Source organism: Burkholderia sp. BCC1977 (genome assembly GCF_905339595.1).
Lineage (GTDB): Bacteria > Pseudomonadota > Gammaproteobacteria > Burkholderiales > Burkholderiaceae > Burkholderia.
In genome coordinates this window covers 115,344-173,014 of record NZ_CAJPGQ010000011.1, presented here as the reverse complement: position 1 = coordinate 173,014, position 57,671 = coordinate 115,344, and the positions used below count along the sequence as shown (strand labels likewise).

Genomic DNA, 57,671 nt, shown 5'->3' with positions numbered 1-57,671 from the left:
CGCCGGCACGACGGTTATCTACGAGGATCGAGTTTCACCATGAGAGCCAAACGTTTCAATTTCGCGCTGGCCGGTTCCGCTCATGCGCGCATGCTCGCCGGCATGCTGTCTGCCGCCGCCCTGCTTCCGCTCGCCGGCTGCGGCGGCGGTGGCGGCGACGGCAGCAATCCGTCTTCTTCCAATGCAGCGCCGGCCCCCGCGCCGTCGCCCTCGCCAACGCCGACGACCCCGCCCGCGACCAACGGCAGCAATGCGTGCGCGACGCAGCAGGCCGCCGTGCAGATGGCCGCCCAGACGAGCGCGCCGGCCGAGCCGCCGGTCGATCACCTGATCGTCCGGCTGAAGACGCTGACGGCCACGCGCGCGATGGCGGCCATCGACACCGGCACGCGGCTCGACGCGGTGATCCAGCGCTCGATGACGCGCTGGTCGGCGCCGACGACGACCAGCGCCGCACGGGCGTATGCCGCCGTGACGACGTCGCAGGCACCGCTGAACGTGCAGCTCGAACGCACCCTGTCGGACGGCGCGGCCGTGCTGTCGATCGGTCAGCGCGTCGCGTCCGGCGACGCGGCGATGCTCGCACAGGCATTCGCGGCCGATGGCGACGTCGACTACGCGGAACCGGATCACCCGATGCAGGTTCGCGACACGCCGAGCGACCCCGCATACGGCCAGCAGTGGTATCTGTCCGACGCGAGCGTCGGGATCAATGCCCCGCCCGCGTGGACGCGGACCAAGGGTTCGCCGACCGTCGTCACGGCCGTGCTCGACACCGGCTACCGGCCGCACCCCGACCTCGTCGGCAACCTGCTGCCCGGCTACAGCTTCATCTCGAACGCCAACACCAGCAACAACGGCCAAACCCGCGGCATCGATGCAACCGATCCGGGTGACTGGGTCACGCAGCAGGAACTGGACAATGCCAGCGGCCCGTACTATCACTGCGCGAGCGAACCGAGCGACAGCAGCTGGCACGGCACGCGCGTGATGGGCGTGATCGGCGCCACCGCCAACAACGGCACCGGCGTCGCCGGCGTGTCGTGGCTCGGCCGGATCCTGCCGGTGCGCGTGCTCGGCAAGTGCGGCGGCACGACGAGCGACATCGCCGACGCGATGCGCTGGGCAGCCGGCATGCCGGTCGCCGGCGTGCCGACGAACCCGAATCCCGCGAAGATCATCAACCTGAGCCTGGGCGGCGTCGGCGCATGCAGCGCGACGTTCCAGCAGGCCATCGACGACGTGAACGCGAAGGGCGTGACCGTGGTCGTCGCCGCGGGCAACGACGGCCTGTCGACCGGGCTCGACCAGCCCGCGAACTGCCGCGGCGTGATCACCGTCGCCGCGACCGACGCGACCGGCCGCCGCGCATCGTTCAGCAACTTCGGCTCCGACGTCGCGCTGAGCGCGCCGGGCGTCAACATCCTGTCGACGGCCAACGGCGGCACGACGACGCCGGGCACGGACACGTACGGCACCGCGAGCGGCACGAGCCTCGCGACGCCGCAAGTGACGGGCATCGTCGGGTTGATGCTGTCGATGAACGGCAACCTCACACCCGCGCAGATCCAGCAGAAGCTGCAAGGCGGCGCGCGCGCGGCGCTGCTGCCGGCCAGCACGTCGTGTACCGCGCTGCCGGCCGGCTCCGGTATCGCCGATGCGGGCGCCGCCGTCACGGCGTCCACGCAGTAACCGTCACGTCGCCTCGACGCAACCGCGCGCATGCCTGCCTGGCGTGCGCGCGTTTTTTCATCGGCGGCCCCACATCGTCGCGCTGACGTTCTGCAAGCATTGCCGGAAAAAAAGGGCGAACAAAGGGTTGACGCTTCGCACGACGACCCATTACCATCGCCCCCGTCTGATTACATGGAGTGTTCTGTGAACACCGATGCGAGTTGTAGTTGGTCCTCGACCAACTTGACTGCTGCCTGAGGAAACCGCGCAGAGCCTCGTCTTCTGCCGCATCCCGGGAAGCAGGATGCGGCGCCCTTCCGGCCTGACCGGCCAGAATCCCCCGCCGAATTTTTCGATATCGCCGAATGTCCGCGCTGCGCAACCGTGCGTTGCCGCGTGCGTGCGTTCGTGCCGCGTGCAGCGCGAGCTGCGTGCATGTTCCGTTCGCGTGCCGTCCGGCCGCGCGCCCTCGTGCGTGCGCGGCTGCCGATCGCCCGTGCCGCCTACCCGCAACCGACAGGAGTGCAGATGAACTCAGACGACAGTAGTCGATTACCGCTCGCCGGTGCGACGCTGCGCATCGACCGTTCGACCGCACTCCGCGCGCCGGCGAGCGTTCCCCCCTTCACCGATCCACAGCCGATCGCGCCTGACGCGACGCGGCGGGGAGCGCTCGTGCGTCGATAACGTCACGGTCGCTCCCCGCCCGCCGCCTCGCGCGCAAGGAGCGACTCATGACACACCGAAACACCTCGCAAAAGAAACAGCGCGGCTTCATCAACGCCGGCCCCGGTCAGCAGAACGAACCGCGCATCATGCGCGCCGCGCAGGAAGCGGCCCGCCCGCTCGAAGCAACCTTCAGGTCGCTGCGCACCAGCACGCGCGGCCTCACCTACGAGCAGGCCGCCGACCGCCTGCAGCACAACGGCCCGAACGAGATCGCGCACGACAAGCCGCCGCACTGGACGCGCCAGCTGCTGCACGCGTTCCACAATCCGTTCGTCTACGTGCTGCTGGTGCTGGCCGCGATCAGCTTCTGCACCGACGTCTACTTCGCGGCACCCGACGAGCGCGACTACGTCGGCATGACGATCCTGCTGACAATGGTCACGATCAGCGCGCTGCTGCGCTTCGTGCAGGAATTCCGGTCGCTGCGCGCGGCCGAGAAGCTCAAGGCAATGGTCCGCACGACGGCGACCGTGCAGCGCGCGGTGACCGACACGTCCGAGCCGACGCGCCGCGAGGTGCCGATGCGCGAGGTGGTGATCGGCGACATCGTGCACCTGTCCGCCGGCGACATGATCCCCGCCGACGTGCGCCTGCTCGCATCGCGCGACCTGTTCATCAGCCAGGCCGTGCTGACCGGCGAAGCGCTGCCGGTCGAGAAATACGACACGCTCGGCGCGGTCGCCGGCAAGTCGGCCCACACGGGCATGGCAGGCACGGCCGGCGCGGCAAACGACGCGTCGACGTCGCTGCTCGATCTCGAGAACGTGTGCTTCATGGGCACCAACGTGGTCAGCGGCACCGCGACGGCGGTGGTCGTCGCGACCGGCGAAGACACCTATTTCGGTTCGCTCGCCCGCAACGTCGTGAGCCACAAGCGCATCGAGACGAGCTTCGACCGCGGCGTCGCGAGCGTGAGCTGGCTGCTGATCAAGTTCATGTTCGTGATGGTGCCGATCGTGTTCATGATCAACGGCCTGACCAAGGGCGACTGGCTGAGCGCACTCACGTTCGCGCTCGCGGTGGCCGTCGGCCTCACGCCCGAGATGCTGCCGATGATCGTCAGCGCGAACCTCGCGCGCGGCGCGATCGCGATGGCGCGCCGCAAGGTCGTCGTGAAGCGGCTGAACTCCGTGCAGAATTTCGGCGCGATGGACGTGCTGTGCACCGACAAGACCGGCACGCTCACGCAGGACAAGATCATCCTCGAACATCATCTCGACCTGTCCGGCCACAAGAACGAGGACATCCTGCGGCTCGGCTGGCTGAACAGCTTCCATCAGAGCGGCCAGAAGAACCTGATCGACATCGCGGTGGTCGCGCGCGCCGACGAGATCGGCGACCGCGTGAAGCCGCAGGGCTACCGGAAGATCGACGAGCTGCCGTTCGACTTCGTGCGCCGCCGCCTGTCGGTCGTCGTCGAGGACACGCACGGCACGCACCTGCTGATCTGCAAGGGCGCGGTCGAGGAAATGCTCGCGGTGTCGACCCATGTGCAGGACGAGGACGGCGTGCGTCCGCTCGACTTCGTCGCGCGCAAGCGGCTGCTCGAACAGGCGAACGCGTACAACGAGGACGGCTTCCGCGTGCTGGTGCTCGCGACGCGCACGATCCCGCGCGGCGACGAACGCGAACAGTACCGCACCGCCGACGAGCGCGACCTCGTCGTGCGCGGCTTCCTGACCTTCCTCGATCCGCCGAAGGAATCGGCCGCGCCGGCGCTCGCCGCGCTGCGCGAGAACGGCGTGACGGTGAAGGTGCTGACGGGCGACAACCCGACCGTCACGATGAAGGTGTGCCGCCAGGTCGGCCTCGAACCGGGCAAGCCGATGCTCGGCGCCGAACTCGAGGCGCTCGACGACGCGACGCTCGCGCAGGTCGTCGAACGCACGACGGTGTTCGCGAAGCTCACGCCGCTGCAGAAGGCGCGCATCGTGAAGGCGCTGCAGGCGAACGGCCACACGGTCGGCTTCCTCGGCGACGGCATCAACGACGCCCCCGCGCTGCGCGATGCCGACGTCGGCATCTCGGTCGACAGCGGCGCCGACATCGCGAAGGAAACCGCCGACATCATCCTGCTCGAAAAGAGCCTGATGGTGCTCGAGGAAGGCGTGATCAAGGGCCGCGAGACCTTCGGCAACATCCTGAAGTACCTGAACATGACGGCCAGCTCGAACTTCGGCAACGTGTTCTCGGTGCTCGTCGCCAGTGCGTTCCTGCCGTGGGAGCCGATGCTCGCGACCCAGCTGCTCGTGCTGAACCTGATCTACGACACGTCGCAGATGCTGCTGCCGTGGGACAAGATGGATCCGGAGTTCCTGAAGAAGCCGCGCAAGTGGGAAGCCGGCAACATCAGTCGCTTCATGCTGTGGGTCGGGCCGACGTCGTCGGTGTTCGACATCACGACCTACGTGCTGATGTGGACCGTGTTCGGCGCCGGTGCGATGTATCACCTGCACGGCGGTTCGAGCGGCCAGATCGTGATGAACTCGGGCTGGTTCATCGAGAGCCTCGTGTCGCAGACGCTCGTCGTGCACCTGCTGCGCACGCAGAAGATCCCGTTCCTGCAGAGCACGGCCGCGCTGCCGGTGCTGCTGTCGACGTTCACCGCGATCGCGATCGGCTGCTGGCTGCCGTTCTCGCCGTTCGCGGATTCGCTCGGCTTCATGCACCTGCCGGGCACCTACTGGCTGTGGCTCGCCGCGACGATGGTCGGCTACATCCTGCTCGCGCAGATCGTCAAGACGATCTATGTGCGTCGCTACAAGCAGTGGTTCTGATTTCCTCCGAACGACGGCGTGCCGGCCCGCATGGGCGGCACGCCCACGACGCACTACAGGTGACGTGATGAAAAGAAGCATGCTTCCGCTCGCCGCCGCGAGCGCCCTCCTCGCGCCGCTGGACGCGTACGCGGCCCATCCGCTCGTCAGCGACGACACGGGCACGCAGGGCAACGCGAACTGGCAGTTCGAGTTCAACGGCGAGGAAACCTCGAAACAGGAGGAGAACGGCCGCCATCAGGCGTGGAACGCGACGCTCACGCGCGGGTTCGGCGAGCACGTCGATCTCTACGTGAACGCGCCTTATACGCATCTGCAAACGCGGACCGACGACAATGGCGCGGGCATCGGCGATGTCGAGATCGGCATGAAATGGCGCTTCGTCGAACGCGGGCCGCTGTCGCTTGCGCTGAAACCGAAGGTGACGATGCCGACCGGCGACGACCGTCGCGGGCTCGGCACGGGCCGCGTCGGCACCGGCGCGACGCTGCTCGCGCAAGCCGACGTCGCGCGCTTCTCGCTGCTCGCGAATGCGGGCCTCGCCTACCAGCCGAATCGCCAGCGCGACCTGCGCGCGGTCTGGGCCATGTCGGCCGCGGCGCTGTACAAGGCGACCGACAAGGTGCAGCTCGTCGCGGATCTCGGCCTGTCGCGCAACACCGAAAGCACGGCCGGCGCGAATCCGGCGTTCGTGATCGCGGGCGCGATCTATTCGCCGACGCGCTGGCTCGATCTCGACCTCGGCTACCGGCACGGGCTGAACGACCAGACCTACCGTCATTCCGTCATGGGTGGGGTGACGGCGCGGTGGTGATGCCGTGGTGATGCGGCCGACGCCGCCTATCGAACCGCGAGACGACGGGTCGCCTTCGGGCGACCCGTTTTTTTCATTCGCCGTCGTTCACGCCGAACAGTTGCGCGCACACCGCACGCCCCTCTTCCGTCAAGGCGGCGCTGCCGGTGCCGTCGTCGTTCAGCGTCGTCGCGCTCAGGCCTGCGGCGTCGAGCTGCGTCAGCACGCGGCGCAGCGTGCTCATCGGCAATTGCGCGCGCTTCGCGATCTTCGGCAGCGACCAGGTTTTGCCGGACGGATCGGTCGCGGCTTCGTGCAGCGTCGCGAGCGTCGCAACGAGTGCGGGATCGAGCGGGGAGTCGTCGGATTCTGAAGTCATCGATTCGGGTTCGTGAGCCGGCGCCGGGCCGGCATTCAGGCGGAAGGCGATCGCGGACACTATACGCCCGGTCACGCGCCCTTGATCGCGGTGCGCATGAACGACACGAAACGCGTGGTCACGGGATCGTCGCGACCCGACAGCCACGCGAGCCCGACGCGCCATTTCGCGTCCCTGCCGTCGAGCGGCAGGACGGTCGCGTCGCGCAGCAGGTACTGCGCGCGCGACGGAATGAATGCGACGCCGACCCCGGCCGCGACCGACGTGAGCACCGACTGCACGTCTTCCGCCTGCTGCGTGACCTGCGGCACGAAGCGGCGCGCGACGCACCAGCGGTCGATCTGCGCGGCGAGCCCGGGGCCGCGTGCGCGCTGCAGCGCGATGAAGCCGATCTCGTTGAGCACGTCGAGATCGGCCGGCACGCGCTTGAAGCCGAGGTGCGGCGGCACCGCGAGCGCGAGCCCCTCGTCGATCACCTTGAACGACGACAACCCTTCATCCGGCGGCAAGCGCAGGAACCCGGCGTCGAGCTTGCCCGCGCGCAGCCGGCGGGTTTGCTCGGACGACGACAGGTCGCTCAGCGTGACCGCGATGCCCGGATTGCAGCGCCGGAATTCCGCGACGAGTTTCGGCACGAGCGTCAGCACGGACAGGCAGATGCCGAGCCGCAGGTGTCCGCGTTGCCCGCTGGTCGCCTCGCGCGCACGCGCGAGGATTTCGTCGGCATCGCGCACGAGCGCCTGCGCGTCGGGCAGGAAGCGTTCGCCGAACGGCGTCAGCTCCGCGCCGTGGCGCCCGCGCTCGAACAGCTTGCCGCCGAGGCTCGCCTCGAGCGCGCCGATCTGCTTGCTCAACGCCGGCTGGCTCATGTGCAGCGTGTCGGCCGCGCGGCTGAAATGGCTGAGCTCGGTGACCGTCAGGAAGGTGCGCAGCAGTTTCAGTTCCATTCTTCAAAGGAATCATACTGATCGAAACATTCATTTTACTGATCGAACGGCGTGACGTTCAATACGGGCATGCCCCTCCCGGAATTCACTGTCATGCCTGTTGATCAAGCGACCGAATGCCTGCCCGATATGTCGTGCGATACGATGGTCGCCGGTGCGAGCGGAACCGAGCCCGACGCACCGGCCCCCGAGCGTCGTGCCGCACGCGCCGACGGACGCAGCCGCCGCTTTCGCTTCGGCACTGCGCTGGACGACGCGCCGCCGCGTGCCGTCACCGGTTCGATCGCGATCAGCTTCGCGGTCGTGTCGCGGCGGAACTGGCCGCGCTGATTCGACGCACCCGGCGCCCTCGCGCCGGACGGTTGCGTTCGACCCGCCGCAAAAAAACAGCGGCAATCCACCGGCATCACGCATCATTGCGCGCACATCCATCGTCATTGCCACGCGATCGACCTTATAATTTCCCGCAACCGCTGACCGCCCACGCATTTCACGTCGCCGCTACGCGCGTGAAAAGGAGACTTTCGCTTGACCGGCCTCATCGCGCGCCTGCCTCGCGCCCGGACCACCCTGCTCATCGCCCTGTCGTTCCTGACACTCGCGTTCGCGACGAACGCGTCCGTGCAGCCGCAGCGCACCGCATCTCCGCATGCGCATGCGAAAGTCGTCAAGAAGAAGCCCGCCCACCGCAAGCACAAGGCCGTCAAACACCGCCGCCCACGCGTGAAGCATCACGCGGTCAAGCGTCACGCGGTGCCCGCGCCGCAGCACCGGCGCGCGACACACACGAACGCGGTTCGCCCGCGCCCCGCCGCGAAACCGCGCCTGCTCGCGAGCTGCGGCTACAGCCCGCGCGCGGTGAACGCGCTGCACGCACGCGCGGCCTACGTGCTCGACGTCGACTCCGGCACGCCGCTGCTGGCCCGCAACGCACGCACGGTACGGCCGATCGCGTCGATCTCGAAGCTGATGACCGCCGTCGTCGCGCGCGACGCGGACCGGCCGCTGAGCGGCGTACTGCGCGTCACCTCGCGCGATCGCGACACGATCAAGTTCACCGGTTCGCGGTTGCCGATCGGCGCGGAACTGTCGCGCCGCCAGATGTTCCACATCGCGCTGATGTCGTCGGAAAATCGCGCGGCCGCCGCGCTGAGCCGCGACTATCCGGGCGGCCGCCCCGCGTTCGTGAAGGCGATGAACCGCGAGGCGCGCCGGCTCGGGATGCGTCATACCCATTTCCGCGAACCGACCGGCCTGTCGCCGCACAACGTGTCGACCGCCGAGGATCTCGCGCGGCTCGTCGGCGCGGCCGCGCAGGATCCGCTGATCCGCTATTTCTCGACGGACACGTCGACCACCGTGCAGGCCGGCGACGGCGAGCTGCTGTACGTGAACTCCGATCCGCTCGTGCGCAACGGCCGCCTGCCGATCCGGCTGCAGAAAACCGGCTTCATCAACGAATCGGGGCACGGCGTCGTGATGCGCATGCGCGTGAACGGCCGCCGCGAAACGGTCGTGCTGCTCGGCGCGCCGACGCGCGCCGGCGTGTCGAGCGATGCGCTGAAGATCCATCGCTGGCTGACCTGCTCGATCCAGTAAACACGACACACGCGGCCGGCGCGTTGATCCACGCAGGAGCGACGCCGTGCAGGACGAATACCGTTTCAACGCATTCGGACGCCTGCCCGCCGTCGTGCGGACGAACCGCCAGCGGGGGCCGCGCGGGCCGCTTCACGCTGAATGACGGGACTGCGCCGTGCGCGCAGCGCCGCTACTGCAACCACATCGGCACGATCGACGCCGCGAGCAGGATGCCCAACCCGGCATTCACGCACCGCCACTGCCGCTCCGTGCGCAGCACACGCGCGAACAGCAGCCCGGCACAACACCAGAGCGACAGCGACGCCATCGCCGCCACGCCGAACGCGAGCCCGAGCAACGCGCCGAGCCGCACGGGGCCGGACGCGAGCGCGGCGAACGACGCGGCCGCGCCGAGCGTCATCGCCCAGCCCTTCGGGTTGTGCCACAGCATCCATACGCCGCTGACGAACCCTTGCGGCCGCTGCACGGCCGCGTCGACGCCGGGCTTGCCGCCGCGCGCGATGCGCGTGGCCAGCCACAGCAGATACAGCGAGCCGAGCACCTTCATCCCGAGTTGCAGCGCCGGCAGCGCCAGCAACACGCTGCCGAGCCCGGCCGCGGCGGCCGCCGCCATCGATGCCAGGCCGGCCGCGATGCCCGCCATCATCGGCAACGAACGCCGATAGCCGAAATGCGCGCCCGATGCAGTCGCGAGCGTCGTCGCGCCACCCGGCGTCACCGTGGACACGATCACGAACAACACCAGCGGCAAGTAGTCTTGAAGCGGCACGCGGGCTCCCGGTTCGTGTCGTCGACACCCCGTTTTACCCGCGCGCCCGGCATTACGAAAGCGAAAGATTTTTATGCCTGCCATTAGCGTTCATAATGCGACTCATGACACGCAACCTCGACATCGCCCTGCTGCGCGCCTTCGTCACGGTCGCCGAGCACGGCAGCATGACGGCGGCGAGCCGCGCGCTGCACCTGACGCAAGGCGCGGTCAGCCAGCAGGTCGCGCGGCTCGAAACGCTGTCCGGCCCGCTGTTCGTGCGCGAGCATCGCAACCTGCTGCTCACGGCGGACGGCGAGCGTCTGCTCGCGCAGGCGCGCCGGCTGCTCGCCGCGCACGACGCGCTGCTCACCGATATGACGGCCGGTGCGATGGAAGGCGCCGTGCGCATCGGCGCGCCGCAGGATCTCGTCGGCAGCTGTCTCGCGCCGATCCTGAAAGGTTATGCGCACGCGCATCCGCAAGTCGCGCTGTCGCTCGTGTGCGCGGCGTCGCCCGCACTGCAGCAGGCGCTCAGGCAGGGCGAGATCGACGTCGCGTTGATCGAGGCACCGGTCGGGCCGTCGCGCGGCGAATGCATCGCCGTCGACCGTCTGGTCTGGGTCGGCGCGAAGGGCGGCAGCGCCCATCTGCAGACGCCGCTGCCCGTGTCGATGGTCGACCGGACCTGCGCGTTCCGCCCCACCGTGCTCGACGCGCTGCGTGCCTGCGATCGCGCGTGGCGCACCGTGTTCGAGAACGGCAGCATCGACGCAACGGCCGCGACCGTGCGCTCCGATCTCGCGGTGACGGCCTGGCTCGCGTCCACCGTGCCGGCCGATCTCGACATCCTGCCGGCCGACAGCGGCCTGCCCGCCCTGCCGAACTTCGCGATCAACCTCCATCTGCCGCGCGGCCAGCACGCGCTGGCCGCGGCGGAACTGGCCCGCCACCTGCGCAACGGCTTCGCACGCGTGCGCACGGCCGCCTAGCCTTCTTCCCGCTACACGACACCCGGATCCTGCTGCGCCGGCGTCACGCCCGCCGCTTCCAGCGCCTGGTGCAACGTCGGGAAGATGCACGACGCGCCGACGATCGCGGTGATCCGGTGGCGCGCCATGTCCGCGTGCAGATAGCGGTTCACGCGCCCGAACAGCACGCCGATCCGGCGCGCGTGCAGCGCCTCGACGAGATCGGTGATCGTCCGCGCGGCCGAGTAATCGAGATCGGTGATCGCGCCCGCGTCGACGATGAACCAGCGCAGCGGCACCGGCGACGCATCGACCAGCTCGATCACTTCGGCGGCGAACAGATGGTCGTTCGCGAAGAACAAGTCGGCGCCGAACCGGTAGACGATCAGCCCCGGCGCCGTCATCGCGCCCGGCCGGGCCGGCACCGGCAGCCACCGCCCGTTGCCGTCGGCGGCTTCGAGCACCATCGTGTGCGGCTGGTAGCTGTGGCGCACGTGACGCATCAGCGACAACGCGACGGCCAGCAGGATCCCGTGCTCGACGCCGACCGTCACGACGGCCGCGGCGGTGACCAGCGCGAGCGTGAATTCGCCGGGGCTTTCCTTGCGGATCGCCGCGAGGCTGCGCACGTTGATCAGCCCGAGCGCGATCGTCAACACGATGCCGGCCAGCACCGCATGCGGCAGGTACTGCAGCGTCGAACTCAGGAACAGCAGCACCACCGCGACGACCGCCGCGAACGCCAGATGCCCGATCTGGCTGCGCACACCCGCGCCGTCGGCCATCGCGGTCTGCGTCGGGCTGCCGTTGACGACGAACGCGCCGCCCACCGCCGCCGCCGCGTTCGCGGCCGCGAGCCCGAGGATGTCGGCATTGGTATCGACGTCCTCGCCGTACTGCTGCGCGAACACGCGGGCCGCCGCCGCGCTCTGCGCGATGATCATCACGAAGCACGACGCGGCGACCGGCACGAGATCGAGAAACTGCTGCCACGTGACGGTCGGCCAGCGCAACGGCGGCAAGCCGCCGGCGACGGGCCCGAGCACCGCGATGCCCCGCTCGGCGAAGCCGAACCAATCGCTCGCGGCGATGCTGCCCGCCACCGCGATCATCGGCATCGGCACGCGCGGCAGGAAGCGCTTGCACGCGAGAATCGCGACGACGACGAGCACCGCGAGCGCGAGCGTCGGCCGATGCGCGTGCACGGCATGCGTGACGACGTAGTCGAGCTGGGCGACGCTGCGCGATGCCGGATACGGCACGGACAAGCCGAGCATGTCGCCGAGCATCGCGATCGACACCTGCACGCCGACACCCGCGAGGAAGCCGACCAGCACCGTGCGCGACAGGAAGTCGGCGAGAAAGCCGAGCTTGAAGATGCGGGCGAGCAGCAGCATCGCGGCGGTCAGCAGCGCGACCATGCCGGCCAGCGCGACGTACTCGGCGCTGCCCGCCGGCGCCATCGACGACAGGCGGCTCGCGAAAATGGTCGCGGTCGCGGAGTCGGCGGCGACGACCAGATGGCGCGACGCGCCGAAGCACGCGAACGCGATCAACGGCAGGAACACGGTATAGAGGCCCGTCACGGCCGGCATGCCGGCGATGCGTGCATAGCCGAGCACCTGCGGGATATCCATCGACGCAAGCGAGATGCCCGCGAACACGTCGCGGACGGCCGACGCGCGGCGAATCGGCAGAATGCCCTTCAGCAGCCGCACGCGGCGCGGCCGGCTTTCGTTGGAATCTGGCATGCGTGAAATGCGTGGATGACTGGAGCGACCTGGAAGCGGGATGCAGGAAGTCGTTCGCGCATCGTGCCCCGAGCGGGCATGGCGTGGCAAGTGCATAGTGTGTTGCGCGCCATGAACACGACGCAGCTCCACGCAACGGTGAGAATGTTCGGGAGCCCTACGCCATGCATTCGCGGCCGCCGACCGGAACCCAGTGGCACAATCACGGTCCCTTTCATGTGCCCTTCACCGGGCGCGCGCCGCAGCGCGGCGCCGATTCAACGCACGCGAAGAACCCTGCCTGCCCTTATGACCCTGAACGAATCCTGGTTTGCGCCGCTCGTCGGCATCCTCATCCTGCTCGCCGCCGCCGGCGCGATCACCGCCGCCGTGCATTTCCTGCTGTTCCGCGTGGTCGCGCGCCTCGCGCGGCTGTCGGCCACCCGCATCGACGACGCGCTGTTCGAGTTCGGCGCATTCAAGTGGCTGAACCGCATCGTGCCGTTCGTCGTGATCAAGCTCGGGCTCGGCGCGGTGCCCGGCATCCCGGCCGTGGCCGTGCAGGCCGCCGACAAGGTGCTGTTCGCGTTGATCGTGTTCCTGGTGTCGATGACGATCAGCACGACGCTGTCCGCGCTCGAGCACTCGCACCGCACGAGCCAGCGCGACCAGCCGCGCCTGTCGCTGAAAGGCGCGATGCAGCTCGTCAAGCTCGTGATGTTCATCACGGCCGCGCTCGTCGTGATCGGCGACGCGACCGGCAAGCAGATCGGCCTGCTGCTGTCGGGCATCGGCGCGATGTCGGCGGTGCTGATGCTGATCTTCAAGGACACGCTGCTCGGCCTCGTCGCCGGCGTGCAGCTGTCGTCGAACGACATGCTGCGGATCGGCGACTGGATCACGATGCCGTCGGCCGGCGCGGACGGCACCGTCATCGACATCACGCTGAACACGGTCAAGGTCGCGAACTTCGATCACACGATCATCACGGTGCCGACGTGGAAGCTGATCACCGAGAGCTACCAGAACTGGCGCGGGATGACCGAAGCCGGCGGGCGCCGCATCAAGCGCGCGCTGTTCGTCGACGCGACGAGCGTGCGCTTTCTCGGCGACGACGAGATCGAACGGCTCGAACGCCTGACGCTGTTGAAGGACTACCTGGAAGACAAGGTCGACGCGATCGCGCAATGGAACGGCACGCTCGGCGCGGCCGGCGCATGCCCGGCGAACCGCCGCCAGTTGACGAATCTCGGCACGTTCCGCGCGTACGTCGCGAACTACCTGAAGGGCCATCCGCACATTCGCCGCGACATGACATGCATGGCGCGCCAGCTGCCGCTGACGGCCGAAGGCATTCCGCTCGAACTGTACTGCTTCACCGATACGACGACCTGGGTCGACTACGAGGCGATCCAGTCCGACCTGTTCGATCACCTGATCGCGGTGCTGCCGGAGTTCGGGCTGCGCGTGTACCAGCACCCGTCGGGCTTCGACATGCGCCGGATGGCCGGCGCGGCGCAGGCCGAACTGCAGGCGCCGCACGCGCGGTGATGCTTGCCGTGGCGGCCTGCAACGGGCCGCCCGCCCCACCCCGTCGCGGCGCGCCGGGCGCCGCTCACCGCCCCGCGCACTCGGACGCGAGCCGCCCCACGACCTTCAGCGCGTCCTCGATCTGCCGCGACCACGGATAGCTGTAGTTGAGCCGGATGAAGTGCCGGTAGTCGGCCGTCGCCGAGAACATGTGGCCGGGCCCGATCGTGATTCCTTGCGCGAGCGCGAGCGCATACAGCTTCATCGCATCGACCTGCGCCGGCAGCTCGACCCACAGCACGTACCCGCCCTGCGGCTGCGACAGCCGCGTGCCTTCCGGGAAGAACCGCCGCACCATCGCGCTCATCAGGCTCGCCTGCTGCGCATACTGCTTGCGCATTCGCCGCAGGTGGAAATCGTAGCCGTCGTACTTCAGGTATTCGGCGATCGCGAGCTGCTCGATCGCGGGCGTCGCGAGCGTGTTCAGGAATTTCAGCTTCTCGACCTGGTCGCGGTAGCGGCCCGGCATCGCCCAGCCGATCCGGTAGCGTGGCGACAGGCTCTTCGTGAACGACGCGCAATGCAGCACGAGCCCGTCGCGGTCGTACGACTTCAGCGCGCTCGGCGTCGTGTCGCCGAAATGCAGTTCGTGATAGACGTCGCTCTCGATCGCGGGCACACCGTGCTTCGCGAGCAGCTCGACGAGCGCGCGCTTGCGCGCATCGGGCATCTGGAAGCCGAGCGGATTCTGGAAATTCGGCATCACCATGCACGCGGCGATGCGCTCGCGCGCGAGGATCCGTTCGAGCGCGTCGAGATCGATGCCGTCGCCCGGATGGGTCGCCACCTCCAGCGCGCGCATGCCCATCCGCTCGATCGCGTGCAGCATCGCGTAGAACGTCGGCGACTCCACCGCGATCGTGTCGCCGGGCTTGGCGACCGCCTGCAGGCACAGGTTGATCGCCTCGGTCGCGCCGATCGTCATCACGATCTCGCCCGGCTCGACCGGGATCCCGCGCTCCGCGTAGCGTCGCGCGATCTGGCGGATCAGCTCCTGGTTGCCGGGCGGCAGGTCGTCGATCACGCCCCAGCGCGTGCGGCGCCGCCCGATCGCCTGCGCGTAGCGCGCGAGACGCTGCACCGGGAACTGCGACGCGTCGGGATACGGCGAGCCGAGCGGCACCGCGTCGTCGCGCGAGATCGAGCGCAGCGTCGACAGCACGAGCCGGCTCACGTCCACCGCCGACGGCTCGGCGGCCGGCGCCGACACGTGCAGCTCGGCCTCGGCCGGCGCCGTGGTCCGGGCCCGCACGAAGTAGCCCGACTGCGGCCGGCTCTCGATCAGGCCGCGGCTCTCCAGCACGAGATACGCGCGCAGCACGGTCGTGACGCTGAGCTGCTGCTGCCGGCTCGCCTGGCGCACCGACGGAATCCGCTCGCCGGGCCGGTACACGCCACGCTCGATCTGCGCCTGCAGATCGTCGGCCAGTTGTTCGTAACGCTTCACGCGCCTCCCTTTCAACTTCCCTTCAACAACACAGTTGCGGTCCGCACTGCTTGATTTGGCGCAACTGTACTCTTTTTTGAAGATGAAAGGTGTACACACAGCGGCCGCAGCGCCGCGCGTACTCTGCGTGCATCGACCCTGACACCGGCATCAACCCGCATCATGAAAAAGAAATCCGCCGCCGCGCGCATCGAACCGTACACCCACCCGGCCGCCGGCTGGGGTGCGCTGAAAGCCGTCACGATCAACCTGATCAAGGAAAAGGTCGCCGGCGGCAACTACCGTACGCTGTTGCGCCAGAACCAGCCGGACGGCTTCGACTGCCCGGGCTGCGCGTGGCCCGACCGCCAGCATGCGTCGACGTTCGAATTCTGCGAAAACGGCGTGAAGGCCGTGGCCGCCGAAGCGACGAGCAAGCGCGTGACGCCCGAATTCTTCGCCGCGCACACGGTCACCGAGCTGCTCGAACAGACGGATTTCGAACTCGAACAGCACGGCCGCCTGACCGACCCGATGGCGTACGACGCGCAAACCGACCGCTACGTGCCGATCTCATGGGACGACGCGTTCAAGCTGATCGCACGCCACCTGCGCGCGCTGCCGGACCCGAACCAGGCCGCGTTCTACACGTCCGGCCGCGCGAGCAACGAGGCGGCGTTCCTGTACCAGTTGCTGGTGCGGCTGTACGGCACGAACAACTTCCCCGACTGCTCGAACATGTGCCACGAGGCGACGAGCCGCGGGCTGCCGGCGTCGGTCGGCGTCGGCAAGGGCACCGTCACGCTCGACGATTTCGAGCACGCGGACACGCTGCTGATCTTCGGCCAGAACCCGGCGACCAACCATCCGCGAATGATGGGCGAGCTGCGCGAATGCGCGAAGCGCGGCGCGACGATCGTGTCGATCAACCCGCTGAAGGAACGCGGGCTCGAGCGTTTCGCCGATCCGCAAAGCCCGCTCGAGATGCTGACGATGTCGGGCACGCAGATCGCATCGACCTTCATCCAGCCGACGATCGGCGGCGATTTCGCGCTGATCAAGGGGATGGCGAAGCGCGTGCTCGAACTCGACGATGCCGCGCGCGCCGCCGGTGCGCCGCGCGTGCTCGACACCGCGTTCATCGGCGAGCATACGGCCGGCTTCGACGCGTTCGCCGACGATCTACGCAACGAAAGCTGGTCCGCGCTGACGGCCGAAAGCGGCGTGCCGTACGAGCAGATCGACGGCCTCGCGCAGCTGTATGCGCGCAGCGAGCGCGTGATCGCGACCTGGGGCATGGGCATCACGCAGCACAAGCATTCGGTCGCGACCGTGCAGATGCTGACGAACCTGATGCTGATGCGCGGCAACATCGGCCGCCCCGGAGCGGGTCTGTGCCCGGTGCGCGGCCACTCGAACGTGCAGGGCAACCGCACGGTCGGCATCGAGGAAAAGCCGTCGCAGGCGTTCCTCGACCGGCTCGGCCACGTGTTCGACTTCGAACCGCCGCGTCACCACGGCTACGACGTCGTCGAGACGATCGAAGGGATGCTCGAAGGCCACGTGAAGGTGCTGATCGGCCTCGGCGGCAACTTCGCGATGGCGACGCCCGACACGCCGCGCACGTGGGAAGGCATGCGCCGCTGCGCGCTCTCCGTGCACATCACGACGAAGCTGAACCGCAGCCACCTGATCCACGGCCGCGACGCGCTGATCCTGCCGACGCTCGGCCGCACCGAGATCGACCTGCAGGACAACGTCGCGCAGGGCGTGACGGTCGAGGATTCGATGAGCATGGTCCACGTGTCGTACGGGATGAACAAGCCGGCGTCGCCGAACCTGATGTCCGAACCGGCGATCGTCGCGCACATGGGCCACGCGCTGTTCGGCAGCGGCAAGATCGACTGGCTCGCGTACAAGGACGACTACGCGAAGATCCGCGACGCGATCGAGGCGACCTTCGACGGCTTCGACGACTACAACACGCGCATCGCGCGGCCGGGCGGCTTCCACCTGCGCGTCGCGTCGCGCGACCGCGAATGGCTGACGCCGACGGGCAAGGCGAACTTCATCGCGCACGCGCTGCCGACCGACACGCCGATCCAGCGCGCCCGCGCGCTGCACGGCGAGCGCCTGATGACGCTGATGACGACGCGCTCGCACGACCAGTACAACACGACCGTCTACGGGCTCGACGACCGCTATCGCGGCGTGTTCGGCCAGCGTCGCGTGGTGTTCGTCAACCGCGACGATCTCGCGATGCTCGGCCTTGCGGCCGGCGACTGGGTCGACATGGAAACCGTGTGGCACGACGGCATCGAGCGGCGCGCGGACGGCTTCCTGCTGGTCGAATACGACATCCCGCGCGGCTGCATCGGCGCGTACTACCCGGAAACGAACCCGCTGGTGCCGCTCGACAGCGTCGGCGACGTGTGCAACACGCCGACGTCGAAGTCGGTGCCGGTGCTGCTGCATCGCGCGGCCGCGCCGGCGTCGGCCGCCGCCTGACGGAGCGCCGCGATGATCGTACGGCCGCGCGAGCACTGGCTGCGGATGCTGCTCGTCTGGAACGGATCGGTGCTGCCGACCATCCTGCCGCAGCTCGTGCTGACGCTCGCGATCAGCCTCGTCGCGGTGTGGGGTGGCGGCCGCGTGCTCGGCGAGAAGGTGCCGCTGAACCCGACGCCGTTCACGCTGATCGGCCTCACGCTCGCGATCTTCGCGGGGTTTCGCAACAATGCGAGCTACGAACGCTATCGCGAGGGACGGCAGCTGTGGGGCGGCGTGCTGACCGCCACGCGCACGCTGGTGTCGCAGGCGCTCTGCTACGGCGCGATCGACGACAACGACGCCGCGCGTCAGGCGTTCGTGCGCAAGGTCGTCGCGTTCGTCCATGCGCTGAAGCATCAGCTGCGCGGCACCGATCCGGCGGCGGACCTGCGCACGCTGCTCGACGGCGAAACCCATGCGCGCATCGTCGCCGCCCGGTTTGCGCCGATCGCGATCGTTCATGAACTGCGCGAAGCCTTCACCGCGCGCGCCGACGCAGGCCATCTCGCCGATACCCGGCTGTGGATGCTCGACGCGCGCCTCGACGATCTCGTGTCGATGGTGAGCGGCTGCGAGCGCATCGCGTCGACGCCGATCCCGTTCTCGTACGACGTGCTGCTGCACCGGACCATCTACGCGTACTGCGTGCTGCTGCCGTTCGGCCTCGTCGACTCGATCGGCGCGGCGACGCCGTTCGTCACCGTGTTCGTCGCCTATACGCTGATCGCGCTCGACGCGATCGCCCATGCGATCGCCGAGCCGTTCGGCGACGGCCCGAACCACCTCGCGCTCGATGCGATGACGCGGACGATCGAGCGCACGCTGCTCGAACTGAACCGCGAGCCGCTGCCGGCGGAAGCGACGCCGGGCCCGGCGTATCGGCTCACCTGAACCGCTGACGCCCCGCTTCCGTCGCGCCGCTCAGTCGCGCCGACCGCGCAGGAAGCCGCCGTGCCCGGCGACCGCGTCCGCGATCCGCCGCAGCAGCACGACGCCGCGCAGCAGCGCGCGGCCGCCGTCGCTGTCGATATCGGCCACGCGCCGCCGCAGCAACCGCGCGGCCGCATCGCAACTCCGTTCGAGCCGCGCGACATCCCCGATCGCGACGCGGCCCCGCACCACGGCCACCGCGCGGCGCGCGGCCGGCTCCCGGGCCGCCAGTTCCGCGAGCGACAGCACGCTGTCGCCGATGCCCCAGATCGCGAGCAGGTCGCGCAGGTCACGCTCGATCAGCGTCTGCGGCAGGCTGCCCGCGAACCCGAGCTCGCGCCCGAGCCGGTCGGCCGTGCGACTGAGCCACGCGCTGGCCGACCAGCCGCGCGGGTCGCGCGCGATATCGGCCAGATCGCGGCGCACCGCGCGATGCAGCCGCCGCCGGCTCGTGCCCGGATCGCCGGGAAACACCAGCGCGAACACCAGCACGCCGAACGCGATGCCGAGCAGCGTCGACAGTGCGCTGTTCAGGAACGCCGCATCGCCGATGCGGGCGGTGTTGTCCGGCGACGTGAAATTCCAGAAGAAGATCGAGAATGCGCTGCCGAGCGCGGCGGTGCGCGGATAGCGCATCGCGAGGCCCGTGCCGATCATGAACACGCCGATGATGTACGCGAGCATCTCGAAGCCCGATACCGCCGGCAGCAGGATGAAATTGCAGACGATCCCCGCCACCGCCGCGCAGGCCGCGCCTTTCAGGAACCCCACCGCGGCCCGGGCCGAATTCGGCCGGGTCGAGAACAGCGCGCCGACCACGGCCGTGATCGCGACGAAGCCCGCGCCCGACGGCCATGCGGTGACGATCCAGATCGCCGATGCGACCAGCACCGCGATGAACGCACGCATGCCGTTGTGACACGCGAGCACCGCATCGCGATGAAATGCGTAGCGGACCCGCGACGGCGGCGGAACCGGCAGGTCGATCCGCGCCTTGTTCGCGAATGCATCGTCGAATCCGGCCAGCAGCGCGCCCAGCCGGTCGAGCGTGAGCAGGCGCGAGACGTCCGATCCGGTCGGCTCGGCCGCCTCGGCGCGCAACGCATCGTCCACCCGCGCACGCAGCGCCGCCAACTCGGGGCCTGCTTCGCCCGACGCGGCCACGCCATCCAGCACGCGCGCGGCGTCGGCGACCAGCGGATCCGGCGCATCGCCGCGACGCGCCGCATGCGCTTCGATCGCCTGCCCGGCCGCATGCGCGGACAGCACGCCCAGCACCGCCGCGCGCAGATGGCCGATCGCGTTGCGCACCGGCGGTGCGCCGGCGGCCGCGTATTCGGCCGCGGTGTCGAGCTCGAGCGCATCCGCGAACAGCCGGTGCACCGCCGCGCCGTTCGGCTCGCGACGCAGCGCATCCGCACCGACCGCCACCGCGCGTCCGAGATAGCGTGCCAGCCGCGTGCGGACGTCGCGCAGCGGCGAACCGGGCGCGAACACCGTTTCGAACGCGGCACCGCACAGGATGCCGACCACCACGTACAGGAAGCGCGCGGTCGCGATATCGAACGCGTGCAGCGGCGCGGATGCCGCATCCATCGAGATGATCGCGGCCGTATAGCCGGCAAGCACCGCCGCGTACGCCCGGAAATTCCGCAGGAACGTCGCGACGCCCGCGCACAGGCCGATCCACACGGCGAGCGCCGTCAGGAACAGTTCGGGCGTCTGCGCGAACGCGCCGGTCAGCGCAAGCGCGACGACCGCGCCGATCGCGGTGCCGAGGATCCGGTACTGGCTCTTCGACAGCCCCATCCCGCGTGTGCCCTGCGCGACGATCCACACGGTCGACGCGGCCCATTTCGGATCGTCGAGGTTCATGCGGAACGCGATATAGAGCGCGAGCAGCGAGGCGGCCGTGTTGCGCAGCGCGAAGCCGAGCGCGCCGGGCGGCAAGGCGGGCCATGCGTCGCGCAGCGCGGTGCGCACGGCCGCGAACGGCGGCAGGCTGGGGAAAGCGAATTTCATGCGGCGAGCATACGGTCGCGCGGCGGCCGCCACTATGGCGCGCACGGAATGCGTTATTGCAGCGGGCGGGATAATCGGTGCGGCCGACACGAAACAATCCGGCCGACGACGGTAAGATGCGCGCAAGCCGAACACGAAAACGACCTGTATGGACTTCGAGAGCATCCGGATATTCTTGCGCGTGGTGGAACGCGGCAGCTTCACCGCCGCGTCGGTGCAGCTCGACCTGGCGCTGAGCCGCGTGAGCCGCAAGGTCAGGCAGCTCGAGGACGAGCTCGGCGTGCAACTGCTGTACCGGACCACGCGCCGCGTGTCCGTCACCGAAGCCGGGCGCGAGTATTACGAGCGCTGCCTGCGCGCCGAGGAGATCCTGCTCGACGCGGACCGCCAGGCCCGAGCGCTGCGCACCGATCCCGAAGGCACGCTGCGCGTGCTGGTGCCCTACTCGATCGGCCTGTTCGAACTCGAGCCGGCGCTCGCCGAGTTTCGCCGGCGCTACCCGCGGGTGCAGCTCGTGCTGATCTACGACAACAGCCCGCTCGACCTCGTCGAGCACGGCTTCGACGTCGCGCTGCGCACGGGCATGCTGACCGATTCCGGCTACGTCGCGCGCTCGCTCGGCTGGTCGCACGCGAAGCTCGCCGCGAGCCCGGCCTACCTCGACCGCGCCGGACGACCGCAGACGCCGCAGGAACTCACGCAGCACGACATCCTGTACGTGGGCCGCGATGCGCCCGGCCTGACGCTGCGGCTCACCAACGCGGCCGGCGACGTGGCCGACGTGCCGGTGCGGCCCGTGCTGATCGCGAACGAATCGGTCACCGTGCTGCGCCAGGCCGCGAGCGGCGGCGGCATCGCACTGATCTCCACGCACTACACCGCGCGGCGGCTCGACAAGCACGAACTCGAGATCGTGCTGCCCGACTGGCACCGCACCGACGACGTCGAGCTGCACGCGGTCTATCCGCGGCGCGCGACGCTCGACAGCAAGGTGCGCATCTTTGTCGAGTTCCTGACGGAGGTCTTCACCGGATGGCGGAACGCGCCGTAACCGGTATCGCACGACCGGCACTCGGCGCGTTCCGGCCGGATTATTGCGGCACACGAAAGGAATTAATGAGCGGGCGAGCGTTGATCGTCGTTCGCCGCCTCGTTAGCCTGTGCCGATGAAAAACGACACCACACGCTACGGCAGCCATCTACCCGCTGCCCGCCGACGCGTCACGCGCGTCGCGCCTTCCTGACCGGCGCCAGGGCGCCAGTCCGCCTGCCGGAGCCCGCCACGGCTTCGCGCTTTCCGATTCAACGCTTGAACCGCACGTTGCAACGCGACGGCGCCGCGTGGCCGGCCGTCCATGGGCAGCATGCATCCGTCCGCTTCGCGGTTCATTCGCGCACGCGTGCGCGCGCGACCGGCTGCGCACGCCGTAAGGCCCTCTCCCTCTCGCAGGAACGCCATGTCCGCTCCATCCACTCCAGGCCCGCTGACGGGCGGCCGGCTCGCGATCGGCACGATCGCGGTATCGCTCGCGATGTTCATGAACGTGCTCGACTCGTCGATCGCGAACGTCGCGATTCCGACGATCTCGGGCGACCTCGGCGTGTCGGTCGACGAAGGCACGTGGGTGATCACGATCTTCGCGGCCGCCAACGCGGTGTCGATTCCGTTGACGGGCTGGCTCACGCAGCGCTTCGGCCAGGTGCGCCTGTTCGTCACGTCGATCCTGCTGTTCGTGTTCGCGTCGTGGCTGTGCGGCATCGCGCCGAACCTGCCGACGCTGCTCGCCGCGCGGATCCTGCAGGGAGCAGTCGCCGGGCCGCTCGCGCCGCTGTCGCAGGCGCTGCTGCTCGGCGCGTGGCCGCGGCAGAAATCGGCGAGCGCACTCGCGCTGTGGTCGATGACCGCGCTCGTCGGCCCCATCGCCGGGCCATCGCTCGGCGGCTGGATCACCTATGACTACAACTGGTCGTGGATCTTCTACATCAACATTCCGGTCGGCTTCTTCGCGGCGTCGGTCACGTGGATCGTGTTCCGCGATCGCGAATCGCCCGTGCGCCGCCTGCCGATCGACACCGTCGGCCTCGTGCTGCTCGTGCTGTGGGTCGCGTCGCTGCAGATCATGCTCGACAAGGGCAAGGATCTCGACTGGTTCAATTCGCCCGTCATCGTCGCGCTCGGCGTCGTCGCGCTGGTCGGCTTCGCGTTCTTTCTCGTGTGGGAGCTGACCGAGGCCAATCCGATCGTCGACCTGCGACTCTTCACGCAGCGCAACTTCGCGGGCGGCACGATCGCGATCTCGGTCGCGTACGGGATGTTCTTCGGCACGCTGGTGCTGCTGCCGCAGTGGATGCAGGGCTATCTCGGCTATCGCGCGATCGACTCCGGCCTCGCCACCGCACCGCTCGGGATCTTCGCGATCCTGCTGACGCCGGTGATGGGACGCATCCTGCCGCGCACCGATCCGCGCTACATCGCGACGCTCGCGTTCGTCGGCTTCGCGGTCGTGTTCATGATGCGCACGGCGTTCTATTCCGACGTGTCGCACCGGGATCTCGTGCTGCCGACGCTGCTGCAGGGCATTCCGATGGCGATGTTCTTCGTGCCGCTCACCGCGATCATCCTGTCGGGGCTGCCGCCGGAAAAGATCCCCGCCGCCGCCGGCCTGTCGAATTTCGGCCGCACGTTCTGCGGCGCGGTCGGCACGTCGCTGATCAGCAACGCGTGGAACGACCGGACGATCCTGCACCACGTCCGGCTCACCGAACAGGCGAGCGCCGGCAATCCGATCTTCGCGCAGCAGATCGCCGCGGCCCGCTCGCTGCTGCATCTGAGCCCCGATTCGGCGCTCGCGTTCTTCAACGCGTCGGTCGATTCGCAGGCCGCCGTGATGGGGCTGAACGACATCTTCTACGTGTCGGCGATCATCTTCGTCGCGATCATTCCGCTGATCTGGATCACGAAGCCGTCGCGCTCGGGCGGCGGCGACGCGGATGCGGCGGCAGCGGGCGCGCATTGAGCGCGCGCCGCGATCGCGATCGTCACGGCGGTCCGCGGCCGTAATAAAGACTTGCAATCGATACAGCCGGAAACGTCAACAGCCGGGGCCCGCACAGCGTTTTTTCGACAAGCGCCCACGATTCGCGGCGCACAACGACAGGAGAAAACGTCATGCGAGCCCTTACCCGCCATCTCGCGATCGCCGCCACCCTGATGTCGGTGCTGACCGGCACCGCGTTCGCGGAAACGCCGTGGCAGCAAGCGCATCCGCGCCGCGAGGAGGTCAACCAGCGCCTCGCCAACCAGAATCGCCGGATCCATCACGAGGTGAAGGAAGGCGAGATATCGCACGCCCAGGCCGCACGCCTGCACCGTGACGACCGCAGGATCCGCCAGGAAGAGCGGGACATGGCCGCGCAGGATCGCGGCCACATAACGCAGAGCGAAAAGCACGTGCTGAACCAGCAGGAAAACGCGGTCAGCCACAAGATCGGCCAGTAACGCCGGCCAACGTCGATTCGCCATCGCTTGAAACGCCCGCTGCCGCCGCGCGACAGCGGGCGCTTGTTGTTGTATCGAATCGTTTCAGCAGGCCGTTCGCGTCAAGTGCCGCGGGTATACTCCGACGTCAGCCGCCTCCCGTATCGACCGTCACGAACGGCACGATTCCGGCGGTTTCGTCGCGAAGCTCCGCGTTTCGCGTACCCCGCGCCCCAGCCTCGACACGAGACACACGACGATTCCGAACATGAAACGATTCCTGCTGCTCCTTCCCGCCGCCCTGCTCGCCGCCTGCGGTTCCGCGCCCTCGTCCGATTCGGCCGCGTCCGGCTCGGCACCGATGATCTACGTGTCGTCGGCGCGTCCGGCCCACGCAATCGCCAATTGCCTCGACAGCCGCCTGTCCGGCACCGCGCAGTCGCAGCACAACGGCGTGACCGACATCGACGTCGGGTCGCGCTCGTACTTCGTCACGCTCACGCCGTCGGGCAACGGTTCGGTCGTCAAGGTCGTGCGCGGCTCGGGCAGCGAGCCGGCCGAGGAAGCGATGCGCTTCGCGATCGCACGCTGCGTGATCTGACCGCCGCCGGTGCCGGGCACCCCGCCCGGCCCGCAAGCCGCTTCCCCCCGGGGCGCCGTCTCGCGCGCCCATCGAATTTTTTCATCCCGGCCGCCGTCGATGAGAGAATCGCACCACGATTCCCTTTCCACGGAGCCCGCATGAAGCACCTGCTGTCCCGGCTGTTCGTCAGCGCCGCGCTCGTCGCGCTTGTTCCGGCGCTGCCGGCGCAGGCCGCGACGCCGTCCGGCATTTTCGTCGTCGCCACCCAGCTCGGCGAATTCACGACCCTCGATCCGAGCGAAATCTACGAGCTCGTGCCGTCCGAGTACGTCGCGAACACCTACGAACGGCTCGTGCGGGTCGACCTGAAAGACCCGACGCGCTTCGACGGGCAGATCGCGCAATCCTGGACGGTCGGCGCCGACGGGCTCACCTACACGTTCAAGCTGCGCCCCGGCCTCACGTTCCACTCCGGCAACCCGGTCACCGCCGACGACGTCGCGTGGTCGCTGCAGCGCACCATCCTGCTCGACAAGGGGCCGGCCGGCGTGCTCGCCGATCTCGGCCTCACGAAGGCGAACGTGATGCAGAAGGTGCGCGCGGTCGACCCGCAGACCTTCGTGCTCGAAACCGACCGCAAGTACGCGCCGAGCTTCGTGCTCAACGTGCTGAGCGCGTGCCCGGCGTCGGTGCTCGACAAGAAGCTGCTGATGTCGCACCAGCAGGGCAACGATTTCGGCAGCGGCTGGCTGAAGACCAACGACGCGGGCTCGGGCCCGTACCAGCTCGCCAAGTGGACGCCGAACGAAAGCATCGTGCTGCAACGTTTCGACAAGTACCGCGCGCCGTATCCGATGAAACGCGTCGTGCTGCGCCACGTGCCCGAGGCATCCGCGCAGCGGCTGCTGCTCGAAAACGGCGACGTCGACGCCGCGCGCAACCTGAGCCCCGACAGCCTCGCGTCGCTGACCAAGGCCGGCAAGATCAAGGTCGCGTCGTGGCCGGTGTCCGCGCTGCTGTACCTGAGCCTGAACACGAAGAACCCGAATCTCGCGAAGCCCGACGTGCAGCAGGCGATGAAGTGGCTGGTCGACTACGACGGCATCCAGCGCAACATCGTCAGCACGACCTACAAGGTGCACGAGACCTTCCTGCCGGAAGGCTTCCTCGGCACGCTGAATTCGAACCCGTACAAGCTCAACGTCGCGAAGGCGAAGGCGCTGCTCGCGAAGGCCGGCCTGGCGAACGGCTTCGACGTGACGATGGACATGCCGAACGATTATCCGTACCTCGAGATCGCGCAGGCACTGCAGGCGAACTTCGCGCAGGGCGGCATCCGCGTGAAGCTGATTCCGGGCGATGCGAAGCAGGCGATCGGCAAGTATCGCGCGCGCCAGCACGACATCTTCATCGGCGAATGGTCACCCGACTACATGGACCCGAACAGCAACGCGCGCGGCTTCGCATGGAATCCTGACAATTCCGACCAGTCGAAGACGAAGATGCTCGCGTGGCGCAACAGCTGGGACATCCCGCAACTGACGAAGGATACCGAGGCCGCGCTGGTCGAGCCGTCGCCCGCGAAGCGCGCACAGCGCTACGAGGCGCTGCAGAAGGCCGTGCTCGCGAACTCGCCGTTCATCATCATGTTCGAGAAGGTCGTGCAGGTCGCGACGCGCCCCGGCACGACCGGGCCGGAGATCGGGCCGATCAACGACCTCGTGTCGTACCGGACGCTGGCAAAATAATGCAGTTTGCCCGCGCGGCCGGCAAGGCCGGCGCGCGGGTGCAGCAACCCTCCAATACGCTTCGCTCGGGGACCACGCAATGCGCTCATTACAAGAACTGCGCCTGGAATTCCTGCAGTACAAGATCGAACCGATCGGCTGGCTCGGCGACAGCCCGTCGCGCTTCGACTTCTACACCCGGACGGCCGCGGGATGCGACAGCATCCTCGAACTGGGCGTATTCACCGGACTGACCACGACGGCCTTCATGCTCGCGCAGCCGAAACGGCTCGTGTCGGTCGACATCACCGATCAGTATTTCCATATCCAGGACGAGCTGAAGCACGCGGCGAAGGCACTGTCGATCGACTTCGAATTCAGGATCGCCGACGATCTCGCAATGGCGCCGCTCGCATCCGACCTGCTGTTCATCGACACCACCCATACGTACGAGCAGACGCTCGCCGAGCTGAACCGGTTCGGCCCGCTCGCGCGCAAGAAGATCGTGCTGCACGACATGAACACGTCGGGCGTCTACCAGGCCGTGTTCCAATGGCTGTGGGACAACAAGCAGTTTCACATCGCGTATCACGACAGCCGCGGTTGCGGCGCGGTCGTCTGCGAGCGTCACGTCGGCTATTGAGCCGTGCTCGCGCAACGGGGAGGCACCATGCATTCGAACGGACACGCGGTCTGCGTGGCGATCAACGACAACAACCGCGCGTGGTACGAAATGCTCGTGCCGTTCCTGCTGTCGCTGCGGCACACGGGCTACGACGGACAGGTGGCCGTCATCGGCTACGGGCTGTCGGAACACAAGCGGCGCATCCTGGCGAGTCAGTCGGTCGACGTGATCGACGCGTCGAGCGAATATGCGCTGCCGGTCGGCCGCTTCATCGAGGCCGCCGACTATTGCGCGCGCAATCCGCACATCACGAAACTTGCGTTGTACGACGCGGACATCTGGTTCTGCACGGCCTCGTTCGACCTGTTCTCCCGAATCGCCGACGATCGCCTGTACGCGTGCCCCGACCCGCTGTTCTGCACGTTCGTCGTCGCGCCGCTGATCGGCGAGCGGCGCGACGCGCACTGGCGTCTCGTCGTGGACGACGTGAAGGCGCGTCACGGCGGTGCGCTGCAGGCCGGGCTCGTCGCCGGCACGGCCACCGCGTGGGCGCGCTACGCGGCGCACCTGCGCGACTGCGTCGCCCGCATCGGCACCGACTTCCAGGAATGCTTCGGGATCGACACGACGTTCCTGCACCTGTGGGGCGCACGCGGCGAAACCGCGCTGCTCGACCCGATCCAGAACTTCGTCAGCAAGAACGGCATTCACGAGTCGTTCGACGCGAGCAACGGCACCACGACGCTGCGCTATCAGGATGAGCCGATCCGCGCGCTGCACATGACCGGCGACATCCGGTTCTTCGACCGGTGGCGCTACTACCCGAACCACGTCGACGCCGCATTGCGCGACGGCACGCCGTTCGCGCTGTCGGACGGCACGCCGGCGCCGTCCGACGCGATCGCCGCCCGCATCGCGGCGACCGAGTACGTGCGCTCGGCCGGGCTGACCGTCACCGCGGCCGCAATCGAGGGCGGCGCGGGCGCGTATCTGCAGGCGCTCGACGAACCGGGCGGCACGATGCTGGTCGGCAGCGGGAACCATGAGATCGTGTTCACCGCGACCCGCGACATCGCGCGGCTGAACGTGTACATGACGCACCCGTCCGGCTCGCCGTCGCCGCTGCGATGCGAGGTGCTGATCGACGGGCAGGCACAACGCAAGAGCACCGGACTGATGACGCATTTCTGGTATCAGGTCGCGGCTGGCACCGTCGTCACGCTGCGCTCGACGAGCCTCGGCGGCCAGCAGTGCAATGCGATCTGGCGGCTGCGCGAGGCGCCGGACATGCAGCAGTAGGCAGTAGCGTGGGCGATGCGTCGTCGGCTTGCCGCCCGACGCATCGCACGCGGTAATGCGGCGACGCACCGGGCGGCGAAGCCTGATCGGCCGTCCGCGCGCTCGCCATCGCCGGTTTCGGATAAACGCAAAATCGTGCTCACACGCATGAACGCGAAATCGGCGTGACGGAAATGAGGTGTCCCGCCGCGCATCGTCATTGCGCTGCCGGCCCGTCCTTGCACATGGCTATCAGCCGCCGCCAAACCATAGTTTTTATCCGCTGGCGCGAATGATTTTGGCTTTGTTAGATGAATGACACCGAATCATCCGATGACAAACATCTAACATCCCGATGACCTGCGCGTTCGCCCATACCGTCGAATCCCGCTTTGCCGAGCTGACGCCGACCGCGAAGCGCATCGCGAGCTACATGCTCGCGAACCTCGACCGGCTGGGGCTCGAAACCGCCGACCAGATCGCGCAGCAGGCCGGCACCAGCGGCATCTCCGTCGGGCGCTTTCTGCGCAGCGTCGGCTATCAAAACCTCGACGACCTGAAACGCGAACTGCGCGGCGGCAGCGACCGCCCGTGGATGATCACCGATCGCCTCGACGAATACCGCCGCGCCGCCGGCACGCACACGACCGCCGGCGATAGCAATCGCAGCGACGGCACGCTGGCATCGTCGCTCGATCGCGAGCTCGATGCGATCCGTCATGTCTACCGGCTCGCCGAGGAACCGGTGTTCGCGCAGGTCGCGGACCGGATCGCACATGCCGACGCCGTGTTCATCCTCGGCATCCAGTCGACCCGCGGCATCAGCAATGCGTTCAGCAGTTATCTCGAATACCTGCGCCCGCGCGTGTTCTATTCCGACGGTCAATCGGGCTCGTACGTCGATTCGCTGAACTCCGAGTTCGAGCGGCCGTACTGCATCGTCACCGATACGCGCGCCTATTCGCGCGGCGCGCGCCGCTATTGCCAGGCTGCCGCCGAACGCGGCCAGCCGTTCGCGCTGGTCACCGATCTCTATTGCCCGTGGGCGCGCGAATGGCCGGCCGACCTGCTGCAGGTGAAGACCGACGTCGGCCAGTTCTGGGATTCGCTCGCCCCGCTCACCTGCCTGTTCAACCTGCTGATCACCGCCGTGGTCGACCGCCTCGGTCCCGCGATCGACCGGCGCGTCGCGCGCAACCGCGAACTGCAGCGCACCTTCGACCAATTCGAATCCTGAGCGCCCCGGACCGCCGATGAACCGACACCGCCTCGTCGAAATCACGCCCGCCACGCATCGCGTCGAGATCGATCTCGTCTATGCGACCGCGCGCAACCTGACCGGCAAGCCGATCTACCGCCGCGCGCACTGCCTGCTGCTCGAGCCGGCCGAAGCCGCGCTGCGCCGAGCGGTCGACGTCGCCGCGCAGGCCGGCTTCATGCTGCGCATCTACGACGCGTACCGGCCGCCGCAGGCGCAACAGGTGCTGTGGGATTTCCTGCCCGATCCGAACTTCGTCGCCGATCTCGGCCGCGGCTCGAACCACAGCCGCGGCACCGCGCTCGACCTGACGCTCGTCGGCGCGAACGGCGAGCCGCTCGACATGGGCACCGGCTTCGACGAGATGGTGGCCGCGTCGGGCCACTTCCACGCGGGGCTGCCTGACACCGTGCAGCGCAACCGGCTGCTGCTGCTCGGCGTGATGCACGCGGCCGGCTTCGCGCATGTCGACAGCGAGTGGTGGCACTACGAGCTGCCCGGTTCGCGCGCGTTGCCGCAGATCGACAACGCGGCGAGCGGCCCGTGGCGCCTGATGTAACGACGATGCACGTTTCCTTCACCGTTCACGTTCAACGACTTCAACGACACATGGAGAAGCGCACATGAAATTCCCGACATCCCGGCTCGTCGCGGCGCTGGCGGCCGCGTCCGTGCTCGCCGCCGTTCCGCTTTCCGCCGCACGCGCGGAAACGCCGAAGGACATGTTCGTGATGGCCACGCTGCTCGACGAATTCACGACGCTCGATCCCGGCGAGATCTACGAACTGGTGCCGGAGGAATACGTCGCGAACACGTACGACCGGCTGGTGCGCGTCGACCTGCGCGATCCGTCGAAATTCAACGGCGACGTCGCGCAGTCGTGGACGGTGAGCCCCGACGGGCTGACCTATACGTTCAAGCTGCGCGCGGGCCTCAAGTTCCACTCGGGCAACCCGCTGACGGCCGACGACGTCGCGTGGTCGATCCAACGCGCGGTGCTGCTCGACAAGGGCCCGGCCGCCGTGCTGACCGGCATCGGCCTCACGAAGGCGAACGTCGCCGCGAACGTGAAGAAACTCGACGACCAGACGGTGTCGATCACGACCGACCACAAATACGCGCCGACCTTCGTGCTGAACGTGCTCGGCTCGTGGCCCGCGTCGGTGGTCGACCGGAAGCTGCTGCTGTCGCACCAGCAGGGCAACGACTTCGGCAACGCGTGGCTGAAGACCAACGAGGCCGGCTCCGGCGCGTACAGGCTGGTCAAGTGGGCGGCCGGCGACAGCATCGTGCTGCAGCGCTTCGACGGCTACCGGCTGCCGCTCGCGATGAAGCGCATCGTGCTGCGTCACGTGCCCGAGGCGGCGAGCCAGCGCCTGCTGCTGGAAAACGGCGACGTCGATGCCGCACGCGACCTGAGCCCGGACGATCTCGCGTCGGTCGTGAAATCCGGCAAGGCGAAGGTCATGGCCTCGCCGCAGGCGACGCTGCTGTATCTCGGCCTGAACACGAAGAACCCGACGCTCGCGAAGCCCGACGTGCAGGAAGCGCTGAAGTGGCTGGTCGACTATTCCGGCATCCAGGCCAACGTCGTGAAGACGACCTACAAGGTGCACCAGACCTTCCTGCCCGAAGGCTTCCTCGGCACGCTGAACGCGAACCCGTACAAGCTCGACGTCGCGAAGGCGAAGGCACTGCTCGCGAAGGCCGGCGTGCCGAGCGGCTTCTCGGTGACGATGGACGTGCGCAACGACTATCCGTACACGGAGATCGCGCAGGCCGTGCAGGCGAATTTCGCGCAGGCGGGCATCAAGGTGCAGCTGATCCCCGGCGACAACAAGCAGACGCTCGCGAAATACCGCGCGCGCCAGCACGACATCTACATCGGGGAATGGTCGGCCGACTACATCGACCCGCACAGCAACGCGCAGGGTTTTGCATGGAACCCCGACAACACCGACAAGTCGAGCTATAAAATGCTGGCCTGGCGCAACAGCTGGGACATTCCGCAACTGACGAAGGAAACCGACACCGCGCTCGCCGAACCGACCGCCGCGCAACGCGCGCAACGGTATCAGGCGATGCAGAAGGACATGCTCGCGCGTTCGCCGTTCGTGATCCTGTTCGAGAAAGTCGCGCAGGTTGCGACGCGGCCCGGCGTGAGCGGGCTCGAAGTCGGACCGATCAACGATCTCGTGTCGTACCGAAACCTGAAGAAGCAATAAGATTCGCCGCATGTCGACTCCCGCCTCCTCCCTCGAAGCACTGCGCACGCTGCCCGCGCGGCGCCCGGCCGTACGCTGGGCGTTGCGTGTGCTGCGCTGGGCGCTCACGCTCGCCGTCACGTTCGCGGGGCTGCTCGCACTGACGTTCGTGATCGGCCGCAAGGTGCCGATCGATCCCGTGCTCGCGATCCTCGGCGATCGCGCGTCGGCCGAGGCGTACGCGGCCGAGCGCATCGCGCTCGGCCTCGACAAGCCGCTCGTCACGCAGTTCCTGATCTACGCGCGCGACGTGCTGCACGGCAACCTCGGCATGTCGCTGCTGACGTCGAACCCGGTGCTCGACGACATCCAGCGCGTGTTCCCCGCCACGCTCGAACTCGCGACGATCGCGACGCTGATCGGGATCGCGATCGGCGTGCCGCTCGGCGTCGCGGCCGCGGTGAAGCACAACCGGCCGATCGACCACATCGCGCGCTTCGTCGGCCTGATCGGCAGTTCCGTGCCGGTGTTCTGGCTCGGCCTGATGGGGTTGCTGCTGTTCTACGCGCGGCTGCACTGGGTCGGCGGCCCCGGCCGGCTCGATCCCGTGTACGACGGCATGGTCGACCCGCGCACGGGCAGCCTGCTGATCGACGCGGCGCTCGCGGGCGAGTGGGACGTGTTCCGCAACGCGGTGTCGCACATCGCGCTGCCGGCCGCGATCCTCGGCTACTACTCGGTCGCGTACCTGAGCCGGATGACGCGCTCGTTCATGCTCGACCAGCTGAGCCAGGAATACATCGTCACCGCGCGCGCGAAGGGGCTGTCCGAGCGCCGCGTGATCTGGCGGCACGCGTTCGGCAACATCGCGGTGCCGCTCCTGACCGTGATCGCGCTCACGTACAGCAACCTGCTCGAAGGCTCGGTGCTGACCGAGATCGTGTTCGCGTGGCCGGGGCTCGGCTCGTACCTGACGGGTGCGCTGCTGAACGCCGACATGAGCGCGGTGCTCGGCGCGACGCTCGTGATCGGCGCGATGTTCATCACCGTCAACCTGCTGACCGACGCGCTGTACCGCGTGTTCGATCCGCGTGCACGCTGAGGGCCGCCGCGCCATGACCGTTTCCACCCCGCTTCTTTCCTCGCCCATGCCGAAGGTCGTCCGATCATGAATGCCGAGCGTCTCACGCTGCGCGCGTGGCTGCTTTCCGATGCGCCCGCGTCGCGCTCGCAGGCCGCGTTCGGCCTCGCGTACCGCCGCTGGCGCCGCTTCGCCGCCAATCCGCTCAATCTGTTCGGGCTCGCGATCCTGGTCGCGCTGATCGTCGTCGCGATCGTCGGCCCGCTGATCATGCCGCACGATCCGCTGCGCCAGGTGCTGTCCGACCGCCTGCTGCCACCCGGCTCGCCGTCGCACTGGCTCGGCACCGACCAGCTCGGCCGCGACATCCTCTCGCGGCTGATCGCGGGCTCGCGCCTCACGCTCGGCATCGCACTGCTGGTGGTCGTGATCGTCGTGCCGATCGGCCTCCTGATCGGCACGACGGCCGGCTATTGCGGCGGCTTCGTCGACAGCGTGCTGATGCGCATCACCGACATCGCGCTCGCGTTCCCGAAGATCGTGCTCGCGCTCGCATTCGCGGCCGCGCTCGGGCCCGGCGTGATCAACGCGGTCGTCGCGATCTCGATCACCGCGTGGCCCGCCTATGCGCGGCTCGCGCGCGCGGAGACGATCCGCATCGCGCAGGCCGACTACATCCACGCCGCGCGCCTGCAAGGCGCATCGGGCCCGCGGATCCTGCTGCGCTACATCGTGCCGCTGTGCATGTCGTCGGTGATCGTGCGCGCGACGCTCGACATGGCCGGCATCATCCTGACCGTCGCGGGCCTCGGCTTCCTCGGCCTCGGCGCGCAGCCGCCGAGCCCCGAATGGGGCTTCATGGTCGCATCGGGCCGCAACGTGCTGCTCGACGCGTGGTGGGTCGCGACGCTGCCCGGCGCGGCGATCCTGCTCGTCAGCCTCGCGTTCAACCTGCTCGGCGACGGGCTGCGCGATGTCTTCGATCCGCGTCATGGAGCGTGACATGCCACTGAATTCCGTCAACGCACCCGCGCCGCTCTGCGAGATCGACGGCCTGAAGATCGGGTTTCGCGGGCACGACGGCGTCGTGTCCGACGCGGTGCGCGACCTGTCGCTGACGCTCGCGCCCGGCGAACGGCTCGGCATCGTCGGCGAATCCGGCTCCGGCAAATCGCTGACGGGCCGCGCGCTGCTCGGCCTGCTGCCCGAAGCCGCGCGCTGGTCGGCCCGCACGCTGCGCTTCGCGGGCCACGACCTGCTCGCGATGCCGGCGAGCGAACGCCGGCGCCTGTGCGGCAGCCAGATGGGGATGATCCTGCAGGATCCGAAGTATTCGCTGAACCCGGTGATGACCGTCGCGAAGCAGATGGGCGAAGCGTTCCGGCTGCGCGAACCGGGGCTGCGCGGCCGCGCGCTGCGCGAGCGGATCGTCGATGCGCTCGCGGCCGTGCAGATCCGCGATCCGGCGCGCGTCGCCGATGCGTATCCGCACGAGCTGTCGGGCGGCATGGGCCAGCGCGTGATGATCGCGATGATGGTGTCGACCGGCCCGCGCCTGCTGATCGCCGACGAACCGACCTCCGCGCTCGACGTCGCGGTATCGATGCAGGTGCTCGCGGTGCTCGACGCGATGATCGCGCGGCACGGCACGGGCCTGATGTTCATCAGCCACGACCTGCCGCTCGTGATGTCGTTCTGCGATCGCGTCGCGGTGATGTATGCGGGCCGCGTCGTCGAAACCTGCGCCGCGCGCGACCTGCGTAATGCCACGCATCCCTATACGCGCGGGCTGCTCGCGGCGAATCCGCCGCTCGCGAACCCGCCCGACGAACTGCCGGTGCTGCGGCGCGATCCGGCGTGGCTCGATGCCGTTTCGCCTGCACGCGCCGCGACGGCCCAACAGGAGTCCGCACGATGATCGACGTCGATCACGCCTCGATCCGTTTTCCGACCCGCACGGGCCATGTCGACGCCGTGCGCGATGCGAGCTTCGCGGTGCGCGACGGCGAAGTGTTCGGGCTCGTCGGCGAATCGGGCTCCGGCAAATCGACGCTGCTGCGTGCGCTGACCGGCCTCGTGCCGCTTGCGGGCGGCAGCCTGTCGATCGACGGCCGGCCGGTCGGCGGCACGCCCGACCGCGCCTTCCGCCGCCACGTGCAGATGGTGTTCCAGGATCCGTACGCGTCGCTGCATCCGCGCTTCACGGTCGACCAGACGCTGCGCGAGCCGCTGTCGATCCACGGGATCGACGACCCCGACGCGCGCATCGCCCGCGCGCTGTCCGAAGTCGGGCTCGGCCCGGCGTTCCGCTTCCGCTATCCGCACCAGCTGTCGGGCGGCCAGCGCCAGCGTGTCGCGATCGCGCGCGCACTGATCGTCGAGCCGCGCGTGCTGCTGCTCGACGAGCCGACCTCCGCGCTCGACGTGTCGGTGCAGGCCGAAATCCTGAACCTGCTGCGCCGCCTGCATCGCGAGCGCAACCTGACGATGATCCTCGTGAGCCACAACCTCGCGGTGATCGGCTTCCTGTGCCAGCGCGTCGCGGTGATGCAGCATGGCGAGATCGTCGAGCAGTTGCGGATCGAGGACGTGCGCGCCGGGCAGGTCGCACGCGACTACACGCGCACGCTGCTGCGCGCGACCGAAGGCTACCGCCGCCTCGATCCGGCCATCGACGCGCCCGCGGCCTGATACGCATCGCGCGACGCCATCGCGGCCGTTCGCACGCGCGAACGGCACATGACGCGCCCCGGCTGCAACGCGGGATGCCGGCCGCCGCCGCGCTTCGCCGGCCGGTCGTTTCCGCTTCGATCTGCTTCAATCCGCTTCAAATAGCGCATAACGCGAATATCCAATAGCGCGACCGACGAAATCGGCACCTCGGCCGATTTCGGTGGCGGGACAAGTACGCCCGCCCAAGCCCCTCCTGCCGCTCCCACGCCTCCTCCGCATGAATGCCGCCGCCGGCAACCAAAAACTTAGTACTTGTCCTAGAAAAAAATCAAATAGATTCGTACTCGTCACATTACAAAATCATTACACGGTGCGCATAATTTAACCCGAAACGCGCCATTCAGAGATTTAAATTCACCAGGCGCTTTCAAAAGTCGAACTTTAATTGGAGTTTTTAAATATGAAGAACCTCAAGCGCACCGCAATCCCGTTCCTCCTCGTCGCAGCCGGCATCGCCTTTTCGTCCACGGCCCACGCGGCAGACGGCACCGTCAACTTCATCGGTAAAGTCATCGCGTCGACCTGCAGCGTCGAGGGCGGATCGGACCTCACCGTCCCGCTGCCGCCGGTCAGCACCACGGCGCTCACCGATGTCGGCTCCGTTGCCGGTCGCAGCGCATTCTCGCTGGCGCTCAAGGGCTGCACGGTCGGCGAAAACAATCCGGTGAAGGTCGGCGTGATCTTCGAAAACGGCACGAACGTCGATCAGTCGACCGGCCGTCTGACGATCGACTCGGGCGAAAAGGCCGCGGAAGGCGTCCAGATCAACGTGCTGGATGCTCAACAGAAGCTGATCACCATCGGCACGCCGACCGCTGCCAACACGCAAATCGCCGATATCGACGCCGACGGCAACGCGAAGCTGGACTACTTCGCCGAGTACTACGCCTCCGGCGCCGTGAAGGCCGGCGACGTCAACTCGCGTGTCGAGTACTCGCTGATCTACCAGTAAGGACGAGCGCGTGGAGGTCGCCACCCCGGCGATCTCCGCCCCGTCGCGCCGCGCGGTCCGGAAGCTGCCGATTCAGTCCGCTTCCGTCCGTTTCCTTCCAACGATCCGACTCTCTACGCCCATGAAACTGATGAAGCTCTTCCGTACGCTGACCCTGGCCGTCACCGCATTCGCGTCGCAAGCCGACGCAAGCGTCGTGATCGCCGGCACGCGCGTGATCTTCCCGTCCAGCGAGCGCGAGGTCACGATCCAACTCACGAACGACAGCAAGCGGCCGGCGCTGGTGCAAGCCTGGCTCGACCACGGCGACAGCAGCGCCTTGCCCGAGAACATCGACGTGCCGTTCACGCTGACGCCGTCGATCTTCCGGATGGAATCCGGCAACGGCCAGACGCTGCGTCTCGTGCACACCGGCGAACCGCTTCCCGCCGACCGCGAATCGCTGTTCTGGCTGAACGTGCTCGAAGTGCCGCCGAAGGCGTCCGCAGCAGACGACCGGAACCGCATCCAGCTCGCGTTCCGCTCCCGCATCAAGATCATGTATCGCCCCGACGGGCTGGCCGGCAACGCCGACGATGCGCCGACACAGCTCGACTGGCGCGTGGTTCGCACCGATGGCGGCTATGCGCTCGAGGCGAGCAACCCGACACCGTTCGTCGTCAATTTCGGCAACGTGCTGTTGAATGCCGCCGGCCGCAAGCATGACGCCGGCATGGGTTACGTGCTGCCCCGAAGCACGCAACGATTCCCGATCAAGAATCTCGCCGACGCGCCCGCCGCGGGTGCAACGGTCGAATTCGGCAGCATCAACGACTGGGGCCGGGCAATCGACCTCAAGCGTCCGGTCAGCGTCGCCCCGTAACGCGGCCGAGGCCGGTAGCGCGCGCCACGGGCGCGACCGACCGCGCCCCCTTCTTTCATCCGTCGTCATTTCCGCCGTCTCGACCGGACGGCTCGGGATCCCCGGATTCGGCATTCGCCACGCAGCGGCGCGCACGCCCGCGCGACTGCGCCGGCGAAACGCGTCCGCTCGATCCGAAACTATCTGGAGTACTGCTCATGACCGCGACTCGACTGCCGCGCCACGCTGCGGCCGACATGCCCCGCATCAAGCCGATCCATCTGCTGGTGATGGCTTGCGTCGGCGCGTGGTCGAGCGATGGCCGCGCGACCACGCAATCGGCCGCCGAAAGCACGCTCGCGCAAGTCGAGTTCGACGGCGCCTTCCTGCAGAACCGCCTGGGCAAGCATTTCGACGTCTCGCGCTTCGCGCAGCGCAACGTGACGGCCCCGGGCGTGTACACCGCCGACATCCATGTCGGCTCCGACTGGATCGGCCGCTACGACGTGCGCTTCGCGGCCGCGCCGGACTCGGGCGACGCCCGGCCGTGCTTCGACCGCGCGCTGCTCGAACGCGTCGGCCTCGATTTCGGCAAGCTCGCGCCGGACGTCGTCGCGGCGCTTGACGGCGACCGCGCATGCCTGCGGATCGAGGAAGTCGTGCCGGACGCAAGCGCGTCGTTCGACTTCACGCGCCAGGTACTGCGGCTCTCGATCCCGCAGGCCTCGCTCGCGCGCAAGGCGCGCGGCTACGTGAACCCCGATCAATGGACCTCGGGCGAAACCGTCGGCCTGCTCGGCTACAACTTCAACCTCTACTCGTCGAAGGCCAGCGGCCATACCACCCAGACGCAAGGCTATCTCGGCCTGAACGGCGGCGTGAACCTCGGCGCCTGGCGCTTTCGCCACGAAGGCTCCTATTCGTGGTCGTCGCGCGGCCAGAGCCGGTACCAGAATCTCGCGACCTATCTCCAGCGCGACCTGCCGTCGCTGTCGTCGCAACTCGTCATCGGCGAAAGCTACACGTCGGGGGAACTGTTCGATTCGACGCAGTTCCGCGGCGTGCGCCTGTCGACGGACGACCGGATGCTGCCCGACTCGCTGCGCGGCTATGCGCCCGTGGTGCGCGGTATCGCGAACACCAATGCGAAGGTGACGATCCGCCAGAACGACGTGACGATCTACGAGACGACGGTCGCGCCCGGCAACTTCGAAATCGACGACCTGTACCCGACCGGGTATGGCGGCGACCTGCAGGTGTCGGTCTCCGAGGCCGACGGCTCCGTGCATACGTTCTCCGTGCCTTACGCCGCCGTGCCGATGTCGCTGCGGCCGGGCATCGGCCGCTACAGCTTCGTCGCGGGCACGCTGCGCAATTCCTACGGATCGAGCCAGCCGCTGTTCGCGCAGGCCACGTACCAGCGCGGCCTGACCAACCTGCTGACGGCCTACGGCGGCGCCACGCTTGCCGCCGGTTATGTCTCCGCGATGCTGGGCGGCGCCCTCAATACGTCGTTCGGCGCATTCGGCGCGGACGTGACCCATGCCATGACCTCGATCCCCGGCGCGAAGCGCTACAGCGGTTCGAGCATGCGTGTCAGCTATGCGAAGTCCGTCGAGGCGACCGGCACCGACGTCGCCCTTGCCGCGTATCGTTATTCGACGGATGGCTATTTCGGCCTCAACGACGCGGTGCAGGCACGCGATGCCGTACGAGACGGCCGCCCGGTCAGTTCGGTCTGGCGTCAGCGCCATCGCGCGTCGCTGGCGCTCACGCAGCGCCTCGGCGCGACCGGCGGGCGCATCAACGCCACGGCATCGGCCGTGAACTACTGGAATCGCCCCGGCTCGGACGTCAACTATTCGATCGGCTATACGAACCAGTTCCGCAACCTGTCCTATAGCCTGACGGCCACGCGGCAGCGCAATGCCGGCGGCGACATGAGCACGCTCTATTACGCGAGCGTCACGATCCCGTTCGGCCGCGAGCGCCCGATGACCGTCACCGGCAACGTGTCGCGCGACACGCTCGGCCGCACGCGGCTGCAGTCGACCCTCTCCGGATCGCTCGGCGACGATCACGCGCTGTCGTACAGCGTCAGCGCGAACCACGCATCCGGACCGGACTCGGTCACGGACGGCAGCGCCAACGTCACGTACCGCACGCGCATGGCCGAAATCAACGCCAGCGCTGGCGCGAGCACGGACTTCCAGCAGGGCTCGCTCGGCGTGCGCGGCGCGCTGGTCGCGCACCGCGGCGGCATCACGTTCTCGCAGCCGTTGTCCGAGACGTTCGCGATCGTCGAGGCGCCGGGTGCGGCCGGCGCGCGCATCACCAATGCCGCGGGCGTCAAGGTCGACGGCAACGGTTACGCGGTCGTGCCCTACCTGACGCCGTACAGCCTCAATACGGTCGCGCTCGATCCGAAGGGGATCTCGATGGACGTCGAACTGAAGGAAACCAGCCGGCAGATCGCGCCGCGCGCCGGTGCGGTGCCGCTCATCCGGTTCGCAACCGACACCGGCCGCGCCGCGCTCGTCCGGGCGCCGCAGGCCAACGGCACGCCGCTGCCGTTCGGCGCCGTCGTGCACGACGAGACCGGCAAGGAAGTCGGCGTCGTCGCCCAGGCGAGCAAGATTTTCGCGCGCGGGCTCAACGACCGCGGCTCGCTGACGGTTCAATGGGGCGACGACGGCCGTTCGGTCTGCCGCATCGCATACGAGCTTCCCGTCGCGCAACGTCGCGGGCGAGCGCCGGGCGTACAGACCGTCACGAGCGTCTGCCAGGCCGATTCGACAACCGCCGCCATTCACTGAGGAATCCAGATGACCTACCTTTACTCATCGTCCGAATCGCCCCGCGGTGCAAGCCTGGCAGGCATGACGCACCTGTGCGACACACGTGGCGGCGTCGCCCGACGCACGGCCCGCATGATCGCGGTTGCGTCGACCTTGCTGCTCGCATGCGTCGCATTCGCGACCGACGCGGCCGCGGCGTCCCTCTATGCCTTTGGGCAAGCAACGGTGTCGAGCCCGTCGAACGCGACGCCCGGAACGACCGTCGCCCGCCATTACTTCACGCCGCAAGACGTTTGCGGCGCGAGCACGTGCCAGATCACGAGCATCAGGATGTATCCCAAAGGCGGGGTGTCGGTGTCCGACGGCCCCGATCTGGAAACCAACGTGTCCGGCCTGTCCACGCGCATGATCATCGACGGCAACGTGGCTGTCTCGTCGACGAAGATGACGATGCGCAACACGCTCGAAGTCATGCTGTTCCGCGACAGCCGCCAGCCGCAGGACGGATCGCTCAATTCGGGCATGGTCAGCGCCTATTACACGATCTATTACAAGTCCGGCATCCTGGGCGGGACGTCGCCGGTCTTCCTCGCCGCGAAGGTCAGCTTCATCAACGGAACGTGCTCGATTCCCGACCAGACCGTCACGCTGCCGCCGGTGCAGCGCCGCGCGTTCAGCGGCGTGGGCTCGACCGCCGGCGCGACCGATTTCCAGGTGCAGCTGAACAACTGCCCGGCCGGCTACAACCGGATCGGATACCAGCTGGCCCCGCTGGACGACTTGGTCACCGGCATGACCGGCGGGATGCAGTTGCGCCCGGACGCCAAGGCCACCGGCGTCGGCATCCAGATCGCCGATGCCACGACCGGCCAGCCGCTGGCGCTGCGAAAATCGCACACGGTGACGAACTACAACCGGGCCACCGGCGGATCGCCGTCGATTCCGCTGCGGGCGTCCTATCTGCAGACGGGCGCGACGATCGGCGGCGGTTCCGTCCATGCCGCCGCGCAGGTCCTGCTCGACTATCAATGAACGGCACGCGTCGCCGGCGGCGCCGACATCCGCGCGACACGTCGCCGTGCGATACTCGGCTCGCCGCACGCCTGGGTTCCCGTCGCCGGATGCCCGTCGCCGGGAACCTCGGTGTGCCGTGCGGGTCCATTCGCTTTCATCAACAGCGCAACAGCCATAGGGAGGCGCTCATGCTGCAATTCATCGAAACCCTGGTGGTCGGGCTCATCGTCGGCCTCCTCGCCCGCGCGCTCAAGCCCGGCGACGACAAGATGGGCATCCTGATGACCATCGTGCTCGGCGTCGTCGGCTCGCTCGTCGCGGGCTACGTCGGCCGCGCCGCCGGCTGGTATGCGCCGGGCCAGGGCGCCGGCTGGATCGCGTCGATCATCGGCGCGATCGTGCTGCTCGTGATCGTCGGCGCGGTGCGCAAGCGCGCGGGCTGACCGCCGCAGCGCCCGCTGCAACGCAAAACGGCCGCTCGTTCACGAGCGGCCGTTTTCTTTTGGTCCACCGCGCCTCGCGGGATCGCCGATTCGTTGAGTCCTCAACGAATCACCTGCAAACGCGGCATTCGTCGATGCCCCTTCCGCGAGCTTACGCCACCGGCAATACCCTGACTTGCGGCCACACAAATTTGAGATAAATTGATTGGAGGAATACGGCGTCATTTGCTGATTGCCGTGATTTCCGATTTTTCATTCAAGAGGTCCGATGGATTTGCCGTTTACGCATACAGCACCGCAGCGTTGACGGACTGCCACTCGAGCGGCCCCGCTGCGACGCGCTTCCTCTCTGGAGCCTGTCATGAAGCATCGCCTGTTTGCCGCCTCGTTTGCCCTGGCTGCCTCGCTTCTGGCCTCGTCCTCATCCTTTGCCGCCGGAGCGTCCGGCATCATCCACTTCACCGGCATGATCGTCGAGCCGCCGTGCTCGTTCGCGCTCGACACGGCCGACGCCGCGCGTGCGCACGTGCGCCCCGACTGCCCGCGCCCGGCGAGTGGGCAAGTCGCGTTCGTCGACGCGGCCAGCCTGCGCACGATCAAGACCACGACCTTTACGCAGGCCTCGCGCGCAATCGTTTTACCTGACCGTCCGGGCAACGCGCAGGCACCGCTGATCGCCGTCGTGACGTACCAGTAGAACCCGCCGCCGGCGTCGCGCGTCAGTCGCGATGGCAGGCGATCCAGTCGCTGAACGCGCGGATCTTCTGCTGGCTGCCGATGTTCTCGGGATAGACGAAGAAATAACGGGCGCCGGTCTCGAGCACGATGTCGAACGGCCGTTCGAGCCGGCGCGCGCTGACGTCGTCGTCGACGAGCGTCACATCGCCGATCGCGACGCCGAAGCCCTGCATCGCCGCGTTCGTCGCGAGATCGAGCGTGTCGAAGGTCGGCCCGCGCTCCGCGTCGACGGCGTGCTCGCCCGCGTGATCGAGCCATGCGCGCCAGTCGCGATGGTCGCGCGTCGGATGCAGCAGCGTATGGCGCGCGAGATCGCCGACCGCATCGAGCGGCGCGGCCTGCCGCAACTCGGGTGCGCACACCGGCGTCAGCCGTTCGTCGAACAGCGGCAGCGCGAACACGCCCGCGCCCGGCGACGTGCCGTAGACGACCGCCGCATCGAACGGCTCGGTCGAGAAATCGACGACGTGCTGCCATGCGGTCGTGATCTGCACGTGGAGATCGGGATGCTCGCCCTGGAAGCGCATGATGCGCGGCAGCATCCAGCGCATCACGCAGGTCGGCACCTTCAGCGCGAGATCGGTGCGCTGCCGGGTGAGCTTCATCGAGATGTCCTCGATCCGCGCGAAGCTCTCGTTGACGACCGGCAGCAATTGCTCGCCCTCGGCCGTCAGCGTGAGGCCCTTCGCGTGCCGCTTGAACAGCGGAAAGCCGTAGTGCGCCTCGAGCGTCTGGATCTGCCGGCTCACCGCGCCCTGCGTGAGGCACAGCTGCTCGGCCGCGCGCGTGAAGCTGCGGTGGCGGGCCACCGTCGAGAAGATCTGCAGCGCGTGCAGGGGCGGAAGTCGGCGCATGACGAAGCGGGTAAACGAATCGACCGCGCCGAACGACGGCACGGCAAGACCGCGCGCCGACACCGGCGCGCGCTGACCGACACGATAAGCCAAACGCCGGCTTTACGCGAGGTGCGGCGGACGCATCAGGCCGATGCGGTGAACGCACCCACCGCGATGCGCGCCGCCGACGCGACGACGTCGTCGCGTGCCGCCGCGTCGGCCCGCGGCTGCGTGAACGACACGGCCAGCACGATCGGCGCGCGCGACGGCGGCCACAGCACCGCGACGTCGGTCGTCGTACCGTAACCGCCGGTGCCGGTCTTGTCGGCGATGCGCCAGCCGGTCGGCACGCCGGCCGCGATCCCGGTCGCGCCGCGCGCGCCGCCGGTCATCCATTCGGTGAGCTGCGCACGCTGCGGCTCGCGCAACGTGTCGCCGAGCAGCAGCCGCTGCAGCATGTCGACCATCGCGACCGGCGTCGACGTATCGCGCTCGTCGCCGGGCGCGGCCTGGTTGAGTTCGGGTTCCCAGCGGTCGAGCCGGAACGCGGTATCGCCGCTTTCATGCGCGAACGACGTGACGGCCTGCGGGCCGCCGAGCACGCCCATCAGCAGGTTCCCCGCGCCCTTGTCACCCAACTGCAGCAGTGCCGCGCAGAGCTGCGCGATCGTCAGCCCCGTGTCGACATGGCTTTCCGTCACCGGCGACCCGGCCACGACGTCATAGCGGCGGTACAGGATGCGGCGCGGCAGCAGCGAGGCGTCGAGCGCGCCGCGCGCAAGAATCGCGGCGGCGGCGGTGACCGCATACGTGCCGCACAGCGGGAAGCGCTCGCGCGCGTGATGCGCGATGCGCGTGCCGTTCGACGTATCGAGTGCGGCGACGCCGAGCCGGCCGTTCGACGCCTTTTCGAGCGCGGCGAGCTCGGCCTGGGCGGCACGGGCGCGCCCCTGGTCGGCGACGGGGGCCGACGAGCACGCGGCGACGAACGGCGCGGCGACGGCGGCGAGCAATAGCGAGCGGCGTGTCGGAGAGTGTTCCATGGATGAAGGGTGTTCTGTCGGAAACGGTGGCACGGAGCAACGTACGCGCGCATCGACGATGCACGCGCGTTCACGCCGACGGCCGGCTCGCGACGGCTGTCGCCGCGCCTCCCCGAAAACGTCCGTCGGCCCCGCATGCGGCGGGACGCGCATGAACAGACCCTAGCGTAGCAGCGAGCGCGGCCGCGTTCCAGCGGCGCGTCCCGCGTCAGCCTTGCGACGAAGGCAGGTACGGCATCGGATTGACGGGCTTGCCGTCGCGCCGCACTTCGAACAGCAGCGCGACACGCGAGTTGTCGAGGTCGCCCATCTCGGCAATCGCGTCGCCCTGGCGCACGATGTCGCCGGTCTTCACGAGCAGCTTGCGGTTGTGCGCATAGGCCGTGAGGAAATCCGCGTTGTGCTGGACGATGATCAACGTGCCGTAATCGTTCAGGCCGGTGCCCGCGTACATCACGCGGCCGTCGGCCGCCGCGCGAACCGGGTCGCCCGGCCGGCCGGCGATCTGGATGCCGCGGTTCTGCCCCGGCCGGAACCCGTCGACGATCTTGCCGTGCGCGGGCCACGTGAGCGCCACCGCGCCGGCATGCCGCCGGGTTTCCTTCACGACCTGCCGGTCGCTCGCCGTCGATGCATTCGCCTGCACGGCGCCCGCCGCGTTGCTCGCGGCGGCCGGCGCAACAGCCGGTGCGCTGCCGGTCGCAGCCGATGCCTGCAACGGCTGCGGGCGGACGATGCGCAGCACCTGCCCCATGCGCAGCTTGCCGCGCGGGTCGAGCTTGTTCCAGGTGCGCAGGTCGGCGACGCTGCAGTCGTTCGCGGACGCGATGCCCAACAGCGTGTCGCCGCGTTTCACCACGTACTTCTGCGCGACAAGAATCGGCGCGGACGGCGCCGCCGCGGGCGTGGCCGCCTGCGTGGCGGCGGGCTGGCCCGACGGCGTGCCCGCCAGCGTGTCGCTCGGCGGGACGGACTGCGTGCCGGCACAACCGGCCATGACGAGCACGGCGGCCAGGCCCGACAGCCACGCCGACTTGCGGCAAATCTCGCGCTGTTTCATGGACGATCGACTCCGGTTTGACAATCTTTCAAGCATCTCAAAAACGGAACGGCCGACGTGTAACCGGATGCAAACAATGATGACAAACGATCACGAACGGGGCGCCGGCAGACGCTTGTTACCGGTAATACGGTCGAATTCGGAAAAACTTGACGGTTTTTGGCGAGCGATGCGGAAGAAATTTCACGGCACCCCCTTATTTCGAATGGCTTTCAACGCGCACCCGGCCGCGTCGGACAGCCGCTGCGGCCCGCGCCGGGCCGCCCGCTCAGCGCAGCCAGTCGACCAGCTCCGCGCCGGCCCACGCGATGCCGATGCACAGGAACAGCACGTGCAACGCGATCTTGAACGACACGCCCCACGACGAATCGACCCGCATGACAGTCTCCCCCGGTTGATATGCGGCCATGATCCGGCATCGATCCCGCCCCGAAAATGCGGAAGCGGCGAACGGGGTCTCAGGCCCAGCCTGAGACCGGCGCGGCGGTTCCTGCTAACTTATCGGCCATACCAAACCTGACGCCTCCCACCCCACCATGCGCTTCGACCTGACCGACCTGCGGCTCTTCCTGAACACCTGCGAGGCCGGCACGATCACGGGCGGCGCCGAGCGGACCCACATCACGCTGCAGGCCGCCAGCGAGCGCATTCGCGGAATGGAGGACGAACTCGGCGTGCCGCTGCTGCACCGGACCAAGTCGGGCGCGCAGGTGACCGACGCCGGCCGCGCGCTCGAGCACCACGCGCGCACGGTGCTGCAGCAGATCGACCACATGCGCGGCGAACTGCAGCAATACGGCCAGGGGCTGCGCGGGCATATCCGGCTGCTGTGCAACACGGCGTCGCTGAGCGAATACCTGCCCGACGCGCTGGCCGCGTATCTGCCGCATCATCCGAAACTGTCGATCAGCGTCGAGGAGCGCTCGAGCCAGGAAATCGTGCATGCGATCCGCAACAAGACGGCCGAGGTCGGCATCGTCGCCGATTCGGTCGGGCTCGGCGGGCTCGAACAGAAACCGTTCCGCGAGGACTGGCTGATCGCGGTCGTGCCGGCCGGGCACCCGCTCGCCGCGCGCGACAAGGTCTCGTTCGACGAGATCGCCGACGCGGACTTCATCGGGCTGACCGACGGCAGCGCGCTGCAGGTCCACCTCGCGGACCAGGCGCGTGCGCTCGGCAAGCGGATCCGCTACCGTGTGCAACTGAAGAGTTTCGATGCGATCTGCCGCGTGATCGAAAGCGGCGTGGGGATCGGCATCGTGTCGCGCCATGCGGCCGAACGCGCGATGCAGACGATGGACGTGCGGCTCGTCGAGCTGTCCGACGCGTGGAGCCACCGCAAGCTGACGCTCTGCGCGCGCTCGTTCGATGCGCTGCCGAAGTACACGCAGGCATTCGTGTCGTACCTGTCGGGCGAAATGCCGCCGCGCTGAACGCCGCGCGTCGTCCGCAACAGCCGGGCGATACCCGAGGAGACACCGCAGCCATGACCGAACCCGACCTCGCCATGCGTTACCGCGCCTACCTCGACTGCCTGAACCGGCAGGACTGGCCGGCGCTCGGCCAGTACGTCGCCGACAACGTGATCCACAACGACCGGCCGCTCGGCCTGGCCGGTTACCGCGCGATGCTGGAGCAGGATTTCCGTGACATTCCGGATCTCCATTTCGGGATCCGGCTGCTCGTGTGCGAACCGCCGCGCATCGCATGCCGGCTACGCTTCGCCTGTGCGCCGAAAGGGACCTTCATGGGGCTCGCCGTCGACGGCACGCGCGTCACGTTCGCCGAGAACGCGTTCTACGAATTTCACGACGGCAGGATCCGGCAGGTCTGGTCGGTGATCGACAAGGCCGCGATCGAAGCGCAACTGTAGCGATGCCGGCCGTCACGGCTTACCGCAGCCCCGACACGGCCATGTAGGCGCCGAGCGCGATCATCCCGACGAAGAAGCAGCGCTTGAACGCCCGCTCGCTCATCACGCGCCGCGCGTATTGCCCGCCGATCATCCCCGCGAGCGCCGGCACGAGCGCCAGCGCCGATACGCCGAGATCGACCGTCTGCAGCGCGCCCGTCACGCGCAACTGCAGGCCGAGCGCGATCGTCGACACCGTGAACGACAGCCCGAGCGCCTGGATCAGGTCGTCCTTCGACAGGCGCAGCGCCTGCAGGTACGGCACCGCCGGCACGACGAACACGCCGGTCGCGGCCGTCACGACGCCCGTCAGGTAGCCGACCGCGGCCGACAGCCACGTTTCGTGACGACCCGGCGCGGGCAGCCGCGCGGCGGCGAGCCCCCAGCAGCCGTAGGCGGCCAGCACGATGCCGAGTGCCGCGTGGGTCCACGCGCTGCCGGCCGCGAGCGCGGGCAGCCCGCCCGTCAGCGTGCCGATCGTCAGCGCGGCGAGCAGCGGCCACAGACGCCGCAGCAACTGCCCGAACGACGGGCCGAGCCACAACTGCCACACGTTGGTGATGAACGACGGCACGAGCAGCAGGCTCGCGGCGGCCGACGGCGGCATCGCGAGCGTCAGCAGCCCCATCGCGATCGTCGGCAGCCCGAGGCCGATCATGCCCTTGACCGCGCCGGCCAGCAGAAAGACCAGCACGATGATCGTCAGCGTATGCGTTTGCATGGAGGGCGGTCCGTCCGGTTGAACACGGCGCCGATGGTGCACCACCGTCACGCCCCCGGCCATCTGGCTTTGCCTGACGCTGGCTCGGGCCCGCCCGGCGGGGGGCGGCGCCTTGTTGCCTCGTTGCCTCGTTGCCTCGTTGCCTCGTTGCCTCGTTGCCTCGTTGCCTCGCTGCCTCGCTGCCTCGTTGCCTCGTTGCCTCGCTGCCTCGCTGCCCCGTCACCCCGTCACCACACCATGCTCTCCGCTCAGGCCCCTTGCGCCGGCCCCCGTCCCTGCTCGCTGTCGAGGTGCGCCATCTGGGCGGCAGGATAACGCTCGCCGGCAGCCGCCCCGGCGGGAACCGCCGTTTCGATGCGCGCGAGATCATCGACCGTTAGTTGCAATTCAATCGCCCGAAGCGCGTCCTCGAGTTGCGTGCGCTTGCGCGCGCCGATCAGCGGCACGATGTCGTCGCCGCGCGACAGCGCCCACGCGATCGCGATCTGTGCCGGATTGCTGCCCTTCGCGTCGGCGATCGCGCGCAGCGCGTCGACCAGCGCGAGGTTGTGCGCGAGGTTCTCGCCCTGGAAGCGCGGGCTGGCCGCGCGGAAATCGCGCTCGCCCTGCCGCGCCGCGCTCCAGCCGCCGCCGAGCAGCCCGCGCGACAGCACGCCGTAGGCCGTCACGCCGATCCCGAGTTCACGGCACGCGGGCAGGATGTCCGCCTCGATCCCGCGCGACAGCAGCGAGTATTCGATCTGCAGGTCGGCGATCGGCGCGACAGCCGCCGCGCGGCGGATCGTGTCGGCGCCGACCTCCGACAGGCCGATATGGCGCACATAGCCGGCCTTCACGAGATCGGCGATCGCCCCGATCGTGTCCTCGATCGGCACCGCCGGATCGACGCGCGCCGGCCGGTAGATGTCGATGTGGTCGGTGCCGAGCCGCTTCAGCGAGTAGGCGACAAAGTTGCGGATCGCCTGCGGCCGCGCGTCGTAGCCGACGAACGTGCCGGCCGGATCGCGCAGCGCGCCGAACTTCACGCTGATCAGCACCTGGTCGCGCGTGCGGCCGCGCAGCGCGTCGCGGATCAGCATCTCGTTGTCGCCCATCCCGTAGAAGTCGCCCGTATCGAGCAGCGTGATCCCGTTGTCGAGCGCCGCGTGCAGCGTCGCGATGCTTTCGTCGCGATCCGCCGGCCCGTAGAGATCCGACATCCCCATGCAGCCGAGCCCGATCGCCGAAACCTGCGGGCCCGTGCGGCCCAGTTGACGCTTGTCCATGTCCGTTTCCTTGCGGTGGTGAGTGGATGAAGCGGATTCTGGACGCATTGCGGCGCGCGATAAACGCGAAACACCCAACCAAATCATTCGACGCTGATTAACAATGGAGCCAGTCCCGATCCGTCACGCTCCCGCCCCGCATGGACCATCTGCATGCAATGCGCATCTTTGCGCGCGTCGCCCACCTCGGCAGCTTCACGAAAGCGGCCGAGCAGTTGCAATTGCCGCGCCCGACGGTCAGCAATGCCGTCCAGTATCTGGAGAAACACCTGAAGGTGCGCCTGTTGCAGCGGACGACGCGGCGGGTCGCGCTGACCGCCGAAGGCGCGACCTACTACGAGCGCTGCATGCGGCTGCTGGCCGATCTGGACGACGCCGAGACGCTGTTCGACGATGCCGGTGCGTCCCCGCGCGGCCTGATCCGCGTCGACCTGCCCGAGCGCTTTGCGCTGAACAAGGTGATTCCGGCGCTGCCGGATTTCCACGCGCGCTATCCCGACCTGCGCGTCGTGCTGAGCACGACCGACCGCTTCGTCGATCTCGTCGCCGATGGCATCGACTGCGCGGTGCGGGTCGGCGTGCTGTCCGACACGTCGCTGGTCGCGCGCCGCGTCGGCGAGCTGGCGCAGGTCAACTGCGCGTCGCCCGCGTATCTTGCGCGATACGGCACGCCGCGCTCGCCGGACGATTTGCCCGACCACGTCGCGGTCGGCTATTTCTCGAGCCGCACGGGCCGCGAGCTGGACTGGGAATATGTGGACATGGATTCGGGCGCGCTGCAAGCCGTGAAGATGCGCAGCGTGGTCGCGGTCAACAGCTCGCACGCGTATCTCGCGTGCTGCATCGCGGGCCTCGGGCTGATCCAGGCGCCGCGCGACGGGCTCGCGCCGCTGCTCGAGGACGGTTCGCTGGTGGAGGTGCTGCCGGAATGGCATGCCGCGCCGCTGCCGGTGTCGGTCGTGTTTCCGAACAGCCGGCATCTGGCGCCGCGCGTGCGGATCTTCGTCGACTGGCTCGCGCAAACGCTCGACGACGGGCACCGAGCGCAATGACGGCAGCCGGCCCTGAGGCAACCCGCCCGGGCGCCGGCCGGCCAGCCCGTCAGAACTTGTGGCGGATCGCGGCGCGCACCGCGAACTGGTTAGCCGACGACGACGGACCGTCCGTCCCGACCACGTAGCCGCCATCGGCCGCCGTGCCGGTCTTGTCGCCGGCGACCTTCTGCCATGCGCCCTGCAGGTAGACGTCGGTGCGCTTGGACAGGCTGTAGTCGGCCATCAGCCCGACAGTGTGGTATTTCGGCTTGAACGAACCGGCCGCGGCGTCGAACTTGCCGTCCGTGTATACATACTGCGCGCCGAGATAGAAATCGGGCGTGAGCTGGTACTTGCCGTTGATCTCGAAGTTCTGGAACTTGGTCGCGGTCAGCCCGAGGCCCGAGAACGTCGACGCCGGCAGGTAGACGGTCGACACCGGGTTCTTCACGTCGGTCTTCGTATAGACGAAGCCGACCGTCGCCGGGCCGAACGTGTAGTTCACGCCGCCGCCGAAGATGCGCAGGCGATCGGCGACGAAGTTCGCATCGTCGGCCGCGATCGCGCCCGCGCTGCCGACGCCCGGGCTGTTCGCCTGCAGATACGCGGCCGCGACCTGCAGCCCGGCCAGCGAATACTGCGCGCCGATGCTGTACTGGCGGTTGGTCGAGAAGCCCGTGCTGTTGCTGAAGCTGTAGGTGCCGCCGAACGACAGCCCGTTCCAGTCGGGGCTCGCGTACTTGACGGTGTTGTTGACGCGGAACGAGTTGTCCGTATTGTCGTTGTCGAACGGGTGCGAGAACAGCGTGCCGCCCCAGTTGCCGTTCGCGGTGAGCGGCGCGAGGTAGTCGACGACGGAATCGTACTGGCGGCCCAAGGTCAGCGTGCCGAAGCGCGACGCGCTCAGCCCGACGAACGCCTGGCGCCCGAACATCCGGCCGCCCTGGTTGAACCGGCCGTTGTTCACGTCGAAGCCGTTTTCCAGCGTGAAGATCGCCTTGAGCCCGCCGCCCAGGTCCTCGCTGCCCTTCAGGCCCCAGCGGCTGCCCTGCGCATAGCCGCTGGCGAGCTGGTAATTGGTTTTTCCGACCCCGTTCACGTTCACGTTGTTCGTGTAGTTGAAACCCTCGTCGATCAGGCCGTACAGCGTCACGCTGTCTTGCGCGAAGGCCGGCGCGGCGAAAGCGGCCAGCGCGGCGGCAAAAATGAAGTGCTTCTTCATGACGGATCTCCGGAGCCGGGTGCCGGGCAGGCCGTTCGCCCGGCGATTGTTTGGTCTGTTTTATAAGGGTGGCCCGCAGGGCGGACTGCGCGGTGTGCGGCCGCGAGGACAAAATGGTGTCACGTCGCAAACCGCCCGTCCATCGGGGCGTGGGCGCGGCGCGCAAAGCGTTGCGCTCGTCCAACTGCCCCGTTGGTCCGATTGCCTGACCAGGCTTATCGGCAACGGCCGGCCGGCTCGCCATCCGCGTAAACCCGAGCCACGTCGCATCGGTGGCACAATGCGCATCCGTTCGTCATTTCTTCACGAAGTCATGCTTCACCCCGATTCATGCGCGGCGGGTGCCGGCCGCGCACGCGGCGCGCGCCGGGAGGCGGCGCGATGACCGCCGCCGCCCGGGCCGGCCGCTACGCCGAGCTCGATTTCTTCCGCGGCCTCGTGCTGCTGGTGATCGTCGTCGACCACATCGGCGGCAGCATCCTGTCGCGCGTGACACTGCATGCGTACGCGCTGTGCGATGCGGCCGAGGTGTTCGTGTTCCTCGGCGGTTTCGCGACCGCCATCGCGTACAACTCGCTCGCCGAGCGCCACGACGAGGCCGCCGCGCGCCAGCGTTTCATCCGCCGTGCCTTCGAGATCTACCGTGCGTTCCTCGTGACGGCCGGCCTGATGCTGCTGATCACCGCCGCGCTGAGCGCATTCTCGATCGACGGCCCGAACATGCCGACCAACGACCTCGACGGCCTGCTCCACAAGCCGCTCGCCGCGCTGCGCGACATCCTGCTGTTCCGCCGCCAGCCGTATCTCGCGTCGGTGCTGCCGATGTATGCGTTCTTCGCGCTGCTCGTCCCGCTCGCGCTGCCGCTCGCACGCACGCAGCCGTGGCTGATGCTCGCGTTCAGCGGATCGCTGTGGTACGCCGCGCCACACGTCGCACGCTTCCTGCCGACCGTCGAAGGCGCGCCGTGGGACTTCAACCCGTTCGCGTGGCAGTTCCTGTTCGTGCTCGGCGTGATCGCGCGCTGCCAGCCCGTCTACCAGACCCTCGCGCCGAAGCCGCAGGGCTGGCTGCTGACGGCCGCGGCGCTCGCGATCGTCGCGGCCGGCGCGTACTACCGGCTGCGCATCGAGCCGTTCCCGACCGATCCGTCGATCAAGCAGAACCTCGGCGCGCTGCGGCTCGCGAACTTCCTCGCGATCGCGTGGCTCGCCGCCAAGCTCGTGCACCTCGGGTGGATGAAGAAGGTCGCGCACGCGATGCCGTGGATCGGCACGATCGGCCGCCAGGGGTTGCTGTGTTTCGTCGCCGGCACCGGCATCTCGCTCGCGGTCGACTCGCTGCTCTACCAGGCGACCGAAGGGTATCTGAACGTGCCGCTCGGCCTGGCCGCCGACGTCGTCGCGATGAGCCTGCTGTATCTCGTCGCGAAGCTTTATGCGCCGCTCGTGTCGCGGCTGCCGTTCCCGTTCCGTTCGCGGTGATGATGCGCCGCGCCGTCATGCGCCGCTGCTACGATAGCGGGCGCCTCTCCTGAAACGATTCGCCATGCGCCGACTCGCCCTTCCGTTCGCCGTCGCCCTGATCGCCGGCTCCATCGCCACCGCCCGCGCCACGCCGGGCGGGCCCGCGGTTTCACCGGCGTCGTCCGCACCCGCGGCCGCGATCGTCCCCTCCGCAACGGTCGCGCCGGCCGTCCAGGAACCGCCGGTCAATCCAGGCAGCAGCGTCGTGCTGCGCGCGTTCCGTTCGGCATCCCTGAAGCGCGACTGGTCGTACACCGTCTACCTGCCGCCCGGCTACAACCCGGAAGGCGCGCGCTATCCGGTGCTGTACCTGCTGCACGGCAATGCCGGCAACGCGAACGACTGGATCACGCAGGGCCGGCTGCAGGCCACCGCCGACACGCTGATCGAGCGCCGCGAGATCCCGCCCGTCGTGATCGTGATGCCGCAAGGCGGCACCGACTGGTACGTCGACCGCAAGGAGAAGATGCAGAGCGCGTTCCTGAACGACCTGCTGCCGGAAGTCGAGGCGCACTTCGCGGTGTCGAACCAGCGCGCGGGCCGCGCGATCGGCGGCGTATCGATGGGCGGCTTCGGCGCGCTGCGTTTCTCGCTGCTCGAACCGGGTCTGTTCTGCGGCGCGATGCTGCTCAGCCCGGCGATCTACGCGAACGAGCCGCCGCTCAATTCCGCCGCGCGCTATGTCGGCGTGTTCGGCGACCGGCAGTTCGATTCGCGCGTGTGGCACGAGCTGAATTACCCGGCGCTGATGCGCGGCTATTTCGCGCGCACCTGGCGCGTGCCGATGTTCATCGCGGCGGGCGACGACGACCTGACGATCCAGGCCGAATCGAGCGTGCTGTACACGCACCTGCGCCGCGCGCAGAACCCGGCCGAGCTGCGCATCGTCGACGGCGGGCATACGTGGGAAGTGTGGCGCGGGGTGCTCGGGCAAGGGTTGAAGTACGCGCTGGAGTGCGTGAAGTGATGCGGCCGGATCACGCGTCAGGCAGCCGCACGACGATGGCCTGACGCCGCGCCCCTCGCCGCACCGGCGTCACCGCCACGACGCGCGCACCGGACGATCGCGCCGGATCGCGGTCGATTCAATTCCATGCATGACGCGCCGGCCGCACGCCGTTCAGGTAGTAGTTGCCGACGAGGTGATACTTCCACCGCACCGGGTCGTGCAGCGTGTGCGTGCGCGCGTTTCGCCAGTGCCGGTCGAGATTGTGTTCGGCGAGCGTCGACTGCGTGCCCGCCAGCTCGAACAGCTTCTCGCCCGCGAGCAGCGCAATCTCGGTCGTCAGCACCTTCGCCTCGCCGACCGCGACCGATGCACGCGCGACATCGTCGTCGGTCACGCTGCCGCGCGCGCCGATCTCGTCGAGTGTGCGCGCCGCGCGTTCGAGCAGCGCTTCCGCCGCATGCAGCTGGATATGCAGGCGGCCGATCTCGCGGACGATCAACGGATCGTCGGTCGCCCGCTCGACGCCGCTGTCGACCCACGGCCGCGTGCGCGTGCGCACGAACGCCTCCGTATCGGCGATCGCGGCCTTCGCGATGCCCGCATCGATCGCCGCCTGGATGATCTGCGACAGCGGGCCGTTGAGCGTCGGTGCGTCCGACACGCGCTGCGCGTTCAGCACATGCGAAGCCGGCACGCGCACGCCGTCCAGCACCACCGTGCCGCTCGCGGTCGTGCGCTGTCCGAAACCCGACCAGTCGTCGATCACGGTCAGCCCCGGCGCCGGCTGCGGGACGTAGGCGAGCCACGCCTGCCGCGCATCGTCGAGGCCGAGCACCGGCACGTAGTGCGCGAACAGTGCGCCGGTCGAGTAGAACTTCGTGCCGTCGACGACATAGTCGTCGCCATCGCGCCACACACGCGTCTTCAGGTCGAGCACGTGCTTCGTGCCCTTCTCCGAGAAACCGTTGCCGAAGCGCTTGCCGCTCAGGATTTCCGCGAAGAAATAGCGCTTCTGCGCATCGGTGCCGGTCAGCGCGATCACGTCGACCAGCCCGAAGTGGTTCTGCGGCAACTGCCCGAGCGACGCATCGGCCGCCGCGACGATCTTGATCACCTCGGTGAGCGTCAGGTTCGATACGCCCGCGCCCCCGTAGGCCTTCGGCACGGTGATCGCCCACAATCCCGACTGCGAGAACCATTCGATCTCGTCGCGCGGCAGCCGGCGTTCGCGATCCCGTTCGGCCGCCCCTTCCGCCAGTCGTTGCGCGAGTGCATGCGCAACCGCGATCGCCTGCGCGTCGTCGGCGATCACGCGGGCCACCTGCGGTCTTGCGTCGGCCGGCCGCTCCTGAATCGTCGCGCTCGTATCTGACATCGGGCTCTCCTGTCGAATGACGAAAGCATTCAATCTAGCAGCGCTCTGCAGGCCGGCAAACCGAGCGATTCTCGTAACGATATTCCTTCGGATAACAAACGACATGGCAAAGCACGGCGCCCGACTCCGCGCTTCGGCGTCGCAATCGAAGCCCGAGCGTCGATGCTTCCCGTTGCCGATCCGCGTAATGCGCAGCGACGATAAGGATCTGCGAATCCGTTATTGGAACGCGCGCGTCGCGCTTCCTATACTTGCCTCCCGGTGCAAACGGCCCCGCCCTTCGAGGAACACCGCATGACTTCGTCGCACGCAGATACCGATCTTTCCACCGGCACCGACTACGACGCACTCGCGAGCCGGTTTCGCCCCCTCTTCGACCGCATCGCCGCCGGCACCGCCGAACGCGAACGCCGCCGCGAACTGCCGCACGAAGCGATCGGCTGGCTGAAGGCCGCCGGTTTCGGCGCGGTACGGTTGCCGGTGCGCGACGGCGGCGCCGGCGCGTCGCTGCCGCAGCTGTTCCGGCTGCTGACCGAGCTCGCCACCGCCGATTCCAATCTGCCGCAGGCGTTGCGCGGCCACTTCGCGTTCGTCGAGGACTGGCTGAACGTGCCGCCCGGGCCGCAACGCACGACGTGGCTCGACCGCTTCGCGAGCGGCCAGCTCGTCGGCAATGCGTGGTCGGAAGCCGGCGACGTCCCGCTCGGCCAGACCATCACGAAGGTATCGGCGCAGAACGGCCGGCTCGTGCTGAACGGCCGGAAGTTCTACAGCACCGGCAGCCTGTTCGCGGACTGGATCGACGTGTTCGCACAGCGCGAACATGACGGCCGCGACGTGATCGTCGCGATCGCCACCGTGCAGCCCGGCGTGATACGCGAAGACGACTGGGACGGCTTCGGCCAGAGAACGACCGGCAGCGGCACGACGCGCTTCGAGAATGCGGCGGTCGACGCCGACAACGTGATCGATTTCGCACGCCGCTTCAAATACCAGACCGCGTTCTACCAGCTGTTCCATGTCGCCACGCTGGCCGGCATCGGCCATGCGATCGTGCGCGATGCGGGCGAGCTCGTGCGCAACCGCACGCGCGTGTACAGCCACGGCAACGCCGCGCGCGCCGGCGACGATGCGCAACTCCAGCAGGTGATCGGCGAGATCGCGTCGTGGGCCTATGCGGCCGATGCGCTCGCCCTGCGTGCCGCGCAGCCGCTGCAGCAGGCGTACGTCGCCCGCTTCGGCGGCGACGACGAAGCGGAACACGCCGCGAACGTCGCGGCCGAAATCGAATCCGCGCAAAGCCAGCTCGTCGTGTCGGAACTCGTGCTGCGCGCGGCGACGCGCCTGTTCGACGCGCTCGGCGCATCCGCGACGCGCAGCACGACCGCGCTCGACCGTCACTGGCGCAACGCGCGCACGGTGTCGTCGCACAATCCGCTCGTCTACAAGGCGCGGATCGTCGGCGACTGGGTCATCAACGGACGCACGCCGCCGTTCGTCTGGCGCGTCGGCAACGGTGCCGGTGCAGACGCCGGCACGGAAACGGGAGCCGCACGATGAGCAAGACCATCCGCTTCAATGCGTTCGAGATGAATTGCGTCGGCCATCAGTCGCCCGGCCTGTGGGCGCATCCACGCGATCGTTCGTGGCAGTACAAGGATCTCGACTACTGGACCGATCTCGCGCGCGTACTCGAACGCGGGATCTTCGACGCGATCTTCATCGCGGACGTGATCGGCTACTACGACGTCTACCAGGGCAGCAACTACCACGCGCTGCACCAGGCCGCGCAGATCCCGGTGAATGATCCGCTGCAGCTCGCCGCACCGATCGCGATGGCGACCGAGCATCTCGGCATCGGCATCACCGCGTCGACGACGTTCGAGCATCCGTACACGTTCGCGCGCCGGCTGTCGACCGCCGACCATCACACGAAGGGCCGGCTCGCGTGGAATATCGTCACGTCGTACCTGGAAAGCGGCGCGAAGAATGTCGGCGACCACGGACTGCGCACGCATGACGACCGCTATGCGGTCGCGGCCGAATACGTCGAGGTGCTGTACAAGCTGTTCGAAGGCAGCTGGGAAGACGGCGCGGTCGTGCGCGACC

Annotated in this window: 49 protein-coding genes (1 of these 49 only partly in view); 36 read left to right on the top strand and 13 right to left on the bottom strand. The window is 68.3% G+C overall.

Annotation, left to right across the window (positions count from 1 at the left end):
- Window positions 1-39: 39 nt before the first annotated feature.
- From U5771_RS12475 to U5771_RS12465, 3 genes are all read left to right on the top strand, one after another.
- Window positions 40-1,692 (top strand): S8 family peptidase, encoded by a 1,653-nt coding sequence (locus U5771_RS12475; protein ID WP_322024253.1) that lies wholly within the window; start codon window positions 40-42, stop codon window positions 1,690-1,692.
- A 716-nt stretch (window positions 1,693-2,408) separates the two neighbouring features.
- Complete coding sequence (gene mgtA, locus U5771_RS12470) at window positions 2,409-5,180, top strand: magnesium-translocating P-type ATPase (RefSeq protein ID WP_322024252.1); 2,772 nt, start codon at window positions 2,409-2,411, stop codon at window positions 5,178-5,180.
- A 67-nt stretch (window positions 5,181-5,247) separates the two neighbouring features.
- Window positions 5,248-5,994 (top strand): transporter, encoded by a 747-nt coding sequence (locus tag U5771_RS12465; protein WP_322024251.1) that lies wholly within the window; start codon window positions 5,248-5,250, stop codon window positions 5,992-5,994.
- A gap of 73 nt (window positions 5,995-6,067) precedes the next feature.
- Here the strand turns inward: U5771_RS12465 and U5771_RS12460 are convergent, their stop codons facing one another.
- Together U5771_RS12460 and U5771_RS12455 are read right to left on the bottom strand one after the other, a co-directional pair.
- Complete coding sequence (locus U5771_RS12460) at window positions 6,068-6,352, bottom strand: transcriptional regulator (protein WP_322024250.1); 285 nt, start codon at window positions 6,350-6,352, stop codon at window positions 6,068-6,070.
- Window positions 6,353-6,423: 71 nt separating this feature from the next.
- Window positions 6,424-7,299, bottom strand: a complete 876-nt coding sequence (locus tag U5771_RS12455) for a LysR family transcriptional regulator (RefSeq protein ID WP_322024249.1) — start codon at window positions 7,297-7,299, stop codon at window positions 6,424-6,426.
- 93 nt (window positions 7,300-7,392) lie between these two features.
- Here U5771_RS12455 and U5771_RS12450 point away from each other — a divergent pair, with 93 nt between their 5' ends.
- Window positions 7,393-7,629, top strand: a complete 237-nt coding sequence (locus U5771_RS12450; RefSeq protein WP_322024248.1) for a hypothetical protein — start codon at window positions 7,393-7,395, stop codon at window positions 7,627-7,629.
- A gap of 198 nt (window positions 7,630-7,827) precedes the next feature.
- Entirely contained in the window at window positions 7,828-8,898 is a 1,071-nt protein-coding gene (locus tag U5771_RS12445; RefSeq protein ID WP_322024247.1) for a serine hydrolase, read from the top strand.
- Between the two features lie 172 nt (window positions 8,899-9,070).
- Here the strand turns inward: U5771_RS12445 and U5771_RS12440 are convergent, their stop codons facing one another.
- On the bottom strand, window positions 9,071-9,670 hold the full coding sequence (locus U5771_RS12440; protein WP_322024246.1) for a LysE family translocator: 600 nt from the start codon (window positions 9,668-9,670) through the stop codon (window positions 9,071-9,073).
- Between the two features lie 95 nt (window positions 9,671-9,765).
- Here U5771_RS12440 and U5771_RS12435 point away from each other — a divergent pair, with 95 nt between their 5' ends.
- Window positions 9,766-10,641, top strand: a complete 876-nt coding sequence (locus U5771_RS12435; protein WP_322024245.1) for a LysR substrate-binding domain-containing protein — start codon at window positions 9,766-9,768, stop codon at window positions 10,639-10,641.
- 11 nt (window positions 10,642-10,652) lie between these two features.
- Here U5771_RS12435 and U5771_RS12430 read toward each other — a convergent pair whose 3' ends face one another.
- A complete protein-coding gene (locus U5771_RS12430) occupies window positions 10,653-12,371 on the bottom strand; it encodes a SulP family inorganic anion transporter (protein ID WP_322024244.1) in 1,719 nt (572 codons plus the stop codon).
- A 288-nt stretch (window positions 12,372-12,659) separates the two neighbouring features.
- Here U5771_RS12430 and U5771_RS12425 point away from each other — a divergent pair, with 288 nt between their 5' ends.
- A complete protein-coding gene (locus U5771_RS12425) occupies window positions 12,660-13,901 on the top strand; it encodes a mechanosensitive ion channel family protein (protein WP_322024243.1) in 1,242 nt (413 codons plus the stop codon).
- Between the two features lie 64 nt (window positions 13,902-13,965).
- Here U5771_RS12425 and U5771_RS12420 read toward each other — a convergent pair whose 3' ends face one another.
- On the bottom strand, window positions 13,966-15,387 hold the full coding sequence (locus U5771_RS12420; RefSeq protein WP_322024242.1) for a PLP-dependent aminotransferase family protein: 1,422 nt from the start codon (window positions 15,385-15,387) through the stop codon (window positions 13,966-13,968).
- 162 nt (window positions 15,388-15,549) lie between these two features.
- On the opposite strand from U5771_RS12420, the gene U5771_RS12415 reads away from it, so the two are divergent.
- Window positions 15,550-17,874: an FdhF/YdeP family oxidoreductase gene (locus U5771_RS12415; RefSeq protein WP_322024241.1), complete on the top strand. Its 2,325-nt coding sequence runs from the start codon at window positions 15,550-15,552 to the stop codon at window positions 17,872-17,874.
- Window positions 17,875-17,886: 12 nt separating this feature from the next.
- On the top strand, window positions 17,887-18,807 hold the full coding sequence (locus tag U5771_RS12410) for a bestrophin family protein (RefSeq protein WP_322024240.1): 921 nt from the start codon (window positions 17,887-17,889) through the stop codon (window positions 18,805-18,807).
- A gap of 30 nt (window positions 18,808-18,837) precedes the next feature.
- Here the strand turns inward: U5771_RS12410 and U5771_RS12405 are convergent, their stop codons facing one another.
- A complete protein-coding gene (locus U5771_RS12405; RefSeq protein WP_322024266.1) occupies window positions 18,838-20,868 on the bottom strand; it encodes an FUSC family protein in 2,031 nt (676 codons plus the stop codon).
- Window positions 20,869-21,016: 148 nt separating this feature from the next.
- On the opposite strand from U5771_RS12405, the gene U5771_RS12400 reads away from it, so the two are divergent.
- The 20 genes from U5771_RS12400 to U5771_RS12305 all read left to right on the top strand — a co-directional run bounded on the left by U5771_RS12400 (window position 21,017) and on the right by U5771_RS12305 (window position 42,580).
- Entirely contained in the window at window positions 21,017-21,919 is a 903-nt protein-coding gene (locus U5771_RS12400) for a LysR family transcriptional regulator (protein ID WP_322024239.1), read from the top strand.
- A 406-nt stretch (window positions 21,920-22,325) separates the two neighbouring features.
- A complete protein-coding gene (locus tag U5771_RS12395) occupies window positions 22,326-23,885 on the top strand; it encodes a DHA2 family efflux MFS transporter permease subunit (protein WP_322024238.1) in 1,560 nt (519 codons plus the stop codon).
- A 152-nt stretch (window positions 23,886-24,037) separates the two neighbouring features.
- The gene (locus U5771_RS12390; protein ID WP_322024237.1) at window positions 24,038-24,367 is read left to right on the top strand and encodes a hypothetical protein; all 330 of its coding nucleotides are present in this window, start codon (window positions 24,038-24,040) and stop codon (window positions 24,365-24,367) included.
- A 247-nt stretch (window positions 24,368-24,614) separates the two neighbouring features.
- Window positions 24,615-24,947: a sugar ABC transporter ATPase gene (locus tag U5771_RS12385; protein WP_322024236.1), complete on the top strand. Its 333-nt coding sequence runs from the start codon at window positions 24,615-24,617 to the stop codon at window positions 24,945-24,947.
- 140 nt (window positions 24,948-25,087) lie between these two features.
- On the top strand, window positions 25,088-26,677 hold the full coding sequence (locus tag U5771_RS12380; RefSeq protein WP_322024235.1) for an ABC transporter substrate-binding protein: 1,590 nt from the start codon (window positions 25,088-25,090) through the stop codon (window positions 26,675-26,677).
- 79 nt (window positions 26,678-26,756) lie between these two features.
- A complete protein-coding gene (locus tag U5771_RS12375; protein WP_322024234.1) occupies window positions 26,757-27,299 on the top strand; it encodes a class I SAM-dependent methyltransferase in 543 nt (180 codons plus the stop codon).
- A 27-nt stretch (window positions 27,300-27,326) separates the two neighbouring features.
- Window positions 27,327-28,580 carry a hypothetical protein gene (locus U5771_RS12370; protein ID WP_322024233.1) on the top strand — a complete coding sequence of 418 codons (1,254 nt, stop codon included), beginning with the start codon at window positions 27,327-27,329 and terminating at the stop codon, window positions 28,578-28,580.
- Window positions 28,581-28,914: 334 nt separating this feature from the next.
- Window positions 28,915-29,796 (top strand): sap1 transcriptional regulator SapR, encoded by an 882-nt coding sequence (sapR, locus tag U5771_RS12365; RefSeq protein WP_322024232.1) that lies wholly within the window; start codon window positions 28,915-28,917, stop codon window positions 29,794-29,796.
- A gap of 16 nt (window positions 29,797-29,812) precedes the next feature.
- Window positions 29,813-30,376, top strand: a complete 564-nt coding sequence (gene ddpX / locus U5771_RS12360) for a D-alanyl-D-alanine dipeptidase (protein ID WP_322024231.1) — start codon at window positions 29,813-29,815, stop codon at window positions 30,374-30,376.
- A 64-nt stretch (window positions 30,377-30,440) separates the two neighbouring features.
- A complete protein-coding gene (locus tag U5771_RS12355; protein WP_322024230.1) occupies window positions 30,441-32,042 on the top strand; it encodes an ABC transporter substrate-binding protein in 1,602 nt (533 codons plus the stop codon).
- 10 nt (window positions 32,043-32,052) lie between these two features.
- Window positions 32,053-33,123 carry an ABC transporter permease gene (locus tag U5771_RS12350; protein WP_322024229.1) on the top strand — a complete coding sequence of 357 codons (1,071 nt, stop codon included), beginning with the start codon at window positions 32,053-32,055 and terminating at the stop codon, window positions 33,121-33,123.
- Window positions 33,124-33,189: 66 nt separating this feature from the next.
- Entirely contained in the window at window positions 33,190-34,104 is a 915-nt protein-coding gene (gene nikC / locus U5771_RS12345) for a nickel transporter permease (RefSeq protein WP_322024228.1), read from the top strand.
- A gap of 1 nt (window position 34,105) precedes the next feature.
- A complete protein-coding gene (locus U5771_RS12340; protein ID WP_322024227.1) occupies window positions 34,106-35,020 on the top strand; it encodes an ABC transporter ATP-binding protein in 915 nt (304 codons plus the stop codon).
- A complete protein-coding gene (locus tag U5771_RS12335; protein ID WP_322024226.1) occupies window positions 35,017-35,793 on the top strand; it encodes an ABC transporter ATP-binding protein in 777 nt (258 codons plus the stop codon). Before U5771_RS12340 ends, U5771_RS12335 begins: the two co-directional genes overlap by 4 nt.
- A 442-nt stretch (window positions 35,794-36,235) precedes the next feature.
- Window positions 36,236-36,787, top strand: coding sequence for a fimbrial protein (locus U5771_RS12330; protein WP_322024225.1), 552 nt, complete (start codon window positions 36,236-36,238; stop codon window positions 36,785-36,787).
- A gap of 121 nt (window positions 36,788-36,908) precedes the next feature.
- A complete protein-coding gene (locus tag U5771_RS12325) occupies window positions 36,909-37,649 on the top strand; it encodes a molecular chaperone (protein ID WP_322024224.1) in 741 nt (246 codons plus the stop codon).
- Between the two features lie 197 nt (window positions 37,650-37,846).
- Window positions 37,847-40,444: a fimbria/pilus outer membrane usher protein gene (locus tag U5771_RS12320; RefSeq protein WP_322024223.1), complete on the top strand. Its 2,598-nt coding sequence runs from the start codon at window positions 37,847-37,849 to the stop codon at window positions 40,442-40,444.
- 9 nt (window positions 40,445-40,453) lie between these two features.
- Entirely contained in the window at window positions 40,454-41,458 is a 1,005-nt protein-coding gene (locus U5771_RS12315) for a fimbrial protein (RefSeq protein WP_322024222.1), read from the top strand.
- A gap of 170 nt (window positions 41,459-41,628) precedes the next feature.
- Complete coding sequence (locus tag U5771_RS12310; RefSeq protein WP_034204657.1) at window positions 41,629-41,883, top strand: GlsB/YeaQ/YmgE family stress response membrane protein; 255 nt, start codon at window positions 41,629-41,631, stop codon at window positions 41,881-41,883.
- Window positions 41,884-42,244: 361 nt separating this feature from the next.
- The gene (locus U5771_RS12305; protein ID WP_322024221.1) at window positions 42,245-42,580 is read left to right on the top strand and encodes a type 1 fimbrial protein; all 336 of its coding nucleotides are present in this window, start codon (window positions 42,245-42,247) and stop codon (window positions 42,578-42,580) included.
- A 22-nt stretch (window positions 42,581-42,602) separates the two neighbouring features.
- Here the strand turns inward: U5771_RS12305 and U5771_RS12300 are convergent, their stop codons facing one another.
- The 3 genes from U5771_RS12300 to U5771_RS12290 all read right to left on the bottom strand — a co-directional run bounded on the left by U5771_RS12300 (window position 42,603) and on the right by U5771_RS12290 (window position 45,560).
- Window positions 42,603-43,475, bottom strand: coding sequence for a LysR substrate-binding domain-containing protein (locus U5771_RS12300; RefSeq protein WP_322024220.1), 873 nt, complete (start codon window positions 43,473-43,475; stop codon window positions 42,603-42,605).
- 125 nt (window positions 43,476-43,600) lie between these two features.
- A complete protein-coding gene (gene bla / locus U5771_RS12295) occupies window positions 43,601-44,500 on the bottom strand; it encodes a class A beta-lactamase (protein ID WP_322024219.1) in 900 nt (299 codons plus the stop codon).
- Window positions 44,501-44,708: 208 nt separating this feature from the next.
- Window positions 44,709-45,560: a peptidoglycan DD-metalloendopeptidase family protein gene (locus U5771_RS12290; RefSeq protein WP_322024218.1), complete on the bottom strand. Its 852-nt coding sequence runs from the start codon at window positions 45,558-45,560 to the stop codon at window positions 44,709-44,711.
- A gap of 536 nt (window positions 45,561-46,096) precedes the next feature.
- Between U5771_RS12290 and U5771_RS12285 the strand changes: the two genes are divergently transcribed.
- Both U5771_RS12285 and U5771_RS12280 read left to right on the top strand, forming a co-directional pair.
- On the top strand, window positions 46,097-46,993 hold the full coding sequence (locus tag U5771_RS12285; protein WP_322024217.1) for a LysR substrate-binding domain-containing protein: 897 nt from the start codon (window positions 46,097-46,099) through the stop codon (window positions 46,991-46,993).
- 53 nt (window positions 46,994-47,046) lie between these two features.
- A complete protein-coding gene (locus U5771_RS12280) occupies window positions 47,047-47,433 on the top strand; it encodes an ester cyclase (protein WP_322024216.1) in 387 nt (128 codons plus the stop codon).
- 19 nt (window positions 47,434-47,452) lie between these two features.
- On the opposite strand, the gene U5771_RS12275 is transcribed toward U5771_RS12280, so the two are convergent.
- Both U5771_RS12275 and U5771_RS12270 read right to left on the bottom strand, forming a co-directional pair.
- Entirely contained in the window at window positions 47,453-48,193 is a 741-nt protein-coding gene (locus U5771_RS12275; protein ID WP_322024215.1) for a sulfite exporter TauE/SafE family protein, read from the bottom strand.
- 248 nt (window positions 48,194-48,441) lie between these two features.
- Window positions 48,442-49,458 (bottom strand): aldo/keto reductase, encoded by a 1,017-nt coding sequence (locus tag U5771_RS12270; RefSeq protein ID WP_322024214.1) that lies wholly within the window; start codon window positions 49,456-49,458, stop codon window positions 48,442-48,444.
- A 140-nt stretch (window positions 49,459-49,598) separates the two neighbouring features.
- Between U5771_RS12270 and U5771_RS12265 the strand changes: the two genes are divergently transcribed.
- Complete coding sequence (locus tag U5771_RS12265; RefSeq protein WP_322024213.1) at window positions 49,599-50,510, top strand: LysR family transcriptional regulator; 912 nt, start codon at window positions 49,599-49,601, stop codon at window positions 50,508-50,510.
- A gap of 49 nt (window positions 50,511-50,559) precedes the next feature.
- On the opposite strand, the gene U5771_RS12260 is transcribed toward U5771_RS12265, so the two are convergent.
- The gene (locus U5771_RS12260; RefSeq protein ID WP_322024212.1) at window positions 50,560-51,714 is read right to left on the bottom strand and encodes a porin; all 1,155 of its coding nucleotides are present in this window, start codon (window positions 51,712-51,714) and stop codon (window positions 50,560-50,562) included.
- A gap of 381 nt (window positions 51,715-52,095) precedes the next feature.
- Between U5771_RS12260 and U5771_RS12255 the strand changes: the two genes are divergently transcribed.
- Together U5771_RS12255 and U5771_RS12250 are read left to right on the top strand one after the other, a co-directional pair.
- Window positions 52,096-53,196 (top strand): OpgC domain-containing protein, encoded by a 1,101-nt coding sequence (locus tag U5771_RS12255; protein ID WP_322024211.1) that lies wholly within the window; start codon window positions 52,096-52,098, stop codon window positions 53,194-53,196.
- A 64-nt stretch (window positions 53,197-53,260) separates the two neighbouring features.
- Window positions 53,261-54,205: an alpha/beta hydrolase gene (locus U5771_RS12250; RefSeq protein ID WP_322024210.1), complete on the top strand. Its 945-nt coding sequence runs from the start codon at window positions 53,261-53,263 to the stop codon at window positions 54,203-54,205.
- Window positions 54,206-54,323: 118 nt separating this feature from the next.
- On the opposite strand, the gene U5771_RS12245 is transcribed toward U5771_RS12250, so the two are convergent.
- Entirely contained in the window at window positions 54,324-55,562 is a 1,239-nt protein-coding gene (locus U5771_RS12245; protein WP_322024209.1) for an SfnB family sulfur acquisition oxidoreductase, read from the bottom strand.
- Between the two features lie 294 nt (window positions 55,563-55,856).
- Between U5771_RS12245 and U5771_RS12240 the strand changes: the two genes are divergently transcribed.
- Both U5771_RS12240 and U5771_RS12235 read left to right on the top strand, forming a co-directional pair.
- Window positions 55,857-57,122, top strand: coding sequence for an acyl-CoA dehydrogenase family protein (locus U5771_RS12240; protein ID WP_322024208.1), 1,266 nt, complete (start codon window positions 55,857-55,859; stop codon window positions 57,120-57,122).
- On the top strand, window positions 57,119-57,671 hold the start of the coding sequence (locus tag U5771_RS12235) for an LLM class flavin-dependent oxidoreductase (protein WP_322024207.1). 848 nt of this gene lie beyond the right edge of the window; only the first 553 of its 1,401 coding nucleotides appear in the window; it begins with the start codon at window positions 57,119-57,121; the stop codon falls past the right edge of the window. Before U5771_RS12240 ends, U5771_RS12235 begins: the two co-directional genes overlap by 4 nt.

Coding starts and splice junctions, on each gene's coding strand:
- U5771_RS12475 (WP_322024253.1), top strand. CDS start 40: ATGAGAGCCAAACGTTTCAATTTCGCGCTGGCCGGTTCCGCTCATGCG.
- mgtA (WP_322024252.1), top strand. CDS start 2,409: ATGACACACCGAAACACCTCGCAAAAGAAACAGCGCGGCTTCATCAAC.
- U5771_RS12465 (WP_322024251.1), top strand. CDS start 5,248: ATGAAAAGAAGCATGCTTCCGCTCGCCGCCGCGAGCGCCCTCCTCGCG.
- U5771_RS12460 (WP_322024250.1), bottom strand. CDS start 6,352: ATGACTTCAGAATCCGACGACTCCCCGCTCGATCCCGCACTCGTTGCG.
- U5771_RS12455 (WP_322024249.1), bottom strand. CDS start 7,299: ATGGAACTGAAACTGCTGCGCACCTTCCTGACGGTCACCGAGCTCAGC.
- U5771_RS12450 (WP_322024248.1), top strand. CDS start 7,393: ATGCCTGTTGATCAAGCGACCGAATGCCTGCCCGATATGTCGTGCGAT.
- U5771_RS12435 (WP_322024245.1), top strand. CDS start 9,766: ATGCGACTCATGACACGCAACCTCGACATCGCCCTGCTGCGCGCCTTC.
- U5771_RS12430 (WP_322024244.1), bottom strand. CDS start 12,371: ATGCCAGATTCCAACGAAAGCCGGCCGCGCCGCGTGCGGCTGCTGAAG.
- U5771_RS12425 (WP_322024243.1), top strand. CDS start 12,660: ATGACCCTGAACGAATCCTGGTTTGCGCCGCTCGTCGGCATCCTCATC.
- U5771_RS12415 (WP_322024241.1), top strand. CDS start 15,550: ATGAAAAAGAAATCCGCCGCCGCGCGCATCGAACCGTACACCCACCCG.
- U5771_RS12410 (WP_322024240.1), top strand. CDS start 17,887: ATGATCGTACGGCCGCGCGAGCACTGGCTGCGGATGCTGCTCGTCTGG.
- U5771_RS12405 (WP_322024266.1), bottom strand. CDS start 20,868: ATGAAATTCGCTTTCCCCAGCCTGCCGCCGTTCGCGGCCGTGCGCACC.
- U5771_RS12400 (WP_322024239.1), top strand. CDS start 21,017: ATGGACTTCGAGAGCATCCGGATATTCTTGCGCGTGGTGGAACGCGGC.
- U5771_RS12395 (WP_322024238.1), top strand. CDS start 22,326: ATGTCCGCTCCATCCACTCCAGGCCCGCTGACGGGCGGCCGGCTCGCG.
- U5771_RS12390 (WP_322024237.1), top strand. CDS start 24,038: ATGCGAGCCCTTACCCGCCATCTCGCGATCGCCGCCACCCTGATGTCG.
- U5771_RS12385 (WP_322024236.1), top strand. CDS start 24,615: ATGAAACGATTCCTGCTGCTCCTTCCCGCCGCCCTGCTCGCCGCCTGC.
- U5771_RS12380 (WP_322024235.1), top strand. CDS start 25,088: ATGAAGCACCTGCTGTCCCGGCTGTTCGTCAGCGCCGCGCTCGTCGCG.
- U5771_RS12375 (WP_322024234.1), top strand. CDS start 26,757: ATGCGCTCATTACAAGAACTGCGCCTGGAATTCCTGCAGTACAAGATC.
- U5771_RS12370 (WP_322024233.1), top strand. CDS start 27,327: ATGCATTCGAACGGACACGCGGTCTGCGTGGCGATCAACGACAACAAC.
- sapR (WP_322024232.1), top strand. CDS start 28,915: ATGACCTGCGCGTTCGCCCATACCGTCGAATCCCGCTTTGCCGAGCTG.
- ddpX (WP_322024231.1), top strand. CDS start 29,813: ATGAACCGACACCGCCTCGTCGAAATCACGCCCGCCACGCATCGCGTC.
- U5771_RS12355 (WP_322024230.1), top strand. CDS start 30,441: ATGAAATTCCCGACATCCCGGCTCGTCGCGGCGCTGGCGGCCGCGTCC.
- U5771_RS12350 (WP_322024229.1), top strand. CDS start 32,053: ATGTCGACTCCCGCCTCCTCCCTCGAAGCACTGCGCACGCTGCCCGCG.
- nikC (WP_322024228.1), top strand. CDS start 33,190: ATGAATGCCGAGCGTCTCACGCTGCGCGCGTGGCTGCTTTCCGATGCG.
- U5771_RS12340 (WP_322024227.1), top strand. CDS start 34,106: ATGCCACTGAATTCCGTCAACGCACCCGCGCCGCTCTGCGAGATCGAC.
- U5771_RS12335 (WP_322024226.1), top strand. CDS start 35,017: ATGATCGACGTCGATCACGCCTCGATCCGTTTTCCGACCCGCACGGGC.
- U5771_RS12330 (WP_322024225.1), top strand. CDS start 36,236: ATGAAGAACCTCAAGCGCACCGCAATCCCGTTCCTCCTCGTCGCAGCC.
- U5771_RS12325 (WP_322024224.1), top strand. CDS start 36,909: ATGAAACTGATGAAGCTCTTCCGTACGCTGACCCTGGCCGTCACCGCA.
- U5771_RS12320 (WP_322024223.1), top strand. CDS start 37,847: ATGACCGCGACTCGACTGCCGCGCCACGCTGCGGCCGACATGCCCCGC.
- U5771_RS12315 (WP_322024222.1), top strand. CDS start 40,454: ATGACCTACCTTTACTCATCGTCCGAATCGCCCCGCGGTGCAAGCCTG.
- U5771_RS12310 (WP_034204657.1), top strand. CDS start 41,629: ATGCTGCAATTCATCGAAACCCTGGTGGTCGGGCTCATCGTCGGCCTC.
- U5771_RS12305 (WP_322024221.1), top strand. CDS start 42,245: ATGAAGCATCGCCTGTTTGCCGCCTCGTTTGCCCTGGCTGCCTCGCTT.
- U5771_RS12300 (WP_322024220.1), bottom strand. CDS start 43,475: ATGCGCCGACTTCCGCCCCTGCACGCGCTGCAGATCTTCTCGACGGTG.
- bla (WP_322024219.1), bottom strand. CDS start 44,500: ATGGAACACTCTCCGACACGCCGCTCGCTATTGCTCGCCGCCGTCGCC.
- U5771_RS12290 (WP_322024218.1), bottom strand. CDS start 45,560: ATGAAACAGCGCGAGATTTGCCGCAAGTCGGCGTGGCTGTCGGGCCTG.
- U5771_RS12285 (WP_322024217.1), top strand. CDS start 46,097: ATGCGCTTCGACCTGACCGACCTGCGGCTCTTCCTGAACACCTGCGAG.
- U5771_RS12280 (WP_322024216.1), top strand. CDS start 47,047: ATGACCGAACCCGACCTCGCCATGCGTTACCGCGCCTACCTCGACTGC.
- U5771_RS12275 (WP_322024215.1), bottom strand. CDS start 48,193: ATGCAAACGCATACGCTGACGATCATCGTGCTGGTCTTTCTGCTGGCC.
- U5771_RS12270 (WP_322024214.1), bottom strand. CDS start 49,458: ATGGACAAGCGTCAACTGGGCCGCACGGGCCCGCAGGTTTCGGCGATC.
- U5771_RS12265 (WP_322024213.1), top strand. CDS start 49,599: ATGGACCATCTGCATGCAATGCGCATCTTTGCGCGCGTCGCCCACCTC.
- U5771_RS12260 (WP_322024212.1), bottom strand. CDS start 51,714: ATGAAGAAGCACTTCATTTTTGCCGCCGCGCTGGCCGCTTTCGCCGCG.
- U5771_RS12255 (WP_322024211.1), top strand. CDS start 52,096: ATGACCGCCGCCGCCCGGGCCGGCCGCTACGCCGAGCTCGATTTCTTC.
- U5771_RS12250 (WP_322024210.1), top strand. CDS start 53,261: ATGCGCCGACTCGCCCTTCCGTTCGCCGTCGCCCTGATCGCCGGCTCC.
- U5771_RS12245 (WP_322024209.1), bottom strand. CDS start 55,562: ATGTCAGATACGAGCGCGACGATTCAGGAGCGGCCGGCCGACGCAAGA.
- U5771_RS12240 (WP_322024208.1), top strand. CDS start 55,857: ATGACTTCGTCGCACGCAGATACCGATCTTTCCACCGGCACCGACTAC.